Genomic DNA, 47314 nt, shown 5'->3' with positions numbered 1-47314 from the left:
GCGCTCGGCCCAGGCGGTGTAGAGCTCGTCGCCCAGTTCTTCGATCAGCGCGGTTTCCATCTCGTACGGCTCCGTTCGGTCAGCATTGAATTCGGTCGGGATCGAATCCAGGCAGGATTTGATTCAGGCAACCCCGGATTCAAACCGGATCGAATCCAGGCAAGGTTGGATTCAGGCAAGGTTGAAGAAGGCCCGGGCGTTCCCGGCCAGGATGCGGCGCTTTTCATCGTCGTCCAGCAGGGCGGTCTCGCCCACCAACGCGCCGATGCGCTGCTCGCCCAGCGGGTAGGGATAATCGGAGCCGAGCATCACCCGCTCGCTGCCCATCACGTCCACCAGCAGGCGCAGGGCGCGCGGATCGAACACGGCGGAATCCACCGAGAACCGGTCGCAGTAGGAAGACGGCGGATTCGGGCAGTCCTGGCGCACGATGTCGCGGTACTTCCAGGCGTTGTCGACCCGGCCCAGGGTGAAGGCGAAAGCACCGCCGCCATGCGCGAAGCACAGCTTCAGGCTGCGCGGCAGCCGCTCGAAGGCGCCCGACAGGATCAGGGACAGGATCCCCAGCGACGTTTCCGCCGGCATGGCCACCAGCCAGGGCAGCATCCATTGGCGCATGCGCCGCCCGCCGCCCATCATGTCCCAGGGATGGACCAGCACCGGGATGCCGCTCACGGCGCAGTGGTGCAGGAATTCCACCAGCTGCGCGTCGTCCAGGTCGCGGTCGCCGACGTGGTTGCCGATCTGCACGCCCACGTGGCCGGCCGCCTGGGCGCGGGACGCCTCGCGGCAGGCCCGCTCGGTGTCCTGCAGGGGCACCTGGGCCAGCGCCTTCAGGCGGTCGGGATGGCCGGCGCAGTATTCCAGGGTCAGGTCGTTCATGCGGGCGGCCCAGTCGGCCACCTTGCCGGCGTCCAGCGCGTAGCCGAACATGATCGGCGTGGCGCTGACGACCTGCACGTCCAGGCCCAGGCGGTCCATGTCCGCCACGCGCAGCTCCGGATCCCACAGCACCGGCTCGACGGGGCGGAACTCGCCGTCGCCCTTCATGATCATGCCCGCGTCCCGGCCGGTGATCTTCAGCCAGGGCGCCTGCACGGGGTCCAGCGCGTGGGCCTGCTCGCGCGAGATTTCCGGAAAGATGTGCGCGTGGATGTCTATCATGTCGGTGGCCTTCGTGTGTCTCGTTCCGTGTCCCGTTCAGAAATCCCGTTCAGAAATCCCGGACGCTGGAATCCCGCAGCTGCTCGTGCCAGATGCGATAGTCCTTGCCCGGGTGCTGGGTGCCGCAGCCGGGACAGACGCGCTCCTCGTCCTTCAGCGCGTAGAACTGGGCGTAGACCTTGGGCAGGTCGTCCACCAGGCTTTCCAGCTGCTTGGAGGCCTTCCAGACCTCGGTGCCGCAATGGGCGCAATACCACTGCAGGCTGTCGTGCCTGCCCTGGGGGCGGGGCAGCTCGATCAGCAGGCACAGGCCGTCGGGATCGGGGCGCTGCGGCGAATGGATCAGGTGCGGCGGCTGCAGGAAGATGTCGCCTTCCTTCAGGTCGATGCGCTCGAAGCGGCCGCGGTCCCAGACGATCAGGAACGCCTCGCCGCGCAGCTGGTAGAAGATTTCCTCGGTCGGGTTGTCGTGGAAATCGGTGCGCTGGTTGCCGCCGCCGACCATGTTGATGATGTAGTTGCCGTCGGGAAAGATCGCCGCGTTGCACACCGGCGGCTTGAGCCGGTCGCGGTGGTCGTCCACCCATTGCATCAGGTTCTTGGGCAAGCCGTACTTCGCATCCATGTCTGTCTCCTCGTGGTGTGCCGGCGCCTGTCGGGGGCGCCGGTCGTCGTGTCCGGCCCGGTGTCAGGCGGCCGGCGGCCTGTAGGCGATGGCCTTGATCTCGATGCGCAGGTGCGGGTGCGGCAGCTGATGGACGGCGACCGTGGTGCGCGCCGGGCCATCGAAGCCGAAATATTCCCCGTAGACCTCGTTGTAGCCGGCGAAGTCCCCCATATCGACCAGGTAGGCGCTGATCTCCACCACGTCCTCCAGGGCGGCGCCGACGCTGGCCAGGATGTCGCGGATGTTCTCGATCACGGCGCGGGTCTGCGCCCGGATGTCCATGCGCACGGCGCCCATGGCGTCCACGGTCTCCACGCCGGCCAGGCTGTTGTCGGCGCGGCGCGAGCTGGTCCCCGAGACGAACAGGAAGTCGCCCGCGCGCCTGACGTGCGGGAACTTCCCCCGCGGCGTGGCCTTGCCGGTGACGACCTTGGCGGATGCTGGGTTCATGGGATGCGGTCTCCTGTGGTCCTTCGTGCGAGTCCCGTCCGGCGTGCGGAACGGCTCAGATCTTGACGCAGATGTTGGTGATCTCGGAATAGAAATCCAGGGAATGGCGCCCGCCCTCGCGGCCGATGCCGGAGCGGCGCACGCCGCCGAAGGGCGTGCGCAGGTCGCGCAGGTACCAGGTGTTGACCCAGACCAGGCCGCTGCGCATGCGCGGCGACACCCGGTGCGCGCGCGACAGGTCGCGCGTCCAGATCGCGGTGGCCAGGCCGTAGTCGGAATCGTTGGCGCGGGCGACGGCCTCGTCCTCCGTGTCGAAGGGCGCCACGTGGCAGACCGGCCCGAAGATCTCCTCGCGCAGGCAGCGGGCGTCGTCGGGCAGGCCGGTCCAGACGGTCGGCCGGACCCAGAACCCCTGGTCGCGCGCATCGCCGAACACCGGCGTCTCGCCTCCGGTCACCACGGTGGCGCCTTCCTCGCGCGCCAGCTGGAAATAGGACAGGACCTTGGCCTGGTGCTTCCGCGAGATCATGGGGCCGATGTCGGCGGCCGGATCGTCCGGACGCCCCAGCACCAGCGCCTCGGTGCGCGCCTTGAGCGCCGCCACGAAGCGGTCGAAGATCGGCCGCTGCACCAGCACCCGCTCGCTGCACAGGCAGACCTGGCCGGAGTTGGTGAAGGAGGACTTCACGACCCCGTCCACGGCGGCGTCGAAGTCCGCGTCCTCGAACACGATGGCGGCGTTCTTGCCGCCCAGCTCGAAGGACACGTCCTTCACCGCGTCGGCCACGGTCTTCATGATGTGCGCCCCGGTGGCCGAGGCCCCGGTGAAGGTCACGGCGTCGATGTCCGGATGGCTGATCATGGCCTGGCCGGCGGATTGGCCGCCGAAGCCCTGCAGCACGTTGAAGGCGCCCGCGGGAAAGCCGATGTCGTGCGCCACCTGCGCCAGCAGGAAGGCGGAGGACGGCGTTTCCTCGGAGGGCTTGGCCACCACCGCGTTGCCCAGCGCCAGGGCCGGCGCGACCTTCCAGCTGAACAGCAGGACGGGCAGGTTCCAGGGCGAGATCGCCACCACCACGCCCAGGGGCTTGCGCACGACGTAGTTCAGCGCCCGGCCGCCGTCGGCCGTCACGGTCTCGAAGCATTCCGTGTGGGCCTGGCGGACCAGGTCGGCGAAGAAGCGGAAATTGGCGATGGCGCGCGGCACGTCCAGGGTGCGCGCCTGGCGCACGGTGCGGCCCGTGTCGCGCACCTCGGCCTCGACGAATGCGTCGAAACGCCGCTCGATGCCGTCGGCCAGCCTGCGCAGCCAGTCGGAGCGTTCGACCGGCCCGCACCGCCCCCACTCGCCTTGCAGCGCCGCCCGGGCGGCCTGCACCGCGAGGTCCACCTCCCCGGCGCCGGCCTCGCAGACTTCGCCGACGACGGCGCCGTCCACCGGACTGATGTTGGGAAACCGCCGGGCGCTTTCGACGAAACGGCCGCCGATGTAGTGCGTGATGAGTTCGGCCACGATGCTTGTCTCTGGTGTGGTTCGTGTGGTGATGGAGCGTGAAGGGCTGGCGTGGGGGCCCGGTGTTCTCGTATGGAGACACTGTAAGGGGCGTCGGGATTATTTTCTAATCAATAAAGTGCTTGATGCGATTCCATAATGGAATCTATCAGGCAGGTACTCCGGAGCCTTGCAAGGAAAACGGCCGGACGCCGCCCGAAGGCGCTCGTCCGGCCGTTGGTTTCAGGCCGTGTCAGCGCGCGGGCCAGGGCCGGGCGGGCATGCCCATCACCGGCTCGCCCAGCAGGGGCGAGGACAGGGCATAGGCGCCGTTGTCCGTGAACGCCCACATGATGTTGCGGTCGTATTCGGTGTACAAGGCGAACACCCCCTGGCTCAGGGTGTAGCTCGGCAGCTCGGTCTCGTCCGCCAGCGGCGGCACGAAATATCCCGCGATCCTGGGGTGGGCGGGATCGCTCACGTCGAACAGCTGGACCCCGGCGTTGTAGAAGGAATAGGGCACGATCTTCTGCCGCCACGCGCCCGGCTGCCCGATGGAATTGGAGCGCTTGGGCCCGAACGATCCACCCCGCTGGCAGAAGCTGGTGTAGGGCGCGTTTTCCGGCGGAACGGGACGCGGCAGGGTCGCCGCCACCTTCATGCGGGCCGGATCCCGGGCATCGACCACCCAGATGTCCTTGTAGGGCTCGTTGCAGTCCGTATTCAGCGGGTAGCCGCTGGTCAGCACGTATCCCGTGCGCTCGTACTGGCTGACGTCCGCGTTGTCGAACTCCGTGCCCGAGAAGGACGGCGGCGTATTGAAATTGCCGAGGATCTTCGGATGTGCGGGATCGCTCAGGTCGAACGACCACAGCCCCAGGCCCCCCATGGCGCCGAACCCGATCTTGCCGCCCTGTTCGAGGGGCTTGGGCAGGAACAGCGGCATGCGCGCGCCCATCCACGACGTCCGGTTGCCCGCGCGCGGATTCTTCAGGTATTCAAACACGCTGGCCGGGTCGTCCACCTTCTGCCCCGGGACCGTGATCTGCGACACGAATTCCGGATGGGCGGGATCGGACATGTCCCAGACCTGGTAGCCAGGGGAATACAGGTAGTTTGAATACTCGGTCAGCGCATAGCTGTCGTCGGGCGCCGCTGCCAGGATCATGTACTTGCCGCCGAAATATTCCGGCGCGTCCAGCGAACCGGACCCCCGCTGCCGGCCGACCGATGCGTCGGGCCGCTCCACGTCGGTGGTGCGGGTCGCCAGCAGTTCCCAGTCATCGGGCGTCGGCCCGTTCATCGCGTAGACCTTGAAGCCCTTCAGAGAGTTGTAGCTGCGCTGCCGGGCGACTTTTTCCGGCTCTTTCAGCTTGTCTTCCATCAGCCCGTAGCGGCCGATCTCGTAAGAAGCCACCAGGATGGGCTTGCCCAGCTTCTTGTTCCAGGCGATGGTCATGCCCCCCCAGTAGTCCTTCACGCCGGCCGCGTCCCAGTCCTCGCTCGGCCCCTTGGGCCCCCAGACGGCCCCTTTTGAATAGACCACCTTGCCGTGCGCCGGATCGGTCACGTCCATGATGCGCAGGTAATCGCGGTCATGGATGTACAGGTAGCGCCGGCCCTCGAAATCCAGCACGTTGTTCCAGGCATGGAAGGGCGAGCCCACGCCGGGATAGAAGGCGATCACGTCGACATTCTTTGCGAGCAGCGTCCGGTCCCAGTGGTCCAGTTCGCCCGGGAAGCGCTGGCCGTCGTGCGCCTCGGGCGTCGCCTTGGGAAAGACGAACGCCCCCGTGTTCGGATCCATCCCGTAATCCTTCCCCGGCACCTGGGGTGCCGGCCGGCGGTCCGGCGTCACCGACAGCCACCGGGCGAGCCAGGGATCCTGGACGGAAGGGGTGCCCGGCACGGCCTCGCCGGCGGGCCGGGCGGCGTCGCCCTGCGCCAGCGCGGCGGCGCCGGACGCAGCGAAAATCACGGCGGCCAGCGCCGTCGTCCTGAAAGCCTTTCCAGGCAGAGTGCGGATATGCATGGTGTCTTGTCTCCTTCGAGTCGATGGGGGAATCGTTCAGAATTTGTGGCGCATGCCCACGGCCAAGCCCATCGGACTCTGGCCCGGGTCGGGCGTGTCGTTCCAGCTCACGGGATAGGGAACGCGGGCGCGCTCGTCGTTGTCGATGTAGGCGAAATTGATGTACAGGTCGGTCCGCTTGGACAGGCCGTGCAGATAGCCCAGCGTCACGCCGTTGGCCGTGCCGACGGCCGCGTTGTCGTCGTCGTGGCGGTGCACGAAGCTGGCATGCACGCGATTGCGACCGTCGATGTCCCAGCGCACGCCGAACTGCACGTCCCAGCCGCTGGCCGAGAAGCCGACATAGGGCGGATAGGTGTAGTAGCCGTCGTAGGTGTGGAACATGAAGGTCGGCTCCACCCCATTGTCGAAGCTGTAGACCACCGACAGGTAGTCGTCCCGGGTGCTTCTGAGGTCCGACGGGCTGTCGATGTCCCGGTTGCGGGCCCGCTCGCTGGCCAGGCCGATGTACAGCGGGTGGCTGTAGTATTCCAGCGCGACGCCCATGAAATGCCCGGCCTGGGTGCCGCCCCCTTCGCCGAACGCGTACATCACGCGGCCGGACAATCCGCCGAAGCTCGGCGAGTTGTACTGGATCGCGTTGTCCACCCGGTAGGGCGCATAGAAGAACTGCATGTTGTTCATGACGCTGTATTCCGAGCCGTAATTCGGATCGGCATAGCCCGTCACGAAGGACGACGGAGTGTCCTGGCGGCCCAGGGTGACGTCGCCCCAGCCTCCCTTGAGGCCCACGTAGGACAGCCGCATCTGCTCCTTGCGCTCGCCGGTGCTGGCGTCGAACTGGGGCTGGAACGTGAAATAGGCCGTGTTGCCGCCCCCGAGGTCCTCGCTGCCGTTGAACTCCAGGCGCGAGCTGCTCATCACGCCGCTGGCCAGGTCCGTGCGGGACTCGTCGTCGCCCGAGTTCCTGAGATGCTGCAGGCTCAGGTCGAGGATGCCCGACAGCGTGAGGCCGGACTCGGCGTGGACCGCGCCCGCCGCGAGCAGCAATGCCGCCGCGAGCCCTGTCTTCTTCATCATGAAGCGTCTCCTGTGATTTGATTCTTCTGTCGTCATGCGCGCGGGCGGCACGCAGCGCCCCCTGCCGGCGCCGCGGCATGCTTCGGTGGATCGGGTGGCGGGGGGCGCGCCCCCGGGAATCAGCGGTTCGGCTCGGGCATCAGCCGATGCCGCCGGAACGGGCCTCGCGGTCCGGGGCGGGCTTGCCGCGCGCCTTTCTCAAGCCGTACGCCAGCACCAGCAGCGCCAGGAAAGGCACGCCGAACACCAGCGTGGCGTGGAAGATGTCGATGAACCAGGTGGTCAGCAGGATGGCCGAGATGCCGGTCAGGCCCAGCAGGGTGCCGGCCGGGTAGCCGGGCATGCGAAAGCGCAGGAATGCGCCCCGGCCGGCCATGCGGCGGCGGAAGAACAGGTGCGTGAAGAAGATCATGCCCCAGGTGAACAGCACGCCGAACATGGACAGCGCGATCATGATGGGGAAGGCCGTGCCTGGGTCGGACACGTACACCCAGGCCGCCACCGCGATGCCGCTGGCGGACACCGCCAGCGCATTGAGCGGCACCCCGTTGGCGCGGATCCGGCCCAGCGCCGCCGGCGCGTCGCCGGCCCGCGACAGGCTGAACAGCATCCGGGTCGAGATGTACAGCATGCTGTTCATGGCCGACAGGGCCGCGACGATCACGATGAAGTTCAGGATGCTATCGGCGTAGGGAATGCCCACGGACTGCATCACCGTGACGAAGGGACTGGTCGTGCCGTCGGCCACCAGGGTCTTCCAGGGCACCAGCATCACGATCAGGGACAGCGACAGCAGGTAGAAGATCACCAGCCGCGCCACGGTCGCCTTGAAGGCCTGGCGCACGGCCTGCTCGGGATGCTCGGCCTCGCCCGCCGCCACGGCGATCATCTCGATGCTGAAATAGCTGAAGATCGAGATGATCACGCCGGTCCAGACACCGCCCCAGCCGTTGGGCATGAAGCCGCCCTGGCCCGTCAGGTGCTGCGCCACCGGCACCGCCTCCCGTCCGCCGGCGAGCATGCCGATCGCCAGGACGATGAAGGCCACGATGGCGAAGACCTTGGTGGCGGAGAACCAGTATTCCACCGAGCCGAAGGCCTTGACGCTGTAGGCGTTGACGCCGATCAGCGCCGCCGAGAAGCCGGCGATCCAGATCCAGGCGGCGACGTCCGGGAGCCAGAACTTCATGTATTCGGCCACCGCGGTGACTTCCGTGCCGACGGCCAGCACGATGCTGGACCAGTAGCAGTAGCGCACCAGGAAGCCGGCCAGCGGGCTGACGTAATGCTCGGCATAGGCGCCGAACGAGCCCGAGGTGGGATGCGCCACCGTCATTTCCGCCAGGCAGCCCATCAGCAGCAGCGCGATGAAGCCGCCGATGACGTAGCTCACGACCACGCCCGGGCCGGCGAAGCCGATGGCGAACTTGCTGCCCAGGAACAGTCCCGTGCCGATCGCGCCGCCGATGGCGATCATGCTCATCTGCCGCGCGGTCAATTTCTTGTGCAGCCCCGCCTCGCGGGACTGGATCTTGTCGAATCCGTCCATCTCCGTCTCCTGATTTTCATTCTGTTTTTTTATGTGTGCTTCATGGCGTGCGGCGCGGGCCGCCGCCGCGGCGCCCCGGCCGGGCCGGGGGCGCCGCCGTCACGTCACCAGCCCGCGCTCGCGGAACTCGTCCCGCTCCCATTCGCGCCGCGCCAGCACGGCCTTCAGGTGCTGGACGGCCTCCCAGACATCGACGAAGCGCAGGTACAGCGGGGTGATCCCGAAGCGCATGACCTCGGGCTCGCGGTAGTCGCCGATCACGCCCCGCGCGATGAGCGCCTGCACCACGGCGTAGCCCTGCGGATGGCGGAAGCTGACGTGGCTGCCGCGGTGAGCGTGATCCAGCGGCGTCTCCAGCGCCAGGCCCTGGCCGGCGCACTCCTGCTCCACCAGCTCGATGAACAGGTCGGTCAGCGCCAGGGACTTGCGGCGGATCTTCTCCATGCCGGTCTGCAGGAAGATGTCCACGCCGCACGCCACCAGGCTCATGGACACGATGGGCTGCGTGCCGCACAGGAAGCTGCGAATGCCCGGATCGGGCACGTAATCGACCGCCATGTCGAACGGCCGCGCATGCCCCCACCAGCCCGACAGGGGCTGGCGGAAATCGGCCCGGTGCCGGGGATGCGCCCACAGCATGGCCGGCGCGCCGGGGCCGCCGTTCAGGTACTTGTAGGTGCAGCCGATGGCGAAATCCGCGTCCGCGCCCTTCAGGTCGATGGGCACGGCGCCGATCGAATGGCACAGGTCCCAGACCGCCAGGGCGCCGCGCGCGTGCACCAGCTCATCGACCGCCCGCATGTCGTACAGGTAGCCGGTGCGGTAGTTGACGTGCGACAGCACCACCACGGCGGTCTGCCCGGTCACGGCCGCGTCCAGGTCCTCGGGCCGGTCGATCAGCCGCAGCGTGTAGCCGCGGTCCAGGAGCCCGATCAGGCCCTGGATCACGTACAGGTCGGTGGGAAACGCATCCCGCTCGGCCAGGATGATCTTCCGCTCCGGATGGGCGCGCCGCTGGATGTCCACGGCGTTGGCCACGACCTTGAACAGGTTCAGCGAGGTGGTGTCTGTGACGATGGCCTCGCCGGCCCCGGCGCCGATCAGCGGCGCGAGCCGGTCGCCCAGGCGCGTGGGCAGCGCCCACCAGTCGTTCCTGTTCCAGCTGTTGATCAGGTCGGCGCCCCACTCCCGGCGGATGACGTCCTGGGCGCGCGCCGGCGCGTCTTTCGGCAGGGCGCCCAGCGAATTGCCGTCCAGATAGAGGGTGCCCTCGGGTAAATCGAACTGCTGCCTGAGACTGGCCAGCTCATCGGCCCGGTCGCGGGCCAGGCACTGTTCCAGTGTGATCATCGATGCCTCCTGTGCGGCGTTTTCACTGAAAAACAGTCTATCAAGGAGGCAGCGGGAAATTATTCTAATATTCCAATCCAGAGTGTAAATATCGGAATATCATTCGATTATTAGAGTCATTGATCGAAAGGTATACCAATCATGAGAATGGACCCGGTGGACATCAAGATTCTGGGCATCCTGCAGCGGGACGGCCGCCTGAGCAATCTCGAACTGGCCGACATGGTCGCCCTCTCGCCGTCGGCCTGCCACCGGCGCGTCAAGCTGCTCGAAGAAAACGGCTACATCGACGGCTACCACGCCACCCTGAACGCCAAGAAGCTGGGCTTCGACATCCAGGCGCTGGTCAACCTGAACATCGGCCAGCTCAGCGAGGCCCAGCACAACTATTTCACGCGCGAGATCGGCCTGATGCCCGAAGTGGTCAGCGCCTACATCGTGACCGGCGAGACCAACTACGTGCTGCACGTGCGCACCCGCAACTTCGAGGAGTTCTCCCGCTTCGTGGTCAACCGGCTGAACAAGCTCAAGGGCGTCACCAAGATCTACTCGCAGATCGTGCTCGACGAACTGAAGTCGCTGGGCGCGCGCGTGCCGCTCTGAGCCCCCCGCCGGGGCCTCAGCCCGCCGGCGGGACCCCGCCCGTGGCCTGCGCCCGCGCGCCGACTTCCTTGAGGATGCCGATGAACAGGGCCGCCGCCGGCACCGGCTCGCGGTCGGCCCGCAGGCTGTAGCCGATGGTGCCGAACGGCACGCGCACGTGGATCGGGACCTCGAACAGCACCCCCACCTGGATCAGCGGCCGGGCCGCCACGCTGGGCAGCATGGCCAGCGCATCGGACCGCGCCAGGATGCCGAGGTTGGTCAGCATCGACAGCGAGACGATCTGGTTGTGGGGGATCGGCAGGTCGCGGCCGCGGAAGAACCGGTCCACCTGCTTGCGCACCGGCGAGGAATTCGACGGCACGATCCACGGATAGTCCAGCAGATCCTCGGGGGCACACGCCGGCTGCCGCGACAGGGGATGGCTGGCGCGCGCCACGATCATCAGCTCGTCGTCGTAGATCGCGTGCATCTCCACCCCCTCGCCCGGATTCTCCGGCAGGCGGCCGACGATCACGTCCAGCTCGCCGACGCGCAGCATGGGAAAGAGGATGTCGTTGGTGGCTTCCTGGATCAGCAGGCCCGCCTTGGGATGGCGGCGCTTCATCAGGGCCGCGCTCTCGGGCAGCAGCCAGGCCGAGGCGGAGATCAGGGTGCCGACGGCCACCTGGCCGCCCTCGCCGCTGCGCAGCGCCTCCAGCTCCTCGCTCAGGGCGCGCGCATCGCCCAGCATGGGCCGGATGCGCGCCAGCAGGTGCTCGGCGAACACGGTCAGCCGCACGCCCTTGCTGTGGCGCTCGAACAGCGTGACCCGCAGCAATTCCTCCAGCTGCCTGACAATCTTGACGACGTTGGGCTGGGTCATGTGCACGGCCTCGGCCGCCTTGTGCATGGACCCCAGGGTGGCCACCCGCTCGAACACCAGCAGCTGCTTGAATTTCAGGTCGCGCACGCGCGCCAGGCTCTGGTCCGACAGCATCGCCGCGGCGCCTATCCGCGCCCGCCCATCGGACGCAGGCTGATCACCGCCAGCGCCACGCCGATCAGGATCATCCCCGACAGCTCCAGCCCGCCAGGGACCTCGCCCAGTTCCAGCCAGCCGGACAGCACGCCGACCACCGGCACGCCCAGCGACGACAGGCCCGCCATTCCGGCGGACAGGTGCTGCAGCGCGAACAGCCACAGGAACCAGGCCAGGGCCGTGGCCAGCAGCGCGTTGTAGGCCAGCGCTGCGTAGAAATAGGGCGCCGGCGCGATCGGCCGCTCCGGCACCAGCCAGGCGACGACGCACAGCGCCAGGGCGCCGAACAGCATCTGCCACGCCGTCAGCGGCAAAGCATCCATCGGGTGGTCGCGCTTGATCCATTTGGCCACCAGCGTCGCCAGCGCCCAGCACAGGCCCGAGGCGACGGCCAGCATCTCGCTGACGATGCCGGCGTGATGGCTCCAGGGTTCCAGGATCAGCAGCAGGCCCGCGGCCGCCAGCGCCAGGGCCAGCCACTGCAGCCCGCGGATGCGCTCGCCAAACGCCACCCAGGCCAGCGGGATGACCCAGAACGGCATCGTGTACACCAGGATCGAGGTCTTGCCCGCCCCGCCCTGCAGCAGCGCGACCTGGATCAGGGCGGAAAACACGCCGGTCTGCAGCACGCCCAGCAGCAGCACGCGCGGCCAGGCCCGGATGCGCATGGGCCGCCGCAGGGCCGCCAGCACCAGCAGCAGCGCGACGGCGCCGAACAGGGTGCGCAGCGCGGAAAAATCGAAGGGGCCGACATACGCCAGCACCTGCTTCATGACGACCCAGTTGTAGCCCCAGACCAGCGCCATGCCGGCCAGCGCCGTCAGCGCGAGCCGTTCGTTGCGGCGGGCCTTGGGATCGCGCGCCGGCGCGTGTTCAGCCGGCGCCTGTTCAGCATTCGCAGTCAAGATGATCTCTGTCCTTCCCAGTAACCGGGTTCATGATAATGGTTTCTCAGGTCGTCGATGAAATAGCGCACCTTGGCCGGCAGGTAGCGCTGCTGCGGATAGACCGCCTGGATGTCGTAGGCGGGCAGGGCGAATTCGTCGAGCACCGTCACCAGCTCGCCGCGCTTGAGTTCGCGCTGGATCTCCCAGGTGGAGCGCCAGCCGATGCCCAGCCCCTGGCGCACCCAGTGGTACAGCAGCTCGCCGTCGTTGCAGGCCAGGTCGCCGCGCACCCGCACGGCGAAGGGCTTGCCGTCGCGCACGAAGGTCCAGCCGCGATGCTGCCCGCCCTGCAGGTTGAAGGCCAGGCAGTTGTGCCGCGCCAGGTCCTCGGGCACGCGCGGCACGCCGTGCGACTCGAAATAGGCGGGCGTGCCGCAGACCACGCGGCGGTTCGGATACAGGCGCACCGCCACGTAGTTCGGGTCGGTGACCTCGCCGATGCGGATGGCCATGTCGTAGCCCTCGCGCACCAGGTCCACCACGCTGTCGGTGAAGTTGAAGGACAGCGCCAGGTCCGGGTAGCGCGCGCGGAATGCCAGCGCGTGCGGGGCCACGTGCAGGCGCCCGAACGAGGCCGGCGCCGACACCACCAGGTGGCCGGCGAGCGACCGGCCCCGCGACATGATGCTGGCGTCGGCGGCGTCGAAATCCTGGATCAGCTGCTGGCAGTGCTCCAGGTAACGCTCGCCCAGGTCCGTCAGCACCAGGCCGCGCGTGGAGCGGTGCATCAGCTGCACCCCCAGGCGCTTTTCCAGCGCCGTCAGCCGCCGCCCCATGATGACCGGGGTCACGCCTTCCACCAGGGCCGCGGCGGCGAAGCTGCCCTGCTCGGCAATCAATACAAAACTGCGTATCTCGGTATAGCGGCTCATGAAGGCCTCCCGATGGTTCCCCGCGGACTGGAAAACCCCGCAAGGCAAGGGCGGGCAACGAAGAATCCGGACGGAACCGGCGTGTCCAGGGTTCATGGGATTCTACCCCAGGCCCGCAACATCACATACAAATAGTATCGACAGAAGCGAGGCGGACTGGGATTCCTGCGCCCCGGCGATTTCTTTAATCTGGTCCCGTCAACGAATACCCATCCGACCGATCCAGGAGAAATCATGGCCAGAATGAGAGCAGTCGACGCCGCCGCGGCGGTCCTGCAGAAGGAAGGCGTCACCACGCTGTTCGGCGTGCCCGGCGCCGCCATCAATCCGCTGTACTCCGCCCTGCGCAAGAACGGCGGCTTCAAGCACGTGCTGGCCCGCCACGTGGAAGGCGCCTCGCACATGGCCGAAGGCTACACCCGCGCGCAGCCCGGCAACATCGGCGTCTGCCTGGGCACTTCCGGCCCCGCCGGCACGGACATGATCACGGGCCTGTACTCGGCCTCCGGCGACTCCATCCCCATCCTCTGCATCACCGGCCAGGCGCCGCGCGCGCAGCTGCACAAGGAAAGTTTCCAGGCCGTGGACATCGAGACCATCGCCAAGCCGGTCACCAAGTGGGCCGTGATGGCGCGCGAGCCGGAACTGGTGCCGCGCATCCTGCAGCAGGCCTTCCACGTGATGCGCTCCGGGCGCCCCGGCCCGGTGCTGGTGGACCTGCCCTTCGACGTGCAGATGGCGGAAATCGAATTCGACATCGACACCTACGAGCCGCTGCCGGTCTACAAGCCCGCCGCCACGCCGGCCCAGGCCGCCCGCGCCGTGGCCCTGCTCAACGCCGCCGAGCGCCCGCTGCTGGTGGCCGGCGGCGGCATCTTCAGCGCCCAGGCCGAGGGCCTGCTGCAGGAATTCGCCGAGCTGACCGGCGTGCCCGTCATCCCCACCCTGATGGGCTGGGGCGTGATCCCCGACGACCACCCGCTGATGGCCGGCATGGCCGGCCTGCAGACCGCGCACCGCTACGGCAACGCCAGCCTGCTGGCCTCGGACTTCGTCATGGGCATCGGCAACCGCTGGGCCAACCGCCACACGGGCTCCACGCCGGTCTACACCCAGGGACGCACCTTCGTGCACATCGACGTCGATCCCACCCAGATCGGCAAGGTCTTCGGCCCCGACTACGGCATCGCCTCGGACGCCGGCGCGGCCCTGCGCCTGATGATCGAGGAGGCCCGCCGCCTGAAGGCCGCCGGCCAGCTGCGCGACCGCGGCGCCTGGGCCGCGGAGTGCCGCGCGCGCAAGGGCGAGAAGTCCATGCAGCGCAAGACCCACTTCGACCAGTCGCCGCTCAAGCCGCAGCGCGTGTACGAGGAAATGAACAAGGCCTTCGGCCGGAACGTGCGCTACGTCACCACCATCGGCCTGTCGCAGATCGCCGCCGCGCAGCTGCTGCACGTCTACGGCCCGCGCCGCTGGATCAACGCCGGCCAGGCCGGCCCCCTGGGCTGGACCGTGCCCGCCACGCTGGGCGTGGTGGCCGCCGATACCGGCGACGAGGTCGTGGCCCTGTCCGGCGACTACGACTTCCAGTTCATGATCGAGGAACTGGCCGTGGGCGCGCAGTTCAAGCTGCCCTACATCCACATTGTGGTCAATAATGCCTACCTGGGGCTGATCCGCCAGTCGCAGCGCGGCTTCGACATGGACTACTGCGTGCAGCTGTCCTTCGACAACATCAACGCGCCGGAAACCGACGGCTACGGCGTGGACCACGTCAAGGTCGCCGAAGGCCTGGGCTGCAAGGCCATCCGCGTGAAGAAGGTCGAAGAGATCCAGCCCGCCATCGCCCAGGCCCGCGCCTGGATCGAGGAATTCCGCGTGCCCGTCGTGGTCGAGTTCATCCTGGAGCGCGTCACCAACATCTCCATGGGCAACGACATCGACGCGATCAACGAATTCGAGGAACTGGCCGAGCGCGGCGAGGACGCCCCGACCGCCATCACCCTGCTGGACTGAAGCAGGACGCCGCAGCCCTCCCCGGCGGAAGGGCTGCCCGCACGCATTTCAAGGAGCCATACATGCCGAAATTCGCCGCCAACCTGTCGATGCTGTTCACGGAAATCGACTTCCTCGACCGCTTTGAAGCGGCCGCCAAGGCCGGTTTCAAGGGCGTCGAATACCTGTTTCCCTACGCCTGGCCGAAGGAAGAACTGGCCCGGCGCCTGCAGGCCAACGGCCTGGTCCAGGTGCTGCACAACCTGCCCGCCGGCGACTGGGACGCGGGCGAGCGCGGCATCGCCTGCCACCCCGGCCGCGTCGAGGAATTCAGGCAGGGCGTCGTCCGCGCCATCGAATACGCGCAGGCCCTGGGCTGCCCGCAGCTCAACTGCCTGGCCGGCAAGGTGCCCGAGGGCGTGGACGCCGCCGCGGCGCACCACACCTTCGTCGAGAACCTGCGCCACGCCGCCGCCGCACTGAAGCAGGCCGGCATCCGCCTGGTGATCGAGCCCATCAACACCTTCGACATCCCGGGCTTCTTCCTGTCGCGCACCGACCAGGCGCTGGCCATCATCGCCGAGGTCGGCTCCGACAACCTGCGCGTGCAGTACGACATCTACCACGCGCAGCGCATGGAAGGCGAACTGGGCAACACCATCAGCAAGCACCTCGGGTCCATCGGCCACATCCAGCTCGCCGACAACCCCGGGCGCAACGAGCCAGGCACCGGCGAGATCAACTACCGCTGGCTGCTGCGCCACATCGACGCCGTCGGCTACGACGGTTGGATCGGCTGCGAATACAAGCCGGCCGGCCGCACCGAGGACGGCCTGGGCTGGATCCAGGCGCTGGCCTGACCGCCCTCCCGGAACCCTTTTCCAGCACCGTTCCCCGGCATCCCCCCGGCACCCCATCGAAACGACACGCATCGACAAGGAGAACTCACATGGCCAACATCGGTTTCATCGGTCTGGGCATCATGGGCACCCCCATGGCCGCCAACCTCATCCAGGGCGGCCACACCCTGGTCACCTTCACCCACGGCAAGACCGCGCAGAGCCTGCTGGACGCGGGCGCCAAGGCCCTGCCCAACGCGACCGAGGTCGCCAAGGCCTCCGACATCATCATCATCATGGTGCCCGACACGCCCGACGTCGAAGCCGTGCTGTTCGGCGAGAACGGCGTGGCCGCCGGCCTGAGCAAGGGCAAGATCGTCATCGACATGAGTTCGATCTCGCCCGTCGCCACCAAGGAATTCGCCAAGAAGATCAACGCGCTGGGCTGCGAATACCTGGACGCGCCGGTGTCCGGCGGCGAAGTCGGCGCCAAGGCCGCCAGCCTCACCATCATGATCGGCGGCAGCCAGGCCGCCTTCGACCAGTGCAAGCCGATCTTCGAGCTGATGGGCAAGAACATCACCCTGGTCGGCAGCAACGGCGACGGCCAGACCACCAAGGTCGCCAACCAGATCATCGTCGCCCTGACCATCGAGGCCGTGGGCGAGGCCCTGGTGCTGGCCTCCAAGGCCGGCGCCGACCCGGCCAAGGTGCGCCAGGCGCTGATGGGCGGCTTCGCCAGCTCGCGCATCCTGGAAGTGCACGGCGAGCGCATGGTCAAGCGCACCTTCGATCCGGGCTTCCGCATCAACCTGCACCAGAAGGACCTGAACCTGGCCCTGACCACCGCGCGCCAGCTGGGGATGTCCCTGCCCAGCACGGCGGTGGCCCAGGAACTGTTCAACGCCTGCGTGGCCCACGGCGGCGCCGGCTGGGACCATTCCGGCATGGTGCGCGCGCTGGAAATCCTGGCGAACCACGAAATCGGCCAGTAAGCCGAAGCCGCCGCCAAAGCGGAAGCCGCGCCTCCCATCCGGCGGACCCGCTCCTCGCGCAGGGGCCCGTCCGCCGGGCGATTCGCCAATCCGCCTCGCCGCCTGCAAGCGGCCCGGATTCATCGGGCACGAAGCGGTCCGCAGGGACTGCGCCGTGTCCGGACTCATCCTCATCTTCGGGATGGACGCCTCATGAACCTCTCGCCCCGCGAGCTTCTCACCCGCATGTTCCAGGCGGCCGTGCGCGCCGCCCAGCCCGAACACTGCATCCCCGCCTTCCTGCCGCAGCGGCCCGGGGGGCGCACGATCGTCATCGGCGCCGGCAAGGCCTCGGCCGCCATGGCGCAGGCCTTCGAGCGGCACTGGCCCGGCCCCGTCGAGGGGCTCGTCGTCACCCGTTACGGCTACGCCGTGCCCTGCGAGCGCATCGAGATCGTCGAGGCCGCCCATCCGGTGCCCGACGAGGCCGGCGAGGCCGCCGCCCGGCGCCTGTTCGAGCGGGTGGCCGGCCTGACGGCCGACGACCTGGTGGTCTGCCTGATCTCGGGCGGCGGCTCCTCGCTGCTGCCCGTGCCGGGCGCCGGCGTGACCCTGGCCGACAAGCAGGCCATCAACCGCGCCCTGCTGAAATCCGGCGCCACCATCTCCGAGATGAACTGCGTGCGCCGCCACCTGTCGGGCATCAAGGGCGGCCGGCTCGCGGCGGCCTGCGCCCCCGCGCGCGTGGTCAACCTGCTGATCTCCGACGTCCCCGGCGACCAGCCCTGCGACATCGCCTCCGGCCCGACCGTGGCCGACCCGAGCACCTGCGCCGACGCGCTGGACATCGTGCGCCGCTACGGCATCGAGCTGCCCGAAGGCGCCCGCCGGCTGCTGGAATCGGGCGCGGGCGAGACCCTCAAGCCCGGCGACGCCCGCCTGGCGCGCGTCGAGACCCACCTGATCGCCACGCCCCAGATGGCCCTGGAAGCCGCCGCCGCCGTGGCCCGCGAGGCCGGTGTCGCGCCGCTGCTGCTGGGCGACCGCATCGAGGGCGAGGCCCGCGACGTCGGCAAGGTGCTGGGCGGCATCGCCCTGCAGGTGCGCGCGCACGGCCAGCCGGCGCCCGCCCCCTGCGTGCTGCTGTCCGGCGGCGAGACCACCGTCACCGTGCGCGGCCAGGGCCGCGGCGGGCGCAACGTCGAATGCCTGCTGTCCCTGGCCATCACCCTGGATGGCGCCGAAGGCGTCCACGCCCTGGCCGGCGACACCGACGGCGTGGACGGCCAGGAGGAGATCGCCGGCGCCCTGATCGGCCCCGACACCCTGGCGCGCGCCTGGGCGGCCGGCATGCCGCCGCGCGCGCATCTGGACGACAACGACGGCCACGGCTTTTTCGAGCGCCTGGGCGATTCCCTGATCACCGGTCCCACGCTCACCAACGTCAACGATTTCCGCGCCATCCTGGTCCTCTGAACCGGGCCGCGCATCCCTGGAGACACACATGAAGACCCTCCGAGTCCTGACACTGGAAGACGCGCGCCGCATGGCGGCCGCCGCCGAAGCCGAGGCCCGCCGCAGCGGCTGGAACGTCAGCATCGCCCTGTGCGACGCCGGCGGCCACGCCCTGTGGCTGCAGCGCATGGACGGCGCCCCCCTCATGAGCGCCCAGATCGCGCCGGAAAAGGCCCGCGCCTGCGTCCTCAGCGGCAAGCCCAGCAAGGTCTACGAGGACATGGTCAACCAGGGCCGCATCGCCGCCCTGTCCATGCCGGTCGTGCCCCTGGAAGGCGGCGAGCCCATCTATTTCGACGGCAGCGTCATCGGCGCGGTCGGCGTGTCCGGCGTGCAGGCCGGGCAGGACGCCCAGGTGGCCCGCGCCGGCGTCGCCGCCCTGGACGGCGCCGACCATCTCTATGCGGGAGCCCAGGCATGAAGGCCGACCGTCGCGCCCGCATCCTGGCCACCCTGGGGCCGGCCAGCTCCACCCTCGAACAGATCCGCGCCCTGGCCCAGGCCGGCGCCAACGTGTTCCGCCTGAACTTCAGCCACGGATCGCACGAGGACCACGCCGAACGCCACCGCCTCATCCGCCAGGTCGAGCAGGAACTGGGCCATCCCATCGGCATCCTGATGGACCTGCAGGGGCCCAAGCTGCGCGTGGGCCGGATCGCCGGAGGCAAGGCCGTCCTGGCAGCGGGCCAGTCCTTCCGCCTGGATCTGGACCCCGCCGAGGGCGATGCCGCGCGCGCCAACCTGCCGCACCCGGAAATCTTCGCCGCCCTGGAGGACGGCACCGACCTGCTGCTGGACGACGGCAAGCTGCGCCTGCGCGTGGACCGCCACGGCCCGGACTTCGCCGAGACCACCGTGCTGGTGGGCGGCCCGCTGTCCGACCGCAAGGGCGTCAACGTGCCCGGCGTCATCCTGCCGATCTCCCCGCTCACGCCCAAGGACCGCGCCGACCTGGAATTCGGCCTGTCGCTGGGCGTGGACTGGGTCGCCCTGTCCTTCGTGCAGCGCCCGGAGGACATCGTCGAGGCGCGCGGCCTGGTCGGCAACCGCGCCTGGATCATGGCCAAGCTGGAAAAGCCCGCCGCCATCGAGCACCTGGACGCCATCGTGGCGCAGGCCGACGGCATCATGGTGGCGCGCGGCGACCTGGGCGTGGAACTGCCCCCGCAGCGCGTGCCCATCCTGCAGCAGCGCATCGTGCGCCGCGCGCGCGCCGCCGGCAAGCCCGTCGTGGTGGCCACCCAGATGCTGGAATCCATGATCACCGCGCCCGTGCCCACCCGCGCCGAGGCCTCGGACGTCGCCACCGCCGTCTACAGCGGCGCCGACGCCGTCATGCTGTCGGCCGAATCGGCCTCGGGCCAGTATCCGGTCGAGGCGGTCACCATCATGGAGCACATCATCCGCGAGGTCGAGTCCGACCCCTCCTGGCGCGCCGGCCTGGAGGCCAGCCACAGCCCGGCCGAAGCCAACATCCCGGACGCCATCTGCTGCGCCCTGCGCCGCGTCGCGGGCCTGCTGGAGCCGGCCGCGACGGTGGCCTACACGGCCTCGGGCTTCAGCGCCCTGCGCGCCAGCCGCGAGCGCCCCTCCACGCCGATCCTGGCCCTGACCTCGCAGCCGGAAACCGCCCGCCGCCTGGCCCTGGCCTGGGGCGTGCGCCCGGTCCACTTCCCCGAGCAGCTGCGCGAATCGACCGAAATGATCGACCGGGCCACCGCCGCCGCGCGCCAGGCCGGGCTGGCCGAGGCGGGCGACACGCTGATCGTGATCGCCGGCCTGCCGTTCGGGCGCAGCGGCAGCACCAACCTGCTGCACATCGCCCAGGTGCCGGAAAAATAAGCACTATCCGGACCGGCATATAGCCCGCCCGCTTCCCAGGAAGCGGGCGTTTTCTTTTGCGCGACAGGCACTTGCGTACGCATGCCGGCCCGCCGCCGGCCTGCGGACGCCCTTTAACTCTTATAGAAGACTGCCTATAATCCAAGATTGACTTCCAGCTCATCCAAGGACCATCATGACCGATCGCATCTCCAGCCATGGACTCCAGATCGCCGCCTCGCTGCACCGCTTCCTCGAACAGGAGGCCCTGCCGGGCACGGGTGTACAGCCGGCCGCCTTCTGGGAAGGCCTGTCGGCGATCATCCATGACCTCGCCCCGCGGAACCGCGCCCTGCTGGCCGAACGCGACCGCCTCCAGGCCGCGCTGGACGACTGGTACGCCCGGCATCCCGGCCCCATCGCCGACCCGGCCGCCTACCGCGCCTTCCTGAAGGACATCGGCTACCTGAAGGACGCCCCCGCCCAGGTCGCCGTCACCACCGCCCACGTCGACACCGAAATCACCGCCCAGGCCGGCCCGCAGCTGGTCGTGCCGGTGATGAACGCCCGCTACGCCCTGAACGCCGCCAACGCGCGCTGGGGCAGCCTGTACGACGCCCTGTACGGCACCGACGCGATCCCCGAGACCGACGGCGCCGAACGCGCCGGCGGCTACAACCCGGTGCGCGGCGCGCGCGTCATCGCCTTCGCGCGCCGCTTCCTGGACGACAGCTTCCCCCTGGCGCGGGGCTCGCACGCCGACGCCACGGCCTACGCCGTCGTCCAGGGCGGCCTGCGCGTCACGCTGAAGGACGGCACCGCCACCAGCCTGGCCGACGACGGCGCCTTCCTGGGCCACCGCGGCGACGCCGCCGCGCCGCAGGCCCTGGTCCTGCGCCACCACGGCCTGCACGTCGAGATCCAGTTCGACGCGGACCATCCCATCGGCAGGACCGACGCCGCCCACATCAAGGACGTGGTCGTCGAAGCGGCCCTCACCACCATCATGGACTGCGAGGACTCCGTCGCCGCCGTGGACGCGGACGACAAGGTCCTCGCCTACCGCAACTGGCTGGGCCTGATGAAGGGCGACCTGTCCGAGGACCTGGTCAAGGGCGGCAAGACCCTCACCCGCCGCCTGAACCCGGACCGCGAATACACCGCGCGCGACGGCTCCGCCGCCCGCCTGCACGGCCGTTCGCTGATGTTCGTGCGCAACGTCGGCCACCTGATGACCAACCCGGCCATCCTGGACCGCGACGGGCGCGAAGTGCCCGAAGGCATCCTGGACGCCGTCTGCACCTCGCTGATCGCCATCCACGACCTGAAGGCGCGCAAGAACTCCCGCACCGGCTCGATCTACATCGTCAAGCCGAAGATGCACGGCCCCGACGAAGTCGCCTTCGCCAGCGAGATCTTCGGCCGCGTCGAGCAGCTGCTGGGCCTGGCGCCCAACACGATCAAGATGGGCATCATGGACGAGGAACGCCGCACCAGCGTCAACCTCAAGGCCTGCATCGCCGCCGCCACCGAGCGCGTGGTGTTCATCAACACCGGCTTCCTGGACCGCACCGGCGACGAACTGCATACGTCCATGCGCGCGGGCGTCATGGTGCGCAAGCACGACATGAAGGCCCAGGCCTGGATCCAGGCCTACGAACTGAACAACGTGCAGACCGGCCTGGAATGCGGCCTGCGCGGCCACGCGCAGATCGGCAAGGGCATGTGGGCGATGCCCGACCTGATGGCCGCGATGCTGGAGCAGAAGGTCAGCCAGCTCAAGGCCGGCGGCAACACCGCCTGGGTGCCGTCCCCCACCGCCGCCACCCTGCACGCCCTGCACTACCACCAGGTCGACGTGGTCGAAGTGCAGAAGTCCCTGGAAAGCCGCCACGAAGACTACACCGACCGCATCCTGACCGTGCCGGTCACCGCCGCGCCCACCTGGACGCCCAAGCAGATCCAGCAGGAGCTGGACAACAACTGCCAGGGCATCCTGGGCTACGTGGTGCGCTGGATCGACCAGGGCGTGGGCTGCTCGAAAGTCCCCGACATCCACGACGTGGGCCTGATGGAAGACCGCGCCACGCTGCGGATCTCCAGCCAGCACATCGCCAACTGGCTGCTGCACGGCGTGGCCACCCGCGCGCAGGTCGAGGAAACCCTGCGCCGCATGGCCGCGGTGGTGGACAAGCAGAACGCCGGCGACCCCGCCTACGAGCCGATGGACGGCCATTTCGACACGTCCTGCGCCTTCAAGGCCGCCAGCGACCTGATCTTCAAGGGCCTGGAGCAGCCCAACGGCTACACCGAGCCGCTGCTGCACCACTGGCGCCAGGTGAAGAAGGCGGAACTGGCCGCGAAGGCCTGACCGTCCTTCCAGCCGCATGAAGGGAAACGCCCCGGTTTCTTTTGGACCGGGGCGTTTTTCTTTCTGGGGATTTCAGAGGATCGGGCCGCAGGACCGGGCGCACGGCCGCGGCCCACCCCGCGGCGGACGCATCCCCCCGGGGCTCAGGCGTCGCCCCAGACCTCGCGGGCGGTCTCGACCACCAGCCGCAGCTTGGCGCGCTGGTCCTCGACGGCCACGTTGTTGCCGTGCACCGTGCTCGAAAAGCCGCATTGCGGCGAGAGGGCGAGCTGCTCCAGGGGGGCGTGCTTCGCCGCCTCGTCGATGCGGCGCTTGAGGTCGTCCTTGGACTCCAGCGCGCCGAACTTGGTCGTGACCAGGCCCAGCACCACGATCTTGCCGGCCGGCAGGAAGCGCAGGGGCCGGAAGTCGCCGCTGCGATCGTCGTCGTATTCCATGAAATACGCGTCCAGGTGCATTTCCGACAGCAGGGCTTCGGCCACCGGCTCGTAGTTGCCCTCGGCCGCGTAGGTGCTCTTGAAATTGCCGCGGCACAGGTGCATGGCCAGCACCATGCCCTCGGGCTTGCGCGCCACCACCCGGTTGATGAAGCGGGCGTAGCGGTGCGGCAGTTCGTTCGGGTCGTCGCCGCGCGCCTTGGCCGCCTCGCGCATGCGTCCGTCGCACAGATAGGCCAGGTTGGTGTCGTCCATCTGCACGTAGCGGCAGCCGGCGTCGTACAGGCTGCGCAGTTCCTGGCCGTAGGCCTCGGCCACGTCCTCGTAGAAATCGGGGTCGAGCTCGGGATAGGCCACGGCGTCGATGCCGGCGCGCCCGCCGCGGAAATGCAGCATGGTGGGCGAGGGGATGGTGACCTTGGGCGTGTGGCCCGCCGAGACCTGGCTCGCCAGGTACTCGAAATCGGCGCGCTGGATGTCGCGCGCATGACGCACCTTGCCGGTCACGAGGATCGACGGCGGCGCCAGGTGCTCCTTGCCGTCGGGTCCGGTCACCACCTTGGGATCGTCGGTGGTCACGCCATCGAGCTGGCGCAGGAAATCGAGGTGGAAGTACGTGCGGCGGAACTCGCCGTCCGTCACCGATTTCAGGCCGATGTCCTCCTGGAACCGCACGATCTCGGTAATGGCGCGGTCCTCGACGGCGCGCAGGGCGGCGGCGTCGATCTCGCCCCGGGCATGGCGCTCGCGCGCCTCCAGCAGATAGACGGGCCGCAAAAAGCTGCCGACGTGGTCGGCGCGGAACGGCGGGACGGTGCGTGTGGACATCGCGGTCTCCTCGGGGAATTTATTCATCATATTTTATTCAGTGCACTGAAGAACAACCCTGGAATTCTGCGTCAAGCGCGGGCCGCTGGCAAGCGGTCGCGCGACGCACGCTCCGGCCGCATCTCCTACAATCCCGCCCATCCCCCGCCGGCATGCGCGACGCGGGTTTTCAAGGACGACTCCTGTGCAATCGAATCCGATCGCCGTGATCGGCGGCGGCCCGGCCGGACTGATGGCGGCTGAAACACTGGCGACGGCGGGTGCGCGCGTCGATCTCTACGACGCCATGCCCTCGGTGGGCCGCAAATTCCTGCTGGCCGGGCGCGGCGGGCTCAACCTGACCCATGGCGAACCCCTGCCCGCATTCCTGTCGCGCTACCGCGAACACGCGCCCTGGGTGGCATCCTGGCTGGCCGATTTCGGCCCGCAGGCCTTGCGCGACTGGGCGCAAGGCCTGCGGGTGGACACGTTCGTCGGCACTTCGGGGCGAGTCTTTCCCGCCGCGATGAAAGCCGCGCCGCTGCTGCGCGCCTGGCTGCATCGCCTGCGCGGACAAGGCGTGCGCATCCACGCGCGCCATCACTGGACGGGATGGGATGAATCCGGCCGGCTGCGCTTCTCCACGCCGGCGGGCGAAACGCGGGTCAAGGCGGATGCCGTCATCCTGGCCTTGGGCGGCGGCAGCTGGTCCCGCCTGGGATCGGACGGCGCATGGGCGCCCATGCTGGCGGAAAAAGGCGTGGACGTCGCGCCGCTGCGGCCCGCCAACTGCGGATTTCGCGCGGACTGGAGCGCGCATTTCCAGGAACGCTACGCGGGCGAGCCCCTGAAATCGGTCGCCGCATGCGTACGCGAAACGGCCTCGGCGGACGTCGGCGCGAACGCCCCCTTGCGGCGCGGCGAAATCATGTTGACCCGGGACGGCCTGGAAGGCGGGCTGGTCTACGCCTTGTCCCCGGACCTGCGCCAGGCGCTGGACCGCACCGGCGAGGCCGTGCTGGCCATCGATCTGCTGCCCGACCGCGATGCCGCCTGGGTGGCCGGGCAGGTCATGTATCCGCGCGGCGCCAAGTCCTTGTCCAGCCATCTGCGCTCGCGCCTGAACCTGCACGGGGCCAAGACCGGCCTGCTGCGGGAATGCCTGGGCGGGGACGACTACGCCGATCCCGTCCGGCTGGCGGCGGCGATCAAACGGCTGCCCGTGCGGCTGACCGGCATGCGCCCCATGGACGAAGCCATCAGCACGGCGGGCGGTGTCCGCCCTCAGGCGATGGATGAACGGCTGATGCTGCTCGCCCTGCCAGGCGTCTTCTGCGCGGGCGAGATGCTGGACTGGGACGCGCCCACCGGCGGCTATCTGCTGACCGCCTGCTTCGCCGGGGGCCGCGCCGCGGCCAAGGGCGCGCTGGCGTGGCTGAATTGACTCCGCCCGCCATCCTGGTCCTCGACGCCTGCGTCATGATGTCCGGCCTGCAGCGCCGCCTGATGCTGGCGCTGGGCGCGCACGGCGTTTTCCAGCCCGCCTGGAGCGAACGCATCGGCGACGAATGGCGGCGCAACGCCCGGCGCATCTGGGACATTCCCGCCGCAAGCCTGCAAGCGGACTGGGACGCCATGCAGTCCGCCTTTCCCGGCGCCATGGCGCATGGAGCCGATCAATACGAACAGGGGCTGCGCTACAGCGATCCCAAGGACTGGCACGTCGTCGCCGTCGCCCGGGAAATGCGCGAACGGCATCCCGGCAGTCCGGTGGAAATCCTGACGCTGAACCTGAAGGACTTCAACCGGTCCGAACTGCGCCGCCTGGGCCTGTCCGCGCTGACACCGGATCGCAAACTGGCGGCCTGGTGGCCGGCGCACGAAACGCAGATCCGCCGGGCAATCGCCGAACTCGATGCCGCCGAGCCGCCCCCGGGCCGCCCCCGCCTGCCCATGCGCGAGCGGCTGGGCCGCGAACGCCTGCTCCAGCTGAACCGCCTGCTGTCGGCCTGAAGCGTGTGCCGCCGCGGACACGCCCTGCGCAAGAGGCGGGCGGGTTCGCGGGCGGAATGGGGAAGAACCGCCGAAGAGCCCCGGCTCAGGCGCGCGCCTTCGTGATCAGGTCGTCCAGCCAGGCGAGCATGGTGTCGATCTCGTCGGCCGTCACGTTCAGGGCCGGCATGAAGCGCAGCAGGTTGCCGCGCGGCGCGTTCAGCAGCAGGCCTTCCGGCGCGCGGTCGCGCGCGGCCTGGACCAGCGCCGGACCGTCGTCGCGGTCCATCACCAGCGCGCGCAGCAGGCCCTGGCCGCGCTCGCCCTTCATGCCCCATTTGTCCGACAGCGCCATCAGGCCGGCCGACAGCTGGCGTCCGCGGGCGTTGACCTCGTCCAGGAAGCCGGGCGCCGACAGCGTGTCGAAGATCGCCACGCCCACCGCCGTCATCAGCGGATTGCCGTTGTAGGTGCCGCCCTGGTCGCCGTGCTCGAAGCAGCAGACGGCCTCGCGCGCGCACAGCGCCGACAGCGGCACGCCGCCGCCGATGCCCTTGCCCAGCGTCATGATGTCGGGCTCGATGCCCGCGTGCTGGTAGGCGTACATCCGCCCCGTGCGGCCCATGCCGCTCTGGACCTCGTCCACGATCAGCAGCAGGCCGCGCTCGCGGGTCAGCGCGCGCAGGTCCTGCAGGAATTCGCGCGTCGCGGGGATCACGCCCGCCTCGCCCTGCACCGGCTCCAGCATCACGGCGACCGTCTGGTCGTCGATCAGCGCGCGCACCGAATCCAGGTCGTTCAGCTCGGCCTTGGGGAAGCCTTCGACCTGCGGCGCGAATTTCGTGTCCCAGCCGGCCTTGCCGGAGGCCGACATGGTCGCCAGCGTGCGGCCGTGGAAGCTGTGGTCGAAGGTGATGATCTTGTAGGCGCCCTTGCGATGCAGCTGGCCCCACTTGCGGGCGAGCTTGATGGCGCCTTCGTTGGCCTCGGCCCCGCTGTTGGCGAAGAACACGCGGTCGAAGCAGGAGGATTCGACGATGCGCACGGCCAGGTCGATGGACGGCTGGTTGTAGAAGGCCGGCGAGGGATTGATCAGCTGCTGCGACTGGCGGGTCAGGGCCTCGATCATGGCCGGATGGTTGTGGCCCAGGCAGTTCACGGCCCAGCCCTGGATGAAATCCAGATAGCGCTTGCCGGTGTGGTCTTCCAGCCAGGATCCCTGGCCTCGGACGAAGACCAGCTCCGGACGCGAGGTGATTTCCATCAGGGCGTTGAGCCCGGCGCGATCGATCGACATGAGTGCAGATTCCTGAAAAACGAAGTCCCGGCGGCACGGCGCCGCGCAAACCGATATTCTAAGACGGACGCAGGATCTGTCGGACCTTCGCGGCCCAGCGTCCCCCAAAAAACGCCCCCACGCTGCGCCTTCGGCTTGCTACCCCCCAAGGGGGCGCCGTTTGGCTCGGAGCGGTCCAGCGCCAAACAGGTTCACCGCCAGTCCGATCAGCACCACAAGTCCGCCCACCCACTGCAGCGGGCCCAGCCGCTCTCCCAGGAACCAGTCGGCGCACAGCAGCCCGACCACCGGGATCAGCAGGCTGAGCGGCGCGATGCGGGCGACCGGGTGGCGGGCCAGCAGCCGCCCCCACAGCACATAGCCGATCAGCGTCGCAATCCCCGACAGATAGGCCACCGCCCCCACCGCGCGCCAGCTGATGTGGACCAGGCTGTCCACGATCCGGTCCGGCCCCTCGAAGACGGCCGACAGCAGCAGGAACGGGAGCGGCGGCAGCAGGGCGCCCCACACCACCATCGGCAGCATGCGCACCGGTCCCGCGCACTTCAGCACCACATTGCCCGAGGCCCAGCTGAAGGCCGCCGCCAGGGTCAGCAGGAAGCCGGCCAGCGGCACCGCCGTCTCGCCCCCCGCGCCCAGGTCCAGCAGCGCCAGCCCGGCGGCGGCCAGGCCGATGCCCAGGACGTGGTGCGGGCGGACGGCCTCGCGCAGCACCAGCGCGGCGATCGCCACCGTGAAGAAGGCCTGCGCCTGCAGCACCAGGGACGCCAGGCCGGCCGGCATGCCCAGGTAGATCGCCAGGAACAGGAAGACGAACTGGCCCAGGCAGATGGTCAGCCCATAGCCGACGACGTAGCGCCAGTGCACCGCCGGCCGGGGCACGAAGAACACCGCCGGGAACGCCACGAACAGGAAGCGCAGGGCACCCAGCAGCATCGGCGGGATCTCGTCCACGCCCACTTTGATGACGACGAAATTGGCGCCCCACACCACGATGACGACCAGGGCGGCCAGAATGTCTTTCAAGGGCATGGGATCTCCTGCTTTCAACGCGCGCCGCGAAAGGCCGCGCCCGGGTGCGCGCGGGATCCGGCGAATCCTGCATGCTACGGCATTTCAGGCCTGTACGAACGGGCGGCGGGCCGCGCGCGAGCGGCGCCGGCCGGCGCAGCCATACCTTCACGGGCATCGCAGGAGCCGGCGGGCCACCATTGGCGCAATCCGTTCCCGCCGACACGCCCACCGGCATTCCCACCGGCATTCCCGCAAACCGTTCCCGCCGGCATTCCCGCCTTAGAATGTCCTCCTTTCTCCGTCACCGGCAGACCTCCATGCGCCTGGCCATTCACAGCCTGTACAGCTATCCCGTCAAATCCTGCGCCGGCATCGCCCACGAACGCGTCCGCGTCACCGGATCCGGCCTGGACTTCGACCGGCACTGGGTCGTCGTGGACGCCCAGGGCGTCTTCATGACCCAGCGCCAGCATCCCCGCATGGTGCTGATCCACCCCGAACCCGTCGCCGACGGCCTGTGGCTGCGCGCGCCCGGCCAGGCCGACTGTTTCGTGCCGCAGCCCCCCGAGCAGGCCGAGGCCGTGCCGGTCGCCATCTGGGGCACGCCCACCCTGGGCGCCGACCAGGGCGACGAGGCCGCCGCCTGGCTGAGCGCGTTCATCGGCGCGCCCTGCCGGCTGCTGCGCCTGCATCCCCGGGCACACCGCCTGGCCAGCGTGCCGCACGTCACCCGCTGGATCCAGACCCACCCCGACTGGCCGCAGTCCTTCCTGCCGGTGGAGCGCCACGCCTTCGCCTTCGCCGACGGCTTCCCCTTCCTGGTCGCCAACCTGCATTCGCTGGAGGAACTGAACGGCCAGCTGGGCGCGCAGGGCGGCGCGCCGGTGGACATGATCCGCTTTCGCCCCAACATCGTGCTCCAGGGCCTGGAACCCTACGACGAGGATCACCTGGCCGGATTCCGCACGGGCGGCGCCGGCTTCGCCTTCGTCAAGGCCTGCGCCCGCTGTCCCATTCCCAACGTGGACCCGCTGACGGGCGCCACGGCGGCCGAACCGGGCCGCACGCTGGCGCGGCACCGCCAGTTCGAGCAGGGGGTGCTGTTCGGCATGAACGCCATCGCCACCTTGCCGGAGGGCGAGACCTGGCTCCAGGCGGGCGACGCCATCGAGCCCGAATACGATTTCTGATGTGATTTCCGATGTCCGGATTTCCGGCCGCCGAGCGTACTGCGGCCGATTCCCGATTCCCAGTGCCCAATTCCCGATGCCAGTGCGCGATGCACGGTGCACGGTGCCGGTGCACGATTCCAGATTCCCGATTCCCGATTCCCGGTGCGCGACGCCCGACCCCGGAACGCCCGCCGCTCAGTACAGGTCCAGCTGCACCGGCTGCGGCCGCTCGCCCGCGCCCGCCGGCTCCAGCTTGCTGACCCGCACGCCCAGCAGCCTCAGGCGCCGCTCCAGCGGCACCCGCTTCAGGCACTGGCCGGCGGCCCGGTGGATCGCTTCGGCATCCGCCACCGCCGCGTCCAGCGTCAGGTCGCGGGTCACCACCCGGAAATCGTCGAAACGCAGCTTGATGCCCACCGTCGCCCCGCGCACGCCCTTGCGCGCCAGGTCTTCCGCCAGGCGCTCGCACAGGTCCAGGAAGATCCGCGACAGCAGCGGCCGGTCGCGGCGCACGTGCAGGTCCCGCTCGAACGTCGTCTCCCGGCTGAGGGACTTGGGCTCGGACTGCGTCACCACCGGACGGTCGTCGATGCCGTGCGACACGTCCAGCAGCCACTGCGCCGTGCCCAGCCCGAAATGGCGCTGCAGCAGCGCCGGCGCGGCCAGCGCCAGCTGGCCGACCGTCTCGATCCCCAGGTCCCGCAGCCTGCGCGTGGCCTTGGGGCCGATGCCGTTGATCCGTGACACCGGCAGCGGCCAGATGCGCCGCTCCAGGTCGCCGGGACCGATCAGCGTGATGCCGTCGGGCTTGTCCAGGTCCGAGGCGATCTTCGACAGCAGCTTGTTCGGCGAGATGCCGATCGAACAGCTCAGTCCCGTGGCCTCGCGCACCGCCCGCTTCAGGGCGCGGGCCAGTTCGACGGACTCCTGCGGCAGATCGGTGAGGTCGATGTAGATCTCGTCGATGCCGCGGTCCTCGATGCGGGGGGCGATCGCCGCCACGGCGGCCTTGAACAGGCGGGAATAATGGCGATAGGCTGGAAAATCCACCGGCAGCAGCACGGCGTCGGGCGCCAGGCGCGCGGCCTTCATCATGCCCATGGCCGAATGCACGCCCAGCGCGCGGGCCTCGTAGGTGGCCGTCGTGATCACGCCGCGCCCGACGTAGTCCCCCAGCCGCGGGTATTTCCCTTCCATGGGCTGCGGGCCGCCCCCGCCGATCACCACCGCCTGGCCGCGCAGATCCGGGCGGCGCAGCAGTTCCACGGACGCATAGAAGGCGTCCATATCCAGGTGCGCGATACGGCGGAGGGGGGCGGCGACGGGCATGGCACGAAAAGGCGGCGGCCCTGCTATACTAGCCGGCCTAGAAGATGTATTTCAAATGGATCTATAACCCTGCCCTCATCGAGGGCTTCCCCCGTTCGCGAGGACCCCATGGAAGCAGCAACCCTGAAGCGTTCTTCCCAGAAAACCGCCACCCTGCGCGTGGTCGGCCTGCGCGGCCCATCCTGCGCCGACACCGTGGACCGGGCCCTGGCCGCCGTGCCCGGCGTCTCCGAGGTCACGGTCTCGCTGGCCGATGAAAAGGCCACCGTCACTTTCGACACCGCCCAGGTCTCCGTCCAGCGCCTGCAGGTCGCCGTCCAGGACGCCGGCTACGAAGCCCTCAAGCCCGTCCACGGCGAAGACGGCAACTGCTGCGGAGGGTGTGGGGGATGAGACAGGGCATGGAATAGCCCCTGCGGGCTATTCCATGCCTGTCGAATCCGAGCGGCCTGCAAGCCGCGAGGTGGAGGGATGCTACAGGCCAAGAGCAGTCCCTGCGGACTGCCCCGTGCCGGAATTATCGGAGCCACCTGCAGGTGGCGACGTGGAGAGATGCTCCGGCTTGAGAGCCCCTGCGGGCTATTCCATGCCTGTCGAATCCGAGCGGCCTGCAAGCCGCGAGGTGGAGGGATGTTCCGGCTTGAGACCTCACAAAGCCTCGACCTGAGGATAGAACTCGGTGTTCTCGCGCTGGATCCTCCGATGCAGCGCCTTGAGCACCGTGTTGCAATCGCGCCGGAAGCCCTCCGGGTCGCCCTCGACCGCGGACTCCGCGCCCCAGCGCTCGACGAAATGGCCGAATCCGCTGGCCAGCGTCTTCATTTCCTCCTGGTATTCCCGCGCCAGGCGCGCCACCTGCGCGTCGGCCTGCTTTTCCAGGCGCGGATAGAGAATGTCGTTCTCGATCGAGAGATGCAGCGCGACCTTGGACTTCATCAGCCGGATCTCGTGCGCCAGCCCCGAGGCGTTTTCCGCGACGCCGGCCGCCGCCAGCTGACGCATGCGATGAATGATCTGCAGAATCTGGACATGCTGCTGCTTGAAGCGTTCGATATCCATGGGGCACCTGTGTTCGGATAAGGGGGCGATCAGGGGTGTCGTCCGCCCCGCTCGGATGCGCGGGCCGGATGAGCAGCACACTAGCATGGCTGCATTTCCGGCCACCACTTTTCCCACCACTTTCGTAATGTCTTTATCCGCACGGCCCCGCGAGTGTCTGTCCGAAGCGACAGTCCGTCGAGCCGGAGGGGAGGCCGCGCCGGCCTCCCGCGGCCCCGGTCACACCGTCCCGGTCAGCTCCGTGCCCGCCCGCGGCGCGCGCTGGTACGAGTAGTGCATGAACACCAGCGACACGCAGACCGTGCCGTAGAGCAGCATGAAGGCGCTGGAATAGACGCCGGTGATGTCCAGCAGCGCGCCGAACAGGATCGGCAGGACGAAGCCGCCCAGGCCGCCCGCCAGGCCCACCACGCCCGAGACGGCGCCGATGTTGTCCGAATAGTCGTCGCTGATGAACTTGAAGACCGAGGCCTTGCCGATGGCCATCGCCACCCCGACCACGAACAGCAGGATCGTGAACACGGTCGAATTCAGGCCGATATGCAGCGACACCGGCCCCTGCAGCGTCTGGATCGTCATCTGCGTCTGCGGATAGGACAGCAGGAAGAAGCAGACCCAGCAGACCCACATCACCCACCACGTCACCGCGTAGGCGCCGAAGCGGTCGGAAAACCAGCCGCCCAGGGCGCGCAGCACACCGCCCGGCAGCGAGAACACCATCGCCAGGAAGGCCGCCAGCGTCAGGTCGAAGCCGTATTCCGCCACGTAGTATTTGGTGGCCCACAGGGCGAGCGCCACGTAGCCGCCGAACACCACCGAGTAATACTGGCAGTAGCGCCAGACGCGGGGATCCTTCAGCACGCTCAACTGCTGGCGCAGGCCGACGGCGGACGGCGCCCGATGCGCCGGATCCGAATGGCTGAACAGCCAGAACAGCACCGCGGTGCCCAGCATCAGGGCCGCGTAGGCCCGGGGCAGCATCGTCCAGCCGAACGCGCCGATGACGAGCGGCGCCACGAACATGTTCAGGGCGGATCCGGAATTGCCGGCGCCGAACACCCCCATGGCGAAGCCCCGGCGCTCCGGCGCGAACCAGCGCGCCACGTAGGGGGTGCCCACCGAGAACGTCCCGCCCGCAAGACCCACGAACAGGGCCAGCACCAGGAACTGGGCATAGGTGGTCGCATACGACATCAGGTACAGCGGCGGCACGCAGACCAGCAGCACCAGCACGAACACGATCCGGCCGCCGAAGCGGTCCGTCAGCATGCCCAGAGGCACGCGCACCAGAGAACCGGTCAGCACCGGCGTGGCGATCAGCAGGCCGAACTGAGTTTCGTTCAGGCTCAACTCGGACTTGAGCGGCACGCCCAGGACCGAGAACATCGTCCAGACGGCAAAACAGACCGTGAAGGCGAACGTGCTGGAGAACAGCACGGACAGCGCCTTGCGCGAGGCGGCGGGCGCCGGCTGCGGCGCGGCATTCGATGACATGGAAATCTCCCTTTGCGGGGCGTCGGCCCCTCCGGAAGATCATACCCACATGCATCGTACGGTCATATGACCTAGGTCAGACGGCATGAGCGCCGCGGCGCCCATGCGCCCGCGGGCTTACTGCACCGTCAGCTTCACATCCACGTTGTTGCGCGTGGCGTTGGAGTAGGGGCACACCACGTGCGCCTTCTGCACCAGGCCTTCGAGCGTGGCGCGATCCACGCCGGGGGCGGAGATCTTCAGTTCCACGGCGATGCCGAAGCCGGTGGGAATGGGGCCGATGCCCACGGAACCGGACACCTCGGTCGCGTCGGGCAGCTTCACGCCGTCCTTGCCGGCGACCAGCTTCAGCGCGCCCAGGAAGCACGCCGAATAGCCCGCGGCGAACAGTTGCTCGGGGTTGGTGCCGTCGCCGCCGGCTCCGCCCAGTTCCTTCGGCGTGGACAGCTTGATCGCCAGGCGGCCGTCGGACGACTTGGCGCTGCCTTCGCGGCCACCGGTGGCGGTGGCGTGGGCGGTGTAGAGAACGTTTTCGACTGTCATGCTTGGACTCCTTGTGGTGCGATTCCAGGGACGCCGCCGGCACCACGATCGGCGGCGTTCCGTGAACGGGCTGGCCTGGGCCTGATCCGGATGGACAGGCCCTAGTCCGGCGCCGCGCGGTTTTCGAGGGTGGCGGACGCGGCCAGCAGGTGCGCCCGCAATTCCTCCAGCTCGGCCTTCAGCACCCGGGCGTGGTCGGGTGAGCAACCCGTGGCGCACAGCACGCCTTGCGGGACGGCGCCGGCGCGGCGCCACAGTTCGCGCCCGGCCGGTGTCAGCATCACGTGTACCTGGCGCTGGTCGTCGGCCGCGCGCTCGCGGCGCAGCAGGCCCAGGGCCTGCAGCCGCTTGAGCAAAGGTGTCAGCGTGGCCGAGTCCAGGTACAGGCGTTCTCCCAGCGCCGTGACCGTCGGCCCGTCGGCTTCCCACAGCACCAGCATCACCAGGTACTGCGGATAGGTCAGGCCCAGGCCCGCCAGGTGCTTGCGGTAGATCTTGCCCATCGCCAGCTGCGCCGAATACAGCGCAAAGCAGAGCTGGGCATCCAGCGTGAGGCTGATGGGCGGCTTGGCGGGGAGGTCGGTGCGATCCATGGGTACATTTTATATAGCGCGCTATTTAATAGCAAGCGATATTCTTGGAGACGGATCCAGGCGACGCGTCTTCCAGACGGTGAACGGGCCGCTTGCGCGAGCGGGCGCACGCGGCCGACCCGCCTGCCGGGACCGGGCCGCCGCACCGCCGTGCACCCCGGGCGTGCCACCGGCAAAGCGGCGATACACTGCCCCCCATACACTCGCAAGGAACCCATCATGACGGACCGTATCGACTGCGTCGTCATCGGCGCCGGCGTCGTCGGCCTGGCCGTGGCGCGCGCCTGCGCGCGGGCCGGTCTGGAAACCCTGGCGCTCGAGGCCGAATCCGCCGTCGGCACCGCCACCAGCGCGCGCAACAGCGAAGTCATCCATGCCGGCCTCTACTACCCGCGCGGTTCGCTCAAGGCCCGGCTCTGCGTCCAGGGCCGCCAGGCCCTGTACGACTACTGCGCGTCCCACGGCATCGCCCACCGGCGCTGCGGCAAGCTCATCGTCGCCACCCGCGACGAACAGACCGACGCCCTGCGGCGCATCGGCGCGGCCGCCGAAACCAACGGCGTGCATGACCTGCGCTGGCTGGACGCCGGCCAGGCGCGGACGCGCGAACCCGCGCTGCGCTGCGTCGCCGCGCTGGAATCGCCGTCCACCGGCATCATCGACAGCCACGGCCTGATGCTCGCCCTGCGGGGCGATCTGGAATCCGCAGGCGGCCTGCTGGCCCTGCGATCCCCTGTCCTGTCCGGCCGGGTCCTGAGAGACGGCATCCTGCTGCGCGTCGGCGGCGACGAGCCCATGGAACTCATCGCCCGCCACGTCGCCAACTGCGCCGGCCTGCATGCCCAGGCCGTGGCCGCCACGATCGACGGCCTGCCGTCCGCCAGCATCCCGCCCGGACGCTACGCCAAGGGCAACTACTACGCCCTGTCGGGCAAGGCACCGTTTTCCCGCCTGATCTACCCTGTCCCCGAACCCGGCGGCCTGGGCGTGCACCTGACCCTGGACCTGGACGGACAGGCCCGCTTCGGCCCCGACGTCGAATGGATCGACGCCCTCGACTACACCGTGGACCCCGCCCGCGCCGACGGCTTCTACACCGCCATCCGCCGCTACTGGCCCGACTTGCGCGACGGTGCCCTGCGCCCCGGCTACGCCGGCATTCGTCCCAAGCTGGCCGTGCCCGCGGGCCAGGACGCCGACTTCGTCATCCAGGACGCCCGCGCGCACGGCGTCCCCGGCCTGGTCAACCTGTACGGCATCGAATCCCCGGGCCTGACCGCCTGCCTGGCCATCGCCGGCGAGGTGATGCGCCGGCTGGAAGCCCCCTGAACCAGCGCCCCCCGCCCTGCCCGCCCGGAAACGCCCCAGGCGGGCATCGGCCCGGGCATCGACCGGCACGACGCATGACACGGTGCATAATCATGGCATCGTCCTCAACCTTCACCCACGGGAACCCGACATGATCCGCGAAATGGCCCACATCACCGTGAAACCCGGCACCCAGCCCGACTTCGAGGCCGGCGTCCGCAAGGCGCTGCCGCTCTTTCACCGCGCCCGGGGCTGCAAGCGCGTCGAGCTGCACCACATCATCGAAAAGCCCGAACAATACGTGCTGATGGTGTACTGGGAAACGCTGGACGACCACATGGTCCATTTCCGCCAGTCGGAAGATTTCCAGGCCTGGCGCGGGCTGGTCGGCGGGTTCTTTGAAAAGGCGCCGGAAGTGGTGCACTCGGAAGTGACGATCGAGGAATAAGCGCCGCCGGCCGCGGCGGGGCGGGCATCCGGCGCACCGCCTCCATCTACTTCCCAATACAAAACCGCGAAAAAATCTCCCCCAGCAGATCATCGCTGGTGAATTCCCCCGTGATCCCGCACAGCGCCTCGTGCGCCAGGCGCAGTTCCTCGGCGAACAGGTCCAGCACCTGATCGCTGTGCGCGGCATGCACGGCAGCCGCCTGCAGATGTTCGCGCGCCGCCTCCAGCGCGCGCACGTGCCGCTCGCGCGCCAGCCAGGGGGACTCCATCCCCGGCGTCCAGCCGGCGATGGCCAGCAGCCGGGCGCGCAGCGCATCCAGGCCCGCGCCGGTGTGGGCGGAGATCAGCAGCGGGGCATCGCCCCGTTCCACAGCCACGACATCACTCGATGGGGAGGAGCCCTTCTCGCGGCCCGCATGCCGCCCGGATTCGCCAGGCACGGCATTGCCGCCCGCGGGGACGACGCCATGTTCCGCCTCACCCACGAATCCCGTCTCCCGCGCAAGCAGATCCGCCTTGTTCCACACCCGCAGCACCGGCACCCCCGCCGGCAGCCGCCGCACGATCTCCGCGTCCAGCGGATCGTCCGGATGGCGGGCGTCCTGCAGGTGCAGGATCACCTGGGCGCGGGCGATCTCGGCCCAGCTGCGCTCGATGCCGATGCGCTCGACCGTGTCCTCGGTCTCGCGCAGGCCGGCGGTGTCCACGATGTGCAGGGGGATGCCGTCGATGTGGATCTGCTGCACCACGCGGTCGCGCGTGGTGCCGGCGATGGGAGTGACGATGGCGACGTCCTCGCCCGCCAGGGCGTTCAGCAGGCTGGACTTGCCGACGTTGGGCTGGCCCGCCAGCACCACGTGCAGGCCTTCGCGCAGCACCAGGCCCTGGCGGGCGGTGCGCAGGACGCCGTCCAGCGCGGCGGTGACGCCGCTCAGGCGCTCGGCGGCCTGGTATTTTTCCAGGAAGTCGATTTCCTCTTCGGGGAAATCCAGGGTCGCCTCGACCAGCATGCGCAGCTGCACGATGCGCTCGCTCAGGGCGTCGATCTCGGCGGAAAAGGCGCCCGACAGGGACGCCATGGCGCTGCGCGCCGCGGCGGCGGAGCTGGCCTCGATCAGGTCCGCCACGGCTTCGGCCTGGGCCAGGTCCAGGCGGTCGTTCAGGAAGGCGCGCTGGGTGAACTCGCCCGGCTGCGCCAGACGCAGGCCGATGTCCGCGCCGCGCGCCAGGCAGTCCTCCAGCACCCGCCGCAGCACGGCGGGGCCGCCGTGGCCCTGCAATTCCAGCACGTCCTCGCCGGTATAGGAATGCGGGCCGGGGAAGAACAGCGCCAGCCCTTCGTCCATGGTCTCGCCGTGCCGATCCTTGAACGGCAGGTAATGGGCATGGCGGGGCCGCAGGACCCGCCCGAACAGGCGCCGGGCATAAGCCGCCAGGTCGGGGCCTGAAAGGCGCAGCACGCCGATCCCGCCCCGGCCGGGCGCGGTGGCGATGGCGATGATGGGGTCGGTGGAAAAGGCACTCATGCGATCACCGGAAGCGGATATCGGTCTCTTCAAAACAAAAACGGTGCCCCGAAGAGCACCGTTCAGAAGGCAAAACGCAGTCTAGCATCAGCTCGATGCCGAAGCCGCCTTTTCCCGGTCCAGCCGCACCATGATGATGCGCTGCTGGATGATGGACACGATATTGTTCACGCACCAGTACAGCACCAGGCCGGCCGGGAACATGAACATCATCCCGCCGAACACCAGCGGCATGATCATCATGATCTTGGCCTGGGTCGGATCGGGCGGCGTCGGGTTCAGCTTGATCTGCAGGAACATCGTCGCCATCATGATCGCCGGCAGGATGAACCAGGGATCGCGCACCGACAGGTCGTGGACCCACAGGATCCAGGGCGCGCCGCGCATCTCCACGCTGCCCAGCAGCACCCAGTACAGCGCGATGAACACGGGGATCTGCACCACCATCGGCAGGCAGCCGCCCAGCGGATTGATCTTCTCCGTGCGGTACATCTCCATCATGGCGGCGTTCAGCTTGGCCTTGTCGTCGCCGAACTTTTCCTTCAGGTGCTGCATGCGCGGGGCGACCAGCTTCATCTTCGCCATCGAGCGGTAGCTGGCGGCCGACAGCGGGTAGAACACGGCCTTGATCAGCAGCGTCAGCACCACGATGGTCCAGCCCCAGTTGCCCAGCAGCGAGTGCAGCCAGGTCATGAACTTGAACATGGGCTTGGCGATGATGGTCACCCAGCCGTAGTCCACCACCAGCTCCAGGCCCGGCGCCACCGCGCTCATCGCCTGCTGGTCCTGCGGGCCGACCCACAGGTTGGCCTCGACCGAGCGCTGGGCGCCCGGGGCGATGGCGCCGACCTGCTCGATGGTGCGGATGGCGTAGAGGTTGTCCGCCAGGCGCAGCGCCTGGTTGGTGCGCACCGTGCCCTGGGGCGGCACCCAGGCGCTGGCGAAGTAATGCTGCACGATGCCGATCCAGCCGTTGTCGGCCTGCTGAATGTAGCTAGCCTTGCCCTTGGCGATCTCGTCGAACTTCACCTTCTGGAACTTGTCTTCCGACGAATACACCGCCGCGCCGGTGAAGGTGCTGTAGAAGCCCGAAGTGTTCGGCGGATCGTTGCCGTCGCGCGTGAGCTGCAGGTACAGCGAAGGATCGATCGGCTGGTCGCCCAGGTTGGTGATGTCGTGGCGCACGCGGATGTCGTAGCCGTTGCGCGGCACGATGAAGGTCTTGACCACCTTCACCTGGCCGGCGGTGGCCTCGAAGGCGATTTCCACGCTGTCGCCCTTGGCGACGGGCTCCGGCGTCACCAGCGAGAAGGGCGTCAGGTGGGTCGGGTAGCCGCTGCCCTGCGGGGCGCCGACCACGCCGGTCTGGGCGACGTACGTGTCGCCCGGCTGGTCGTTCAGCAGGTACATCGGGCCGCCGTCGCCGTCCAGCGACTTGTAGTGCAGCAACTGGGCCTGCACCAGCTGGGCGCCGGTGGTGTCGAAGGTCAGGTCGTAGACGTCGGTCTTGAGATGGACCTTCCGCCCCTGGGGCTCGGCGGCCGAACCGGGCACCGTCGCGGGCGTCCCGGGCTGGGCCGGCGCGGCGGCCGTGGGTACGCCGGCTGGCTGGCCGGCGGCCTTGCCGTCCCCGGATTTGGCGGTCTTGGACTGCTCGGCGGGCGGCGTCAGGGAAAACAGCGACGGCTGGCCCTGGTAGACCTGCCAGTTGTTCCACAGCAGCAGCAGCGAGAAGGAAAAGATCATCCAGAGGATGGTGCGTCGAATGTCCATTGGCGCCTGTGTATTCGTATCGTATGGGTTCGGAGCAAAAGCTCATCAGTTTAACGTAGCAATCCTGACTGCGGCCCTAAGCGGGCCCGGGCCCGATGCGCCGCCTCCCGCCCGGCAGGAAGCGGGCCGCCGGACCGGCTCACCGGCGGTCCGTGCCGCGCACCGGCCGGACCGGACGCGCGGGCGGGACCGGATCGTGGCCGCCCTGGCACCAGGGATGGCAGCGGGCGATGCGCCGCGTGCCCAGCCACAGCCCCTTCGCCACCCCGTGGGTCTCGATCGCCTCGATGGCGTAGGCCGAGCACGTCGGGGTGAAGCGGCACTGCTGGCCCACCCAGGGACTGAGGAAGTACCGGTAGAAGCGGATCGGGGCGATGAACAGCGCGCGCATCATGGCGCGATCCTCGCCAGCAGGGCGTCGGCCTCGGCCCGGACCTGGCGCTTCAGGGCGCTCAGGCTGGCGGCGGGCGGACGGTTCACCAGGCGGAACACCAGGTCCCCGTCGGGCAGCGCGTCCCGGCGCAGGCGGAAGGCCTCGCGCAGGACCCGCTTGATGGCGTTGCGGGTCACCGCCAGGGGGGCGTGGCGCTTGGGCACCACCAGGCCCAGCCGGGCCGGGCCTTCGGCCGGACCGCGCGGGCCGGACACCACGAACAAAGCCCCTCGGGCGATACGCCGCCCTTTCAGGGCAGCCGCGTATTCCGAGGGGCGATGCAGCCGGGCCGCCGGAGGAAAAGCGGGTGGCATGGCGATCGTTCCGGGGCCTGGCCGGGCGCGGCGCGGCCCCGCAAGGAAAATCAGACGGCCAGGCGCTTGCGGCCCTTGGCGCGGCGGGCGCTCAGGACGGCACGGCCGGCGCGGGTCTTCATGCGCACGCGAAACCCATGGGTGCGCTTGCGACGGGTAACGGAAGGCTGGAAAGTGCGTTTCATGGTGGATCCAAAAGAGCTCGGGGCAAATGGTCCGGGACAATCCCCGGGACGAGGTCCCGGCATCACTCCGGGACAAAGCCGACAGGCACAATTTGCCCACGGCATCGAAAAGCCCATCATTTCATCAAATTTTTGAATTTGTGTCAATCACTTGGACGCATCCAGGCGCCCGCCGGGCCCGCGCGGCACGGTCGGGCTGTGGATAACTTTGGGCGGGAAAGGGTAGAATCGAGGTTTGGCAAGATGACCCCTATGAATGAATTCTGGCAGGCCTGCGTCCAGAGACTGGAACAGGAGCTCCCCCCCCAGCAGATCAACGCCTGGATCCGCCCCCTGGTGCCCCTCGACTACGACGAGGAACTCGCGATCCTGAGGATCGGCGCGCCCAACCGCTTCAAGCTCGACTGGGTCCGCAAGAACTTCTCCACCCGCCTGGAGTCGATGGCGTCCGACTGGTATTCCCAGGCGGTGCAGGTCCAGTTCGAGCTGTCCGTCCCCGCCGGCCGGCCTGCGCCCGCGGCGGCCCGCCCCGCGCCGCCGCCCTCCGCCCCGGTGCGGGCCGCGGACGCCGTCGCGGCCGCGCCGGCCGTGAGCCCGGCGCCCCAGGCCGCCCCCGTCCAGGCCGCCACCGAGGAATCCATCCAGGACCACTCCCGCCTGAACCGCGACCTCACCTTCGATAACTTCGTCATCGGCAAGGCCAACCAGCTGGCCCGCGCGGCGGCCATGCAGGTCGCCGAGAACCCCGGCGTGTCCTACAACCCGCTCTTCCTGTATGGCGGCGTCGGCCTGGGCAAGACCCACCTGATCCACGCCATCGGCAACGCCCTGCTGGCCAGCGGCGCCAGCACGCGGGTGCGCTACGTCCACGCCGACCAGTACATCTCCGACGTGGTCAAGGCCTACCACCGCCGCGCCTTCGACGACTTCAAGCGCTACTACCACTCGCTGGACCTGCTGCTGATCGACGACATCCAGTTCTTCGCCGGCAAGAACCGCACCCAGGAAGAATTCTTCTATGCCTTCGAGGCCATGGTGGCCCAGCGCAAGCAGATCATCATCACCTCGGACACCTACCCCAAGGAACTGTCGAACATCGACAACCGCCTGATCTCGCGCTTCGACTGGGGCCTGACCGTGGCGATCGAGCCGCCCGAGCTGGAAATGCGCGTCGCCATCCTGCTGCGCAAGGCCCAGGCCGAACGCATCGTCATGCCCGAGGAAGTCGCCTTCTTCATCGCCAAGCACCTGCGCAGCAACGTGCGCGAGCTCGAAGGCGCCCTGCGCAAGGTCTCCGCCTACGCCAATTTCCACGGCCGCGACGTGCTGACCGTCGAAGTCTGCAAGGAAGCCCTGAAGGACCTGCTGTCGGTCTCCAACAGCCAGATCACGGTGGAGAACATCCAGAAGACGGTGGCCGATTTCTATAAAATCAAGGTCGCCGACATGTATTCCAAGCGTCGGCCCGCAAACATCGCCCTGCCCCGTCAGATCGCCATGTACCTGGCCAAGGAGCTCACCCAGAAGAGCCTGCCGGAAATCGGCGACCTGTTCGGCGGACGCGACCACACCACCGTGCTGCACGCGGTGCGCAAGATCACCGACCTGCGCGCCAAGCAGACCGAGCTGAACCACGCACTCCACGTACTCGAGCAAACTCTCAAAGGATGACAAGAAGATGCAACTCATTCAAGCGACCCGCGATGCCGTGCTCAAACCCTTGACGATGGTGGTGGGGATCGTCGAACGCCGCAACACGCTGCCGATCCTGGCCAACGTGCTGATCCGCAAGCAGGGCAGCCAGCTCGAGTTCCTGGCCAACGACCTGGAAGTCCAGATCACCACGCGCGCGGGCTTCGGCGTGGGCGACGAGACCCTGGCCACCACCGTGGCCGCCCGCAAGCTGCTCGACATCCTGCGCGCCCTGCCCGAGTCGGGCGACGTCCGGCTGTCCCTGGACGAGGCCAAACTCACCGTCCAGGCCGGCCGCAGCCGCTTCGCCCTGCAGACGCTGGACGCGGCCGACTACCCCACGGTCACCCAGTCCGAGCAATGGCCGGCGTCCTTCTCCATGCCGCAGAAGGCCCTGAAGAACCTGTTCAACCAGGTGCACTTCGCCATGGCCCAGCAGGACATCCGCTACTACCTGAACGGCCTGCTGCTGGTGCTCGAACCCGGCCGCGTGCGCGCCGTGGCCACCGACGGCCACCGGCTGGCCCATGGCGGCGTCGCCGTCGAAGGCCAGGCCGCCACGCTGGACGTGATCATCCCGCGCAAGACCATCCACGAAATGCAGCGCCTGCTGTCCGACGACGAGCAGGCCGCCGTGCAGATCGACGTCACGGCCGGCCAGATCCGCTTCCGCTTCGACGACATCGAAGTCGTCTCCAAGCTGGTCGAGGGCAAGTTCCCCGATTACCGCCGCGTCATCCCCGCCGGCTACAGCCGGCACTTCGACGTGGCGCGCGACGTCCTCCAGGCGGCCCTGCAGCGCACCGCCATCCTCACCACCGACAAGCTCAAGGGCGTGCGCCTGCAGCTGGGCGACAACCTGCTGCGCCTGTCCTCGTCCAACGCCGAGCAGGAAGAAGCCCGCGAAGAACTGGAAGTCGACTACGCCCAGGAACCGCTCGACGTCGCCTTCAACGTCAGCTACCTGCTCGACGTGCTGGCCAACATCAAGACCGACACCGTGCGCTGGTCCGTCCAGCCCGACGCCAACGCCTCCGTGCTGATCACGCTGCCCAACGACGAGGAATTCAAGTACGTCGTCATGCCGATGCGCATCTGAGCGCCCCTCGGGCGCCCGCTCCGCCGACGGACTCAACCACAGGATTTTCATGTCAGACCTCACCTCCCAGAACACCGCGGCCGCCGGCTACGGCGCCGATTCGATCAAGATGCTCAAGGGCCTGGAAGCCGTGCGCAAGCGGCCGGGCATGTACATCGGCGACACCTCCGACGGCACCGGCCTGCACCACATGGTCTTCGAGGTCGTGGACAACGCCATCGACGAGGCGCTGGCGGGCTACTGCGACGACATCGTCGTCACCATCCACGCCGACAACAGCATCTCGGTCACGGACAACGGCCGCGGCATCCCCACCGCCATCCATAAAGACGACGAGCATCACCGCAGCGCGGCCGAGATCGTCATGACCGAACTGCACGCCGGCGGCAAGTTCGACCAGAACTCCTACAAGGTCTCCGGCGGCCTGCACGGCGTGGGCGTGTCCTGCGTCAACGCCCTGTCCGAATGGCTGCGCCTGACGATCTGGCGCAACGGCGAAGAGCACCAGATGGAATTCCGCCGCGGCGAACGGGTCGCCCCGCTGGCCGTCACCGGCCCGGCGGATCGCACCGGCACCCGGGTCCAGTACCTGGCCGACGCCGAGATCTTCAACAACATCGACTACACCTACGAAATCCTGGCGCGGCGCCTGCGCGAGCTGTCCTTCCTGAACAACGGCGTGAAGATCCGCCTGGTGGACGAGCGCACCGGCCAGGACGAGAACCTCGCCTTCCTGGGCGGGGTCAAGGGCTTCGTCCAGTACATCAACCGCGCCAAGACCGTCCTGCACGACAACATCTTCGCCGTCACCACCGAATCCGAGGCCGGCGGCGTGCGCGTGGGCGTCGAAGTCGCCATGCAGTGGAACGACAGCTACGCCGAGACCGTGCTGTGCTTCACCAACAACATCCCGCAGCGCGACGGCGGCACCCACCTGACCGGCCTGCGCGCCGCCATGACCCGGGTGCTGAACAAGTACATCACCGACAACGAACTCGCCAAGAAGGCCAAGGTCGACACCACCGGCGACGACATGCGCGAAGGTCTGGCCTGCGTGCTGTCCGTCAAGGTGCCCGAGCCCAAGTTCAGCAGCCAGACCAAGGACAAGCTCGTCTCCAGCGAAGTCCGCCCCGCGGTGGAAGAAGCCGTCAGCCGCACCCTGGAGACCTGGCTGCTCGAAAATCCCAACGACGCCCGCGCCCTGTGCGGCAAGATCGTGGAAGCCGCGCGCGCCCGCGAGGCCGCGCGCAAGGCGCGCGAGATGACGCGCCGCAAGAGCGTCCTGGAAGGCGCCGGCCTGCCCGGCAAGCTGGCCGACTGCCAGGAAAAGGACCCCGCCCTGTGCGAGCTCTACATCGTCGAGGGCGACTCGGCCGGCGGCTCCGCCAAGCAGGGCCGCGACCGCAAGTTCCAGGCCATCCTGCCGCTGCGCGGTAAGGTCCTGAACGTCGAAAAGGCGCGCTTCGACCGGCTGCTGTCCAGCGAGCAGATCACCACCCTGATCACCGCCCTGGGCACCAGCATCGGGCCGGACTTCAACATCGACAAGCTGCGCTACCACCGCATCATCATCATGACCGACGCGGACGTGGACGGCGCCCACATCCGCACCCTGCTGCTCACCCTGCTCTACCGCCAGATGCCGGCGCTGATCGAGCGCGGCTACGTCTACATCGCCCAGCCGCCGCTCTACAAGGTCAAGGTCGGCCGCGAGGAACGCTACCTGAAGGACGACGCCGAGGAAGCCCAGTTCATGCTGCAGCTGGCGCTCAAGGACACCGAGCTCACCCCGCGCGCCGGCGCCACGCCGATCGCCGGCGACGCGCTGATGGACCTGGCCCGCCAGTACGTCACCGCCGACTCGGTCATCGCCCGCCTGGCGCGCACGCTGGACGCCGAGGCCCTGTCGGCCATGGCCGAGGGCGTGCAGCTCAGCCTGGTGGACGAGGCCGCCGCCCGCGCCAGCGCCGCCGCACTGGAACAGGCCCTGCGCAACCCGGCCGATCCCCACGGCGTCCAGGTGGAGGCCCAGTACGACGAGATCGAGGAAGCCTGGCGCCTGGCGGTCATCCGCCCGCACTTCGGCAACCTGCGCGTCAGCGTGTTCGACCGCCATTTCGTGCGCGGCGGCGACTACGCCGTCCTGGCCCGCACCGCCAGGACCTTCCTGGGCCTGATGGGCGAAGGCGCCGTCGTGCGCCGCGGCACGGGCGACAAGCTCAAGGAAAAGCCCGTCTCCGACTTCCGCGAAGTCATGCAATGGCTGCGCGCCGAGGCCGAACGCGGCATCAGCAAGCAGCGCTACAAAGGCCTGGGCGAAATGAACCCGGAACAGCTCTGGGAAACCACCATGGACCCGACCGTGCGCCGCCTGCTGCGCGTGCAGATCGAGGACGCCATCGCCGCCGACGAGATCTTCGTCACCCTGATGGGCGACAACGTCGAGCCGCGCCGCGCCTTCATCGAAACGCATGCCCTGCAGGCGGGGAATATTGACGTGTGATGAAGGCACAGGCGGTACGAGCCTCGTACCATAAGTGGCGGCTATTTGAGATCAAGGTTACCTACAATGATTATTACCCATCTAAAGCTGACCAACTGGCGTAATTTCCGCGGGCTGGACCTTGATCTCAGCACCCGTAACTACATCATCGGTGCCAATGCTTCGGGAAAATCCAACCTGCTCGATGTATTCCGGTTTCTGCGTACCATCGCGAAACCCGAAGGCGGTGGCCTGCAAAAAGCCATCAAGGAAAGAGGCGGGCTCAGCAAGCTGCGCAGTCTGCATGCGCGCCAGAATCCCGCCGTTCTCCTCTGGATCGAAGTAGCAGAATCACCAGACTCGGACTCCGCCCGCTGGGAATACGAACTGTCTTTCAAGGCCGAAGGCAAAGGAGCCCAACGCGTACTGATCACTCGTGAACGGGTATCCCGAAATGGTCAGCAAGTGCTCCTCCGTCCGACGCCAGACGACCTGAAAGACACAGCCCGACTGACGCAGACATACCTTGAGCAGATCAACAACAATGTCGAATTCCGGGCTCTAGCTGAATTTTTCTCTGCCACCACCTATCTGCACCTCGTTCCACAACTCCTCAAGTTCGGAGAAGAAATCAGCAGCCGCATCATTGAGGATGATCCCTTTGGTCAAGGCCTCCTGCAGCGCATTGCCAGCACACCACAAAAGACACAAGCCGCCCGCCTGAAGAGAATCGGCGAAGCTCTTCAGGTCGCAGTCCCCCAGTTCTCTGTGCTCAGGTTCGAGAAAGACCCGATTACTGGTGCTCCCCACCTCGAAGCGTCATTCAAACACTGGCGTGGCAACGGAGCATGGCAACGTGAAGACCAATTTTCAGACGGCACCTTGCGTCTCATCGGGCTGCTGTGGGCACTACAAGAAGGTGACGGACTACTATTGCTGGAAGAGCCCGAGCTGTCGCTAAACGACGCTATTGTCGAACACATTCCACTAATGATCGACCGGGTTGTCAGACTGCTAAAACGGAAAACTCGACAAGTCATCATCACCACCCACAGTGACAATCTGATCGGTGCCGTCAATGACCCTCTCACCATCATTCTGTTAGAACCCAGCCCCAACGGCACCCACGCACGCACAGCTAACAGTGATGAGATTGCAGTTATGGAAGGCGGACTGACTCCTGCAGAAGTTCTGCTGCCAAAGACCAGGCCCCAACATATTTTTGATGTAGCGCTCTTTTCATGAACACCATCTTCGTGATTGGTGAAGATGCCCTGAGTTGTGAGATCGGGAAAAGACTGGTGGTCGAGGTAATGCAATGGGAAATTTCTCAATGCCCTATTGACTGCGGAGGCGTAACCAAGCTAAGGAAGGCACTTCCACGCTATTTGAACCTTGCTCGCCAATATCCCATCCTGTGCGTCGCAGATACTGACAGGAAATGTCCTAAGGAACTACTCAAGGCATGGTTTCCTGAGCGGTGTTTGTCAACGAAGATGTCCGGTAAATCATGCGGCACGTCTTATGGTTTCAGGTGATTCCTGATGCAGCTTTTCTGGGTTAAGCCAGACCG

42 protein-coding genes are annotated in these 47314 nt (G+C 68.2%); 18 read left to right on the top strand and 24 right to left on the bottom strand.

Annotated features, from left to right (window positions below):
* Window positions 1–171: 171 nt before the first annotated feature.
* The 8 genes from HNR28_RS16880 to kynU form a co-directional block, all read right to left on the bottom strand.
* Window positions 172–1164 (bottom strand): amidohydrolase family protein, encoded by a 993-nt coding sequence (locus HNR28_RS16880; RefSeq protein ID WP_151024157.1) that lies wholly within the window; start codon window positions 1162–1164, stop codon window positions 172–174.
* A gap of 49 nt (window positions 1165–1213) precedes the next feature.
* A complete protein-coding gene (nbaC, locus tag HNR28_RS16875; RefSeq protein ID WP_151024156.1) occupies window positions 1214–1789 on the bottom strand; it encodes a 3-hydroxyanthranilate 3,4-dioxygenase in 576 nt (191 codons plus the stop codon).
* Window positions 1790–1852: 63 nt separating this feature from the next.
* Window positions 1853–2281, bottom strand: a complete 429-nt coding sequence (locus tag HNR28_RS16870) for a RidA family protein (protein WP_151024155.1) — start codon at window positions 2279–2281, stop codon at window positions 1853–1855.
* A gap of 55 nt (window positions 2282–2336) precedes the next feature.
* Complete coding sequence (locus HNR28_RS16865; protein WP_242404238.1) at window positions 2337–3794, bottom strand: 2-hydroxymuconic semialdehyde dehydrogenase; 1458 nt, start codon at window positions 3792–3794, stop codon at window positions 2337–2339.
* Between the two features lie 232 nt (window positions 3795–4026).
* Window positions 4027–5805 (bottom strand): LVIVD repeat-containing protein, encoded by a 1779-nt coding sequence (locus tag HNR28_RS16860; protein WP_151024154.1) that lies wholly within the window; start codon window positions 5803–5805, stop codon window positions 4027–4029.
* A 36-nt stretch (window positions 5806–5841) separates the two neighbouring features.
* On the bottom strand, window positions 5842–6885 hold the full coding sequence (locus HNR28_RS16855; protein WP_043679218.1) for a porin: 1044 nt from the start codon (window positions 6883–6885) through the stop codon (window positions 5842–5844).
* A gap of 139 nt (window positions 6886–7024) precedes the next feature.
* On the bottom strand, window positions 7025–8434 hold the full coding sequence (locus tag HNR28_RS16850) for an amino acid permease (protein ID WP_043679215.1): 1410 nt from the start codon (window positions 8432–8434) through the stop codon (window positions 7025–7027).
* Between the two features lie 99 nt (window positions 8435–8533).
* The gene (gene kynU / locus HNR28_RS16845; protein WP_151024153.1) at window positions 8534–9784 is read right to left on the bottom strand and encodes a kynureninase; all 1251 of its coding nucleotides are present in this window, start codon (window positions 9782–9784) and stop codon (window positions 8534–8536) included.
* 141 nt (window positions 9785–9925) lie between these two features.
* On the opposite strand from kynU, the gene HNR28_RS16840 reads away from it, so the two are divergent.
* Window positions 9926–10387 carry an Lrp/AsnC family transcriptional regulator gene (locus HNR28_RS16840; protein WP_043679212.1) on the top strand — a complete coding sequence of 154 codons (462 nt, stop codon included), beginning with the start codon at window positions 9926–9928 and terminating at the stop codon, window positions 10385–10387.
* A 16-nt stretch (window positions 10388–10403) separates the two neighbouring features.
* On the opposite strand, the gene HNR28_RS16835 is transcribed toward HNR28_RS16840, so the two are convergent.
* From HNR28_RS16835 to HNR28_RS16825, 3 genes are read right to left on the bottom strand one after another with little or no spacing between them, the layout of a single operon-like run.
* Window positions 10404–11366 carry a LysR substrate-binding domain-containing protein gene (locus HNR28_RS16835; RefSeq protein WP_151024152.1) on the bottom strand — a complete coding sequence of 321 codons (963 nt, stop codon included), beginning with the start codon at window positions 11364–11366 and terminating at the stop codon, window positions 10404–10406.
* A gap of 11 nt (window positions 11367–11377) precedes the next feature.
* Window positions 11378–12313, bottom strand: coding sequence for a DMT family transporter (locus HNR28_RS16830; RefSeq protein ID WP_211369283.1), 936 nt, complete (start codon window positions 12311–12313; stop codon window positions 11378–11380).
* Window positions 12310–13227: a LysR family transcriptional regulator gene (locus HNR28_RS16825; RefSeq protein ID WP_043679209.1), complete on the bottom strand. Its 918-nt coding sequence runs from the start codon at window positions 13225–13227 to the stop codon at window positions 12310–12312. The genes HNR28_RS16830 and HNR28_RS16825 overlap by 4 nt, the downstream gene beginning before the upstream one ends.
* Window positions 13228–13461: 234 nt before the next feature.
* Between HNR28_RS16825 and gcl the strand changes: the two genes are divergently transcribed.
* The 7 genes from gcl to HNR28_RS16790 all read left to right on the top strand — a co-directional run bounded on the left by gcl (window position 13462) and on the right by HNR28_RS16790 (window position 22742).
* Window positions 13462–15243, top strand: a complete 1782-nt coding sequence (gcl, locus tag HNR28_RS16820; RefSeq protein ID WP_043679207.1) for a glyoxylate carboligase — start codon at window positions 13462–13464, stop codon at window positions 15241–15243.
* Between the two features lie 62 nt (window positions 15244–15305).
* Window positions 15306–16082 (top strand): hydroxypyruvate isomerase, encoded by a 777-nt coding sequence (gene hyi, locus HNR28_RS16815; protein WP_151024151.1) that lies wholly within the window; start codon window positions 15306–15308, stop codon window positions 16080–16082.
* An 89-nt stretch (window positions 16083–16171) separates the two neighbouring features.
* Entirely contained in the window at window positions 16172–17056 is an 885-nt protein-coding gene (gene glxR, locus HNR28_RS16810; protein ID WP_151024150.1) for a 2-hydroxy-3-oxopropionate reductase, read from the top strand.
* A 192-nt stretch (window positions 17057–17248) separates the two neighbouring features.
* Entirely contained in the window at window positions 17249–18511 is a 1263-nt protein-coding gene (locus HNR28_RS16805; RefSeq protein ID WP_151024149.1) for a glycerate kinase type-2 family protein, read from the top strand.
* Window positions 18512–18539: 28 nt separating this feature from the next.
* A complete protein-coding gene (locus tag HNR28_RS16800) occupies window positions 18540–18971 on the top strand; it encodes a GlcG/HbpS family heme-binding protein (RefSeq protein ID WP_043679199.1) in 432 nt (143 codons plus the stop codon).
* The gene (gene pyk / locus HNR28_RS16795) at window positions 18968–20392 is read left to right on the top strand and encodes a pyruvate kinase (protein WP_151024148.1); all 1425 of its coding nucleotides are present in this window, start codon (window positions 18968–18970) and stop codon (window positions 20390–20392) included. The genes HNR28_RS16800 and pyk overlap by 4 nt, the downstream gene beginning before the upstream one ends.
* Window positions 20393–20567: 175 nt before the next feature.
* Window positions 20568–22742 (top strand): malate synthase G, encoded by a 2175-nt coding sequence (locus HNR28_RS16790; RefSeq protein ID WP_151024147.1) that lies wholly within the window; start codon window positions 20568–20570, stop codon window positions 22740–22742.
* A gap of 143 nt (window positions 22743–22885) precedes the next feature.
* On the opposite strand, the gene HNR28_RS16785 is transcribed toward HNR28_RS16790, so the two are convergent.
* Window positions 22886–24007: a 5-methyltetrahydropteroyltriglutamate--homocysteine S-methyltransferase gene (locus HNR28_RS16785; protein ID WP_043679195.1), complete on the bottom strand. Its 1122-nt coding sequence runs from the start codon at window positions 24005–24007 to the stop codon at window positions 22886–22888.
* A gap of 184 nt (window positions 24008–24191) precedes the next feature.
* Here HNR28_RS16785 and HNR28_RS16780 point away from each other — a divergent pair, with 184 nt between their 5' ends.
* Together HNR28_RS16780 and HNR28_RS16775 are read left to right on the top strand one after the other, a co-directional pair.
* A complete protein-coding gene (locus tag HNR28_RS16780) occupies window positions 24192–25430 on the top strand; it encodes a TIGR03862 family flavoprotein (RefSeq protein WP_282958939.1) in 1239 nt (412 codons plus the stop codon).
* A gap of 38 nt (window positions 25431–25468) precedes the next feature.
* Entirely contained in the window at window positions 25469–25999 is a 531-nt protein-coding gene (locus tag HNR28_RS16775; RefSeq protein WP_409360335.1) for a PIN domain-containing protein, read from the top strand.
* 85 nt (window positions 26000–26084) lie between these two features.
* Here HNR28_RS16775 and HNR28_RS16770 read toward each other — a convergent pair whose 3' ends face one another.
* Both HNR28_RS16770 and HNR28_RS16765 read right to left on the bottom strand, forming a co-directional pair.
* Entirely contained in the window at window positions 26085–27275 is a 1191-nt protein-coding gene (locus HNR28_RS16770) for an acetylornithine transaminase (protein ID WP_151024146.1), read from the bottom strand.
* A 138-nt stretch (window positions 27276–27413) separates the two neighbouring features.
* Entirely contained in the window at window positions 27414–28307 is an 894-nt protein-coding gene (locus tag HNR28_RS16765; RefSeq protein ID WP_151024145.1) for an EamA family transporter, read from the bottom strand.
* 299 nt (window positions 28308–28606) lie between these two features.
* On the opposite strand from HNR28_RS16765, the gene HNR28_RS16760 reads away from it, so the two are divergent.
* Window positions 28607–29479: an MOSC domain-containing protein gene (locus HNR28_RS16760; protein WP_170288432.1), complete on the top strand. Its 873-nt coding sequence runs from the start codon at window positions 28607–28609 to the stop codon at window positions 29477–29479.
* 177 nt (window positions 29480–29656) lie between these two features.
* Here the strand turns inward: HNR28_RS16760 and dinB are convergent, their stop codons facing one another.
* A complete protein-coding gene (gene dinB / locus HNR28_RS16755; protein WP_151024143.1) occupies window positions 29657–30790 on the bottom strand; it encodes a DNA polymerase IV in 1134 nt (377 codons plus the stop codon).
* Between the two features lie 108 nt (window positions 30791–30898).
* Between dinB and HNR28_RS16750 the strand changes: the two genes are divergently transcribed.
* Window positions 30899–31183: a heavy-metal-associated domain-containing protein gene (locus tag HNR28_RS16750; protein WP_052355503.1), complete on the top strand. Its 285-nt coding sequence runs from the start codon at window positions 30899–30901 to the stop codon at window positions 31181–31183.
* Between the two features lie 255 nt (window positions 31184–31438).
* Here HNR28_RS16750 and HNR28_RS16745 read toward each other — a convergent pair whose 3' ends face one another.
* The 4 genes from HNR28_RS16745 to HNR28_RS16730 all read right to left on the bottom strand — a co-directional run bounded on the left by HNR28_RS16745 (window position 31439) and on the right by HNR28_RS16730 (window position 34479).
* Window positions 31439–31849, bottom strand: coding sequence for a hemerythrin domain-containing protein (locus HNR28_RS16745; protein WP_170288431.1), 411 nt, complete (start codon window positions 31847–31849; stop codon window positions 31439–31441).
* A 219-nt stretch (window positions 31850–32068) separates the two neighbouring features.
* Window positions 32069–33343 carry an MFS transporter gene (locus HNR28_RS16740; RefSeq protein ID WP_151024141.1) on the bottom strand — a complete coding sequence of 425 codons (1275 nt, stop codon included), beginning with the start codon at window positions 33341–33343 and terminating at the stop codon, window positions 32069–32071.
* A 117-nt stretch (window positions 33344–33460) separates the two neighbouring features.
* Window positions 33461–33886 carry an organic hydroperoxide resistance protein gene (locus tag HNR28_RS16735; protein WP_043679176.1) on the bottom strand — a complete coding sequence of 142 codons (426 nt, stop codon included), beginning with the start codon at window positions 33884–33886 and terminating at the stop codon, window positions 33461–33463.
* A gap of 101 nt (window positions 33887–33987) precedes the next feature.
* The gene (locus HNR28_RS16730) at window positions 33988–34479 is read right to left on the bottom strand and encodes a MarR family winged helix-turn-helix transcriptional regulator (RefSeq protein WP_043679173.1); all 492 of its coding nucleotides are present in this window, start codon (window positions 34477–34479) and stop codon (window positions 33988–33990) included.
* 219 nt (window positions 34480–34698) lie between these two features.
* On the opposite strand from HNR28_RS16730, the gene HNR28_RS16725 reads away from it, so the two are divergent.
* Complete coding sequence (locus HNR28_RS16725; protein ID WP_151024140.1) at window positions 34699–35808, top strand: NAD(P)/FAD-dependent oxidoreductase; 1110 nt, start codon at window positions 34699–34701, stop codon at window positions 35806–35808.
* A gap of 130 nt (window positions 35809–35938) precedes the next feature.
* Window positions 35939–36235 carry an antibiotic biosynthesis monooxygenase family protein gene (locus HNR28_RS16720; RefSeq protein WP_043679167.1) on the top strand — a complete coding sequence of 99 codons (297 nt, stop codon included), beginning with the start codon at window positions 35939–35941 and terminating at the stop codon, window positions 36233–36235.
* A gap of 46 nt (window positions 36236–36281) precedes the next feature.
* On the opposite strand, the gene mnmE is transcribed toward HNR28_RS16720, so the two are convergent.
* From mnmE to rpmH, 5 genes are all read right to left on the bottom strand, one after another.
* Window positions 36282–37763, bottom strand: coding sequence for a tRNA uridine-5-carboxymethylaminomethyl(34) synthesis GTPase MnmE (gene mnmE, locus HNR28_RS16715; protein WP_043679146.1), 1482 nt, complete (start codon window positions 37761–37763; stop codon window positions 36282–36284).
* 87 nt (window positions 37764–37850) lie between these two features.
* Complete coding sequence (yidC, locus tag HNR28_RS16710; RefSeq protein WP_043679144.1) at window positions 37851–39536, bottom strand: membrane protein insertase YidC; 1686 nt, start codon at window positions 39534–39536, stop codon at window positions 37851–37853.
* 139 nt (window positions 39537–39675) lie between these two features.
* Window positions 39676–39930 carry a membrane protein insertion efficiency factor YidD gene (gene yidD / locus HNR28_RS16705; protein ID WP_043679142.1) on the bottom strand — a complete coding sequence of 85 codons (255 nt, stop codon included), beginning with the start codon at window positions 39928–39930 and terminating at the stop codon, window positions 39676–39678.
* A complete protein-coding gene (locus tag HNR28_RS16700; RefSeq protein WP_043679139.1) occupies window positions 39927–40283 on the bottom strand; it encodes a ribonuclease P protein component in 357 nt (118 codons plus the stop codon). Before HNR28_RS16700 ends, yidD begins: the two co-directional genes overlap by 4 nt.
* A 50-nt stretch (window positions 40284–40333) precedes the next feature.
* Complete coding sequence (rpmH, locus tag HNR28_RS16695) at window positions 40334–40468, bottom strand: 50S ribosomal protein L34 (RefSeq protein ID WP_043679136.1); 135 nt, start codon at window positions 40466–40468, stop codon at window positions 40334–40336.
* A 252-nt stretch (window positions 40469–40720) separates the two neighbouring features.
* On the opposite strand from rpmH, the gene dnaA reads away from it, so the two are divergent.
* The 4 genes from dnaA to HNR28_RS16675 all read left to right on the top strand — a co-directional run bounded on the left by dnaA (window position 40721) and on the right by HNR28_RS16675 (window position 46986).
* A complete protein-coding gene (gene dnaA, locus HNR28_RS16690; protein ID WP_043679134.1) occupies window positions 40721–42139 on the top strand; it encodes a chromosomal replication initiator protein DnaA in 1419 nt (472 codons plus the stop codon).
* A 7-nt stretch (window positions 42140–42146) separates the two neighbouring features.
* Entirely contained in the window at window positions 42147–43259 is a 1113-nt protein-coding gene (gene dnaN / locus HNR28_RS16685) for a DNA polymerase III subunit beta (RefSeq protein WP_043679131.1), read from the top strand.
* 49 nt (window positions 43260–43308) lie between these two features.
* Window positions 43309–45762, top strand: a complete 2454-nt coding sequence (gyrB, locus tag HNR28_RS16680; RefSeq protein ID WP_043679128.1) for a DNA topoisomerase (ATP-hydrolyzing) subunit B — start codon at window positions 43309–43311, stop codon at window positions 45760–45762.
* Between the two features lie 66 nt (window positions 45763–45828).
* On the top strand, window positions 45829–46986 hold the full coding sequence (locus HNR28_RS16675) for an AAA family ATPase (RefSeq protein ID WP_151025462.1): 1158 nt from the start codon (window positions 45829–45831) through the stop codon (window positions 46984–46986).
* The last annotated feature ends 328 nt before the right edge of the window (window positions 46987–47314 follow it).

The sequence above is a fragment of the Castellaniella defragrans genome, assembly GCF_014203015.1.
GTDB classification, from domain to species: domain Bacteria; phylum Pseudomonadota; class Gammaproteobacteria; order Burkholderiales; family Burkholderiaceae_B; genus Castellaniella; species Castellaniella defragrans.
This window is presented reverse-complemented; position numbering and strand designations above follow the sequence as displayed.

Bases quoted from the DNA above. Each gene is read 5' to 3' on its own strand.
- HNR28_RS16700 (WP_043679139.1), bottom strand. From the start codon at position 40,283: ATGCCACCCGCTTTTCCTCCGGCGGCCCGGCTGCATCGCCCCTCGGAA.
- yidD (WP_043679142.1), bottom strand. From the start codon at position 39,930: ATGATGCGCGCGCTGTTCATCGCCCCGATCCGCTTCTACCGGTACTTC.
- HNR28_RS16855 (WP_043679218.1), bottom strand. From the start codon at position 6,885: ATGATGAAGAAGACAGGGCTCGCGGCGGCATTGCTGCTCGCGGCGGGC.
- dnaA (WP_043679134.1), top strand. From the start codon at position 40,721: ATGAATGAATTCTGGCAGGCCTGCGTCCAGAGACTGGAACAGGAGCTC.
- HNR28_RS16850 (WP_043679215.1), bottom strand. From the start codon at position 8,434: ATGGACGGATTCGACAAGATCCAGTCCCGCGAGGCGGGGCTGCACAAG.
- yidC (WP_043679144.1), bottom strand. From the start codon at position 39,536: ATGGACATTCGACGCACCATCCTCTGGATGATCTTTTCCTTCTCGCTG.
- HNR28_RS16870 (WP_151024155.1), bottom strand. From the start codon at position 2,281: ATGAACCCAGCATCCGCCAAGGTCGTCACCGGCAAGGCCACGCCGCGG.
- nbaC (WP_151024156.1), bottom strand. From the start codon at position 1,789: ATGGATGCGAAGTACGGCTTGCCCAAGAACCTGATGCAATGGGTGGAC.
- HNR28_RS16675 (WP_151025462.1), top strand. From the start codon at position 45,829: ATGATTATTACCCATCTAAAGCTGACCAACTGGCGTAATTTCCGCGGG.
- HNR28_RS16720 (WP_043679167.1), top strand. From the start codon at position 35,939: ATGATCCGCGAAATGGCCCACATCACCGTGAAACCCGGCACCCAGCCC.
- rpmH (WP_043679136.1), bottom strand. From the start codon at position 40,468: ATGAAACGCACTTTCCAGCCTTCCGTTACCCGTCGCAAGCGCACCCAT.
- HNR28_RS16740 (WP_151024141.1), bottom strand. From the start codon at position 33,343: ATGTCATCGAATGCCGCGCCGCAGCCGGCGCCCGCCGCCTCGCGCAAG.
- HNR28_RS16750 (WP_052355503.1), top strand. From the start codon at position 30,899: ATGGAAGCAGCAACCCTGAAGCGTTCTTCCCAGAAAACCGCCACCCTG.
- glxR (WP_151024150.1), top strand. From the start codon at position 16,172: ATGGCCAACATCGGTTTCATCGGTCTGGGCATCATGGGCACCCCCATG.
- HNR28_RS16785 (WP_043679195.1), bottom strand. From the start codon at position 24,007: ATGTCCACACGCACCGTCCCGCCGTTCCGCGCCGACCACGTCGGCAGC.
- HNR28_RS16880 (WP_151024157.1), bottom strand. From the start codon at position 1,164: ATGATAGACATCCACGCGCACATCTTTCCGGAAATCTCGCGCGAGCAG.
- HNR28_RS16835 (WP_151024152.1), bottom strand. From the start codon at position 11,366: ATGCTGTCGGACCAGAGCCTGGCGCGCGTGCGCGACCTGAAATTCAAG.
- pyk (WP_151024148.1), top strand. From the start codon at position 18,968: ATGAAGGCCGACCGTCGCGCCCGCATCCTGGCCACCCTGGGGCCGGCC.
- HNR28_RS16840 (WP_043679212.1), top strand. From the start codon at position 9,926: ATGAGAATGGACCCGGTGGACATCAAGATTCTGGGCATCCTGCAGCGG.
- HNR28_RS16805 (WP_151024149.1), top strand. From the start codon at position 17,249: ATGAACCTCTCGCCCCGCGAGCTTCTCACCCGCATGTTCCAGGCGGCC.
- gcl (WP_043679207.1), top strand. From the start codon at position 13,462: ATGGCCAGAATGAGAGCAGTCGACGCCGCCGCGGCGGTCCTGCAGAAG.
- HNR28_RS16800 (WP_043679199.1), top strand. From the start codon at position 18,540: ATGAAGACCCTCCGAGTCCTGACACTGGAAGACGCGCGCCGCATGGCG.
- HNR28_RS16745 (WP_170288431.1), bottom strand. From the start codon at position 31,849: ATGGATATCGAACGCTTCAAGCAGCAGCATGTCCAGATTCTGCAGATC.
- gyrB (WP_043679128.1), top strand. From the start codon at position 43,309: ATGTCAGACCTCACCTCCCAGAACACCGCGGCCGCCGGCTACGGCGCC.
- kynU (WP_151024153.1), bottom strand. From the start codon at position 9,784: ATGATCACACTGGAACAGTGCCTGGCCCGCGACCGGGCCGATGAGCTG.
- HNR28_RS16825 (WP_043679209.1), bottom strand. From the start codon at position 13,227: ATGAGCCGCTATACCGAGATACGCAGTTTTGTATTGATTGCCGAGCAG.
- HNR28_RS16765 (WP_151024145.1), bottom strand. From the start codon at position 28,307: ATGCCCTTGAAAGACATTCTGGCCGCCCTGGTCGTCATCGTGGTGTGG.
- dnaN (WP_043679131.1), top strand. From the start codon at position 42,147: ATGCAACTCATTCAAGCGACCCGCGATGCCGTGCTCAAACCCTTGACG.
- HNR28_RS16730 (WP_043679173.1), bottom strand. From the start codon at position 34,479: ATGGATCGCACCGACCTCCCCGCCAAGCCGCCCATCAGCCTCACGCTG.
- dinB (WP_151024143.1), bottom strand. From the start codon at position 30,790: ATGCCCGTCGCCGCCCCCCTCCGCCGTATCGCGCACCTGGATATGGAC.
- hyi (WP_151024151.1), top strand. From the start codon at position 15,306: ATGCCGAAATTCGCCGCCAACCTGTCGATGCTGTTCACGGAAATCGAC.
- HNR28_RS16760 (WP_170288432.1), top strand. From the start codon at position 28,607: ATGCGCCTGGCCATTCACAGCCTGTACAGCTATCCCGTCAAATCCTGC.
- HNR28_RS16725 (WP_151024140.1), top strand. From the start codon at position 34,699: ATGACGGACCGTATCGACTGCGTCGTCATCGGCGCCGGCGTCGTCGGC.
- HNR28_RS16735 (WP_043679176.1), bottom strand. From the start codon at position 33,886: ATGACAGTCGAAAACGTTCTCTACACCGCCCACGCCACCGCCACCGGT.
- HNR28_RS16790 (WP_151024147.1), top strand. From the start codon at position 20,568: ATGACCGATCGCATCTCCAGCCATGGACTCCAGATCGCCGCCTCGCTG.
- HNR28_RS16860 (WP_151024154.1), bottom strand. From the start codon at position 5,805: ATGCATATCCGCACTCTGCCTGGAAAGGCTTTCAGGACGACGGCGCTG.
- HNR28_RS16770 (WP_151024146.1), bottom strand. From the start codon at position 27,275: ATGTCGATCGATCGCGCCGGGCTCAACGCCCTGATGGAAATCACCTCG.
- mnmE (WP_043679146.1), bottom strand. From the start codon at position 37,763: ATGAGTGCCTTTTCCACCGACCCCATCATCGCCATCGCCACCGCGCCC.
- HNR28_RS16775 (WP_409360335.1), top strand. From the start codon at position 25,469: ATGTCCGGCCTGCAGCGCCGCCTGATGCTGGCGCTGGGCGCGCACGGC.